57 protein-coding genes (2 of these 57 cut by a window edge) are annotated in these 57,671 nt (G+C 30.0%); 49 read left to right on the forward strand and 8 right to left on the reverse strand.

The genetic code is table 11. The features are described from left to right. The 23 genes from iorA to U8307_RS13685 form a co-directional block, all read left to right on the forward strand. Window positions 1-318, forward strand: partial view of an indolepyruvate ferredoxin oxidoreductase subunit alpha gene (gene iorA, locus U8307_RS13575; RefSeq protein WP_326908672.1) — the end only. It extends 1,467 nt beyond the left edge of the window; only the last 318 of its 1,785 coding nucleotides appear in the window; its start codon lies off the left edge, out of view; its stop codon occupies window positions 316-318. Next, window positions 318-887 carry an indolepyruvate oxidoreductase subunit beta gene (locus U8307_RS13580; RefSeq protein ID WP_326908674.1) on the forward strand — a complete coding sequence of 190 codons (570 nt, stop codon included), beginning with the start codon at window positions 318-320 and terminating at the stop codon, window positions 885-887. The genes iorA and U8307_RS13580 overlap by 1 nt, the downstream gene beginning before the upstream one ends. Window positions 888-1,043: 156 nt before the next feature. After that, window positions 1,044-1,382, forward strand: coding sequence for a P-II family nitrogen regulator (locus U8307_RS13585; RefSeq protein WP_326908676.1), 339 nt, complete (start codon window positions 1,044-1,046; stop codon window positions 1,380-1,382). An 11-nt stretch (window positions 1,383-1,393) separates the two neighbouring features. Then, the gene (locus U8307_RS13590; protein ID WP_326908678.1) at window positions 1,394-2,563 is read left to right on the forward strand and encodes a cation:proton antiporter; all 1,170 of its coding nucleotides are present in this window, start codon (window positions 1,394-1,396) and stop codon (window positions 2,561-2,563) included. Between the two features lie 416 nt (window positions 2,564-2,979). Next, window positions 2,980-4,923: a ribosomal protection-like ABC-F family protein gene (abc-f, locus tag U8307_RS13595; protein ID WP_326908680.1), complete on the forward strand. Its 1,944-nt coding sequence runs from the start codon at window positions 2,980-2,982 to the stop codon at window positions 4,921-4,923. A gap of 265 nt (window positions 4,924-5,188) precedes the next feature. Continuing rightward, a complete protein-coding gene (locus U8307_RS13600; RefSeq protein ID WP_326908681.1) occupies window positions 5,189-5,434 on the forward strand; it encodes a spore coat associated protein CotJA in 246 nt (81 codons plus the stop codon). Window positions 5,435-5,451: 17 nt separating this feature from the next. Beyond that, entirely contained in the window at window positions 5,452-5,721 is a 270-nt protein-coding gene (locus U8307_RS13605) for a spore coat protein CotJB (RefSeq protein WP_326908682.1), read from the forward strand. Between the two features lie 18 nt (window positions 5,722-5,739). Next, complete coding sequence (locus tag U8307_RS13610) at window positions 5,740-6,342, forward strand: manganese catalase family protein (protein WP_326908684.1); 603 nt, start codon at window positions 5,740-5,742, stop codon at window positions 6,340-6,342. Window positions 6,343-6,754: 412 nt separating this feature from the next. Beyond that, on the forward strand, window positions 6,755-6,901 hold the full coding sequence (locus U8307_RS13615) for a hypothetical protein (protein ID WP_326908686.1): 147 nt from the start codon (window positions 6,755-6,757) through the stop codon (window positions 6,899-6,901). Window positions 6,902-6,998: 97 nt separating this feature from the next. Continuing rightward, window positions 6,999-7,649 (forward strand): hypothetical protein, encoded by a 651-nt coding sequence (locus tag U8307_RS13620; protein WP_326908687.1) that lies wholly within the window; start codon window positions 6,999-7,001, stop codon window positions 7,647-7,649. 253 nt (window positions 7,650-7,902) lie between these two features. Next, window positions 7,903-8,091, forward strand: coding sequence for a DUF1540 domain-containing protein (locus U8307_RS13625; RefSeq protein ID WP_326908689.1), 189 nt, complete (start codon window positions 7,903-7,905; stop codon window positions 8,089-8,091). A 588-nt stretch (window positions 8,092-8,679) separates the two neighbouring features. After that, window positions 8,680-10,971 (forward strand): AAA family ATPase, encoded by a 2,292-nt coding sequence (locus U8307_RS13630; protein ID WP_326908691.1) that lies wholly within the window; start codon window positions 8,680-8,682, stop codon window positions 10,969-10,971. Window positions 10,972-10,975: 4 nt separating this feature from the next. After that, complete coding sequence (locus U8307_RS13635) at window positions 10,976-12,250, forward strand: McrC family protein (RefSeq protein WP_326908693.1); 1,275 nt, start codon at window positions 10,976-10,978, stop codon at window positions 12,248-12,250. A gap of 90 nt (window positions 12,251-12,340) precedes the next feature. After that, a complete protein-coding gene (locus tag U8307_RS13640; protein ID WP_326908695.1) occupies window positions 12,341-13,273 on the forward strand; it encodes an HNH endonuclease in 933 nt (310 codons plus the stop codon). Window positions 13,274-13,384: 111 nt separating this feature from the next. After that, a complete protein-coding gene (locus tag U8307_RS13645; protein WP_326908696.1) occupies window positions 13,385-13,678 on the forward strand; it encodes a CBS domain-containing protein in 294 nt (97 codons plus the stop codon). Continuing rightward, on the forward strand, window positions 13,672-13,821 hold the full coding sequence (locus tag U8307_RS13650; RefSeq protein WP_326908698.1) for a hypothetical protein: 150 nt from the start codon (window positions 13,672-13,674) through the stop codon (window positions 13,819-13,821). Before U8307_RS13645 ends, U8307_RS13650 begins: the two co-directional genes overlap by 7 nt. Before the next feature lie 171 nt (window positions 13,822-13,992). After that, complete coding sequence (locus U8307_RS13655; RefSeq protein ID WP_326908700.1) at window positions 13,993-15,273, forward strand: helicase-related protein; 1,281 nt, start codon at window positions 13,993-13,995, stop codon at window positions 15,271-15,273. A gap of 146 nt (window positions 15,274-15,419) precedes the next feature. Next, on the forward strand, window positions 15,420-16,967 hold the full coding sequence (locus U8307_RS13660) for a hypothetical protein (protein ID WP_326908702.1): 1,548 nt from the start codon (window positions 15,420-15,422) through the stop codon (window positions 16,965-16,967). Between the two features lie 105 nt (window positions 16,968-17,072). Continuing rightward, on the forward strand, window positions 17,073-17,279 hold the full coding sequence (locus tag U8307_RS13665) for a hypothetical protein (protein WP_326908703.1): 207 nt from the start codon (window positions 17,073-17,075) through the stop codon (window positions 17,277-17,279). Window positions 17,280-17,487: 208 nt separating this feature from the next. Next, window positions 17,488-18,258 carry a DUF6904 family protein gene (locus U8307_RS13670; protein ID WP_326908705.1) on the forward strand — a complete coding sequence of 257 codons (771 nt, stop codon included), beginning with the start codon at window positions 17,488-17,490 and terminating at the stop codon, window positions 18,256-18,258. Window positions 18,259-18,462: 204 nt separating this feature from the next. After that, window positions 18,463-19,095 carry an NAD(P)H-hydrate epimerase gene (locus tag U8307_RS13675; protein WP_326908707.1) on the forward strand — a complete coding sequence of 211 codons (633 nt, stop codon included), beginning with the start codon at window positions 18,463-18,465 and terminating at the stop codon, window positions 19,093-19,095. A gap of 52 nt (window positions 19,096-19,147) precedes the next feature. After that, complete coding sequence (locus tag U8307_RS13680) at window positions 19,148-19,672, forward strand: hypothetical protein (RefSeq protein WP_326908709.1); 525 nt, start codon at window positions 19,148-19,150, stop codon at window positions 19,670-19,672. Window positions 19,673-19,881: 209 nt separating this feature from the next. Beyond that, the gene (locus tag U8307_RS13685) at window positions 19,882-21,285 is read left to right on the forward strand and encodes a hypothetical protein (RefSeq protein ID WP_326908711.1); all 1,404 of its coding nucleotides are present in this window, start codon (window positions 19,882-19,884) and stop codon (window positions 21,283-21,285) included. Between the two features lie 63 nt (window positions 21,286-21,348). On the opposite strand, the gene U8307_RS13690 is transcribed toward U8307_RS13685, so the two are convergent. Next, complete coding sequence (locus U8307_RS13690; RefSeq protein WP_326908713.1) at window positions 21,349-21,945, reverse strand: TetR/AcrR family transcriptional regulator; 597 nt, start codon at window positions 21,943-21,945, stop codon at window positions 21,349-21,351. Between the two features lie 169 nt (window positions 21,946-22,114). Then, on the reverse strand, window positions 22,115-24,211 hold the full coding sequence (locus U8307_RS13695; RefSeq protein ID WP_326908715.1) for an FAD-binding protein: 2,097 nt from the start codon (window positions 24,209-24,211) through the stop codon (window positions 22,115-22,117). Window positions 24,212-24,502: 291 nt separating this feature from the next. Here U8307_RS13695 and U8307_RS13700 point away from each other — a divergent pair, with 291 nt between their 5' ends. Beyond that, complete coding sequence (locus tag U8307_RS13700) at window positions 24,503-25,774, forward strand: transposase (protein ID WP_326907343.1); 1,272 nt, start codon at window positions 24,503-24,505, stop codon at window positions 25,772-25,774. A gap of 190 nt (window positions 25,775-25,964) precedes the next feature. Here the strand turns inward: U8307_RS13700 and U8307_RS13705 are convergent, their stop codons facing one another. The 3 genes from U8307_RS13705 to U8307_RS13715 all read right to left on the reverse strand — a co-directional run bounded on the left by U8307_RS13705 (window position 25,965) and on the right by U8307_RS13715 (window position 29,406). Next, entirely contained in the window at window positions 25,965-26,723 is a 759-nt protein-coding gene (locus U8307_RS13705) for a zinc dependent phospholipase C family protein (protein ID WP_326908717.1), read from the reverse strand. A 103-nt stretch (window positions 26,724-26,826) separates the two neighbouring features. Then, entirely contained in the window at window positions 26,827-28,155 is a 1,329-nt protein-coding gene (locus tag U8307_RS13710) for an MATE family efflux transporter (protein ID WP_442985525.1), read from the reverse strand. 225 nt (window positions 28,156-28,380) lie between these two features. Beyond that, a complete protein-coding gene (locus U8307_RS13715) occupies window positions 28,381-29,406 on the reverse strand; it encodes a YeiH family protein (protein WP_326908721.1) in 1,026 nt (341 codons plus the stop codon). Between the two features lie 108 nt (window positions 29,407-29,514). Between U8307_RS13715 and U8307_RS13720 the strand changes: the two genes are divergently transcribed. Both U8307_RS13720 and U8307_RS13725 read left to right on the forward strand, forming a co-directional pair. Next, window positions 29,515-30,390 carry a LysR family transcriptional regulator gene (locus tag U8307_RS13720; RefSeq protein ID WP_326908723.1) on the forward strand — a complete coding sequence of 292 codons (876 nt, stop codon included), beginning with the start codon at window positions 29,515-29,517 and terminating at the stop codon, window positions 30,388-30,390. 101 nt (window positions 30,391-30,491) lie between these two features. Then, window positions 30,492-32,537, forward strand: a complete 2,046-nt coding sequence (locus tag U8307_RS13725) for a thioredoxin domain-containing protein (protein WP_326908725.1) — start codon at window positions 30,492-30,494, stop codon at window positions 32,535-32,537. A gap of 88 nt (window positions 32,538-32,625) precedes the next feature. Here U8307_RS13725 and ychF read toward each other — a convergent pair whose 3' ends face one another. From ychF to U8307_RS13740, 3 genes are all read right to left on the reverse strand, one after another. Beyond that, the gene (ychF, locus tag U8307_RS13730) at window positions 32,626-33,717 is read right to left on the reverse strand and encodes a redox-regulated ATPase YchF (protein ID WP_326908728.1); all 1,092 of its coding nucleotides are present in this window, start codon (window positions 33,715-33,717) and stop codon (window positions 32,626-32,628) included. 432 nt (window positions 33,718-34,149) lie between these two features. After that, complete coding sequence (locus U8307_RS13735; protein ID WP_326908731.1) at window positions 34,150-34,437, reverse strand: hypothetical protein; 288 nt, start codon at window positions 34,435-34,437, stop codon at window positions 34,150-34,152. 150 nt (window positions 34,438-34,587) lie between these two features. Then, window positions 34,588-35,508 carry an AraC family transcriptional regulator gene (locus U8307_RS13740; RefSeq protein ID WP_326908733.1) on the reverse strand — a complete coding sequence of 307 codons (921 nt, stop codon included), beginning with the start codon at window positions 35,506-35,508 and terminating at the stop codon, window positions 34,588-34,590. Window positions 35,509-36,352: 844 nt separating this feature from the next. Between U8307_RS13740 and U8307_RS13745 the strand changes: the two genes are divergently transcribed. The 23 genes from U8307_RS13745 to queG all read left to right on the forward strand — a co-directional run. After that, window positions 36,353-37,033, forward strand: a complete 681-nt coding sequence (locus U8307_RS13745; RefSeq protein ID WP_326908736.1) for a single-stranded DNA-binding protein — start codon at window positions 36,353-36,355, stop codon at window positions 37,031-37,033. Between the two features lie 143 nt (window positions 37,034-37,176). Next, the gene (locus tag U8307_RS13750; RefSeq protein ID WP_326908737.1) at window positions 37,177-39,351 is read left to right on the forward strand and encodes a DNA topoisomerase III; all 2,175 of its coding nucleotides are present in this window, start codon (window positions 37,177-37,179) and stop codon (window positions 39,349-39,351) included. Window positions 39,352-39,403: 52 nt separating this feature from the next. Then, entirely contained in the window at window positions 39,404-40,039 is a 636-nt protein-coding gene (locus tag U8307_RS13755) for a hypothetical protein (protein ID WP_326908739.1), read from the forward strand. Between the two features lie 29 nt (window positions 40,040-40,068). After that, complete coding sequence (locus U8307_RS13760; protein WP_326908741.1) at window positions 40,069-40,941, forward strand: DNA-3-methyladenine glycosylase family protein; 873 nt, start codon at window positions 40,069-40,071, stop codon at window positions 40,939-40,941. A 23-nt stretch (window positions 40,942-40,964) separates the two neighbouring features. Then, on the forward strand, window positions 40,965-41,480 hold the full coding sequence (locus U8307_RS13765) for a transcription repressor NadR (RefSeq protein ID WP_326908743.1): 516 nt from the start codon (window positions 40,965-40,967) through the stop codon (window positions 41,478-41,480). Window positions 41,481-41,582: 102 nt separating this feature from the next. Further along, a complete protein-coding gene (locus U8307_RS13770; RefSeq protein ID WP_326908746.1) occupies window positions 41,583-42,155 on the forward strand; it encodes a hypothetical protein in 573 nt (190 codons plus the stop codon). Continuing rightward, window positions 42,156-42,362 carry a hypothetical protein gene (locus tag U8307_RS13775; RefSeq protein WP_326908748.1) on the forward strand — a complete coding sequence of 69 codons (207 nt, stop codon included), beginning with the start codon at window positions 42,156-42,158 and terminating at the stop codon, window positions 42,360-42,362. It abuts the gene before it with no gap. 12 nt (window positions 42,363-42,374) lie between these two features. Then, a complete protein-coding gene (locus U8307_RS13780) occupies window positions 42,375-42,548 on the forward strand; it encodes a hypothetical protein (RefSeq protein WP_326908750.1) in 174 nt (57 codons plus the stop codon). Window positions 42,549-42,658: 110 nt separating this feature from the next. Further along, window positions 42,659-43,585: a restriction endonuclease gene (locus U8307_RS13785; RefSeq protein WP_326908752.1), complete on the forward strand. Its 927-nt coding sequence runs from the start codon at window positions 42,659-42,661 to the stop codon at window positions 43,583-43,585. A 78-nt stretch (window positions 43,586-43,663) separates the two neighbouring features. Beyond that, window positions 43,664-44,239: a phosphate propanoyltransferase gene (gene pduL, locus U8307_RS13790; protein ID WP_326908754.1), complete on the forward strand. Its 576-nt coding sequence runs from the start codon at window positions 43,664-43,666 to the stop codon at window positions 44,237-44,239. 296 nt (window positions 44,240-44,535) lie between these two features. Beyond that, complete coding sequence (locus U8307_RS13795; RefSeq protein WP_326908756.1) at window positions 44,536-46,329, forward strand: YgiQ family radical SAM protein; 1,794 nt, start codon at window positions 44,536-44,538, stop codon at window positions 46,327-46,329. 113 nt (window positions 46,330-46,442) lie between these two features. Further along, window positions 46,443-47,714 carry a CapA family protein gene (locus tag U8307_RS13800; protein ID WP_326908758.1) on the forward strand — a complete coding sequence of 424 codons (1,272 nt, stop codon included), beginning with the start codon at window positions 46,443-46,445 and terminating at the stop codon, window positions 47,712-47,714. A gap of 19 nt (window positions 47,715-47,733) precedes the next feature. Beyond that, window positions 47,734-48,561 (forward strand): diadenylate cyclase CdaA, encoded by an 828-nt coding sequence (cdaA, locus tag U8307_RS13805; RefSeq protein WP_326908760.1) that lies wholly within the window; start codon window positions 47,734-47,736, stop codon window positions 48,559-48,561. Next, window positions 48,542-49,786 carry a CdaR family protein gene (locus U8307_RS13810; RefSeq protein ID WP_326908762.1) on the forward strand — a complete coding sequence of 415 codons (1,245 nt, stop codon included), beginning with the start codon at window positions 48,542-48,544 and terminating at the stop codon, window positions 49,784-49,786. The genes cdaA and U8307_RS13810 overlap by 20 nt, the downstream gene beginning before the upstream one ends. Before the next feature lie 80 nt (window positions 49,787-49,866). Continuing rightward, window positions 49,867-51,264 (forward strand): sigma-54 interaction domain-containing protein, encoded by a 1,398-nt coding sequence (locus U8307_RS13815; RefSeq protein ID WP_326908764.1) that lies wholly within the window; start codon window positions 49,867-49,869, stop codon window positions 51,262-51,264. 257 nt (window positions 51,265-51,521) lie between these two features. Further along, window positions 51,522-52,421 (forward strand): phosphate butyryltransferase, encoded by a 900-nt coding sequence (locus U8307_RS13820; protein ID WP_326908767.1) that lies wholly within the window; start codon window positions 51,522-51,524, stop codon window positions 52,419-52,421. Window positions 52,422-52,435: 14 nt separating this feature from the next. Next, on the forward strand, window positions 52,436-53,503 hold the full coding sequence (gene buk, locus U8307_RS13825; protein ID WP_442985526.1) for a butyrate kinase: 1,068 nt from the start codon (window positions 52,436-52,438) through the stop codon (window positions 53,501-53,503). 36 nt (window positions 53,504-53,539) lie between these two features. After that, entirely contained in the window at window positions 53,540-54,214 is a 675-nt protein-coding gene (locus tag U8307_RS13830) for an ATP-binding protein (protein WP_326908769.1), read from the forward strand. Between the two features lie 17 nt (window positions 54,215-54,231). Further along, complete coding sequence (locus U8307_RS13835) at window positions 54,232-54,447, forward strand: 4Fe-4S dicluster domain-containing protein (protein WP_326908771.1); 216 nt, start codon at window positions 54,232-54,234, stop codon at window positions 54,445-54,447. A 15-nt stretch (window positions 54,448-54,462) separates the two neighbouring features. Next, the gene (locus U8307_RS13840) at window positions 54,463-55,524 is read left to right on the forward strand and encodes a 3-methyl-2-oxobutanoate dehydrogenase subunit VorB (protein WP_326908773.1); all 1,062 of its coding nucleotides are present in this window, start codon (window positions 54,463-54,465) and stop codon (window positions 55,522-55,524) included. After that, window positions 55,524-56,270 carry a thiamine pyrophosphate-dependent enzyme gene (locus U8307_RS13845; RefSeq protein ID WP_326908775.1) on the forward strand — a complete coding sequence of 249 codons (747 nt, stop codon included), beginning with the start codon at window positions 55,524-55,526 and terminating at the stop codon, window positions 56,268-56,270. The genes U8307_RS13840 and U8307_RS13845 overlap by 1 nt, the downstream gene beginning before the upstream one ends. Window position 56,271: 1 nt before the next feature. Further along, a complete protein-coding gene (locus U8307_RS13850; RefSeq protein ID WP_326908777.1) occupies window positions 56,272-56,814 on the forward strand; it encodes a 2-oxoacid:acceptor oxidoreductase family protein in 543 nt (180 codons plus the stop codon). A gap of 96 nt (window positions 56,815-56,910) precedes the next feature. Continuing rightward, window positions 56,911-57,671: the 5' portion of a tRNA epoxyqueuosine(34) reductase QueG gene (queG, locus tag U8307_RS13855; protein WP_326908779.1), read on the forward strand. 346 nt of this gene lie beyond the right edge of the window; the window shows 761 of its 1,107 coding nt (coding positions 1-761); the start codon lies at window positions 56,911-56,913; its stop codon lies beyond the right edge, outside the window.

A 57,671-nucleotide genomic window follows, 5' to 3' on the forward strand; every position in this document is an offset into this window, starting at 1 on the left:
GATCTTACTGCAGTTAAAAATGCTCTCGATTGGGCTCTTAGTCTTGATGAACCATCAGTTATTATCACTAGATGGCCATGTGTATTAAAGAAATTTTCTGATGAAGATAAAGAAGAATTTGATACAGCATTTAAGAGTAAATGTACTGTTGATGAAGAAAAATGTATTGGTTGTAAAGCTTGTACTAGAACAGGATGTCCTGCTATAGTATTTGATAAAGAGAATAAAAAATCAAGCATTGATTTAAACCAATGTGTTGGATGTGAAGTTTGTCTTCAAGTATGTCCAGTAAAAGCTATAAGAAAGGTGGAAGCATAATGACAAAGAGTATATTATTAGTTGGAGTTGGCGGACAAGGTACTATACTTGCTAGTAAATTGCTTACAACAGGACTTATGGAAGCAGGTTATGATGTTAAAATGAGTGAAATACATGGAATGTCTCAAAGAGGAGGATCGGTTTCATCACAGGTTAGATATGGGGACAAAGTAGAATCTCCTGTAATAGAAATAGGTGGAGCTGATATTTTAGTGTCTTTTGAAAAAATGGAAGCATTAAGATTTTTAAATTACTTAAAACCTGAAGGCAAGGTAGTTGTTAATGATTTCAGAATTAATTCTATGCCAATTCTTTCTGGAAAAGCGGAATATCCTGAAAATGCAATTGAAATATTGCAAAGCAAAGCAAATACAACTGTTATTGATGCTGCGAAAGAGGCGGAAACTCTTGGAAACTCAAAAGTTATGAATATAATAATGCTTGGTACCATTGTTAAGGCAATGGGACTAGAAGACATTGATTGGAATAAGATAATTGGTGATAATGTAAAACCACATTTTGTTGAGATAAATAAAAAGGCATTAAAAGTTGGCATGAATTTATTATAAAATTTTAAATCAGCTAAGAATTCGGAATTCTTAGCTGATTTTTTTATTATATATATTATAATTTATATTGAGAATTTGACATTTAATTTATAAAGGAGTATGATAACAATCGGTTAGCAATTATACATTATTAAATTAAGAATGGAAGGTGAAAATATGCAGATATTAATTCTAATTCTCAAAAAAGTTGAATTGGTGGATGATATTATGGAAAAACTGGCTGAAACAGGAGTCAGAGGTGGTACAATTGTCGAAAGTACAGGCATGGCAAAATCTTTAGTAAATATGGAAGATTTACCTATATTCGGAATGCTTAGACATATACTAACAGATGATGAAAAGTTAGCCAGCAAAGTATTGCTATTTGTATTAAAAAATGAACAGGTAATGACAACAAGAAGAACTATCAAAGAAGTTATAGGTGATTTAAGTGAGCCAAATACTGGTATAATGTTCTCTATTCCCATTACTGATGTGGAAGGGTTTGGTGAATAAGGTTGAACAATTTGAACATTTATACGTATTTAGCTATTGCCATTATTTTAGGGTTGCTATCTAGCAAAGCAATGGAAAAAATTAAATTCCCTAATGTAACTGGTTATATTATTATCGGTTTAATTGCTGGACCATATTGTTTAAATATCATTAATATGGAGGCGATAGAAAAGTTCTCTATGATTCCTGATATGGCTTTAGGATTTATTGCATTTTCTATTGGTGCAGAATTTAAGCTTTCTTACTTGAAACTAGTTGGAAAGTCCCCTGTAATAATAGCATTTGCAGAGGCTGTTAGTGCAGTATTAATAGTGGACTTAATTTTAATTTTGACAGGAAATGATGTGGCCTTCTCTTTGGTGTTAGGTGCTATTGCAGCAGCTACTGCTCCAGCGGCTACCTTAATGGTAGTACGTCAATACAATGCAAAAGGTCCAGTTACAAATACATTACTCCCTGTTGTAGCAATTGATGATGCAGTGGCATTAATGTGTTTTGGTATTTCAGTAGCCATTGCAAAGTCTATTAGTTCAGTAGGTGCAGGGTCTATTGTAACTACTTTGTTAGATCCGATTATAGAAATAGGTGGAGCATTAATATTTGGAGCAATACTCGGTATTATATTAAAATTTTTGGCAGCATGGTATACAGGACGTGGAAATAGGTTGACCATGGCAATTGCCATGGTTTTCCTATGTATAGGAGTATCAGAATTATTAGGTTTTTCAGCTTTACTAGCATGTATGGCAATGAGTGCAGTTTTTACTAATTTATCAGAGGTTAGTGAAGAAGTATTTAAAATGGTGGATAGAATGACTCCTCCGATATATTTGCTTTTTTTCTTTGTGTCAGGTGCCGAATTAGATATCACTATATTGCCGACAGTTGGAGTAATTGGTGCTTTATATGTTATATTTAGAGTAATAGGAAAAGTATCAGGTGCGGCTATTGGAGCAAAAATATCAAAGGCAGAACCGATAGTAGCAAAGTATTTGGGGTTCACATTACTGCCTCAGGCTGGAGTAGCAATTGGTTTAGCTGGTATGGCTACTACTATCGTCCCAGAATATGGATATAAAATTCAAACTATAGTTTTATGTGGAACAGTAATTTATGAGTTAATTGGTCCACTTGTTACTAAAATGGCTTTGACAAAAGCAGGAGAGATAAAACCAAATTAAAATAGTTGATAAACATTTTCGTATTAATCTGAACATTTCATTGTAGGGTATGCAGCATACCGAGGGACGCATATAATGCGTCCTCTACACATGATAATGACAAATATAATGACAAATATTTCTAAAAAGTATTGACAAAAAACATATTTTATAATATTATTTTAAAGTATTCTATTTTAGAAAGGTATTACAATGAATAAAACACTTAGATATGTTAAATTTGAATCTATAATGACAGCACAATTTTCAATTAAGGGGATACGTGCGTCTAAATTTAATAGGTTCAAAAAGATATATAAGTGTTTTGGATAAATCATATTAGAAATAATTTTTAATAAAAATATTAATTAGAAATGATAACCCAAGGCTTATAGCATTGGGTTTTTTTGTGTTATATAATAGAAAAGAGGATTAAAATGATTGAATTAAGTATAAATAATTTAACAAAGTACTACGCTGCAAATAAAATATTTCAAAATATAACCTTTGATATAAAAACTTGCGAAAGAGTAGGTTTAATTGGTCAAAATGGTTCAGGCAAGACTACAATAATGAAAATTCTCATGGGTTTAGAAAATTATCAAGAAGGAGAAATCAATCTTCGTAAAGATGCTAAATTAGGTTATTTAGATCAAATACCAGTATTTGATGATGAAATTAAAACAATAGATGTTTTAGAAATGGCATTTAAAAAAACAATTCATATAAGAAAACAAATGAAGGAATTAGAAGAAAAATTTAAAAATCTGAAAGATGATGCTTTAGAAAAAGCAATGACAGATTATGGCAAATTGTCTGATGAATTTGAGTTGTTAGGAGGTTATGATTCAGAAACAAAAATCAATAAAGTAACATCAGGATTGCAAATTGATGATACATTAAAAAATATGAATTATAATAAGCTTAGCGGTGGTGAAAAAACAAGAGTTATGCTTGCAAAAATATTGTTAGAAGAGCCAGATATTTTATTACTTGATGAACCAACTAATCATTTGGATTTAGAAACAATTGAATGGCTTGAAGACTTTCTAAAGAATTATAAGGGAACTGTTATTGTAATATCTCACGATAGATACTTTTTAGATAGTGTAGTAAATAAAATTATTGAATTAGAATTTGATAAGTCAAATATTTATTTAGGTAATTATAGCTATTATGTGGCTGAAAAGGAAAGAAGATTTCTTATAGACCTTCAGAGTTATAAAAATCAGCAAAAGAAAATTGATCAGATGGAACGTCAAATAGAGCGTTATCGTATTTGGGGTGAAATGAGAGATAGTAATAAAATGTTTAAACGGGCAAAAGAACTTGAAAAGCGTTTAGATAAGGTAGAAGTAAAAAATAAGCCTGTATTAAATAATAGAAAGATTCGTTTAAATCAAATTAATACTAACAGAAGTGGAAAAATAGTCGTTGAAACAAAAGATGTTTGTAAAGCTTTTGCTGGAAAGGTTTTAATTCAAAATGCAAATTTAAGTATTTTTTATCAAGATAGCTGTTGTATTATAGGAAGAAATGGTAGTGGAAAAACAACATTGCTTAAAATGATTTTAGGAGATTTAGAACCTGATAAAGGAAATATAAGAATTGGCTCTCAAATAAAAATTGGTTATTTACCACAAAATATTATTTTTGAAGATGAGGAACTAACTATATTAGAGTATTTCTCATATTTGCATAACATATCATATGGATTAGCTAGGGCACAATTAGCAAAAGTGTTATTTTTAAAAGAAGATGTTAATAAGAAAATTAAAGTTCTTTCAGGAGGAGAAAAAAGCAGATTAAAGTTATGCTCGTTAACTTTTGAAGGTGCAAATTTAATGGTATTAGACGAACCGACAAATCATTTAGACATTGATTCAAGAGAAGTTCTTGAAGAAACACTAATGGAATTTGAAGGTACATTGTTGTTTGTATCTCACGATCGGTATTTTATAAATAAATTAGCAAATAAAATTATTTCAATTAATAATAAGAGAGTCAAATTATATAATGGAGATTATACGTATTATTTAGATGAGTTTCGTAAACTCATGGACAAAAAAGAAGAGAACAACTTAAAAGATAATATGAAATCTAAAAAACAATATAAAAATAAAGAAAATAGTAAAAAAAATTTCAACAATTCAGAAAGTAGTTCTAATTTAAAACGAAAATTAGAACAATTAGAAAAGGAAATTAATGAATTGGAGGAAAAAATAAAAACTATTGAAGAAGCGATGAATTTGTATAGCCGTGATGCCAATAAGCTTTGTGAACTTTTAGAAGAAAAAGAGGAATTAAATAAAAAACTTGAATTAATATTTGAGAAATGGGAAAATCTATCGATGAAAATTCCTAGCAATTTTCATGATTGATTTATGTGTAGGGTATGCATTGTATGCATACCGCGAGTCTTACCATTAGGTAGGACTCTTTTTATTATATAGGAAAGTTTTCCTTTCCTATATAATAAAAAAATAGGAAGGACGGAACGTCCTTGACGTTAAGGGTGACATAGGTCACCCTAGCGGCGTTGCGAAGCAACTCTTTTAATATATATTTCTATATATATTAAGTAACTTAATTATTTTTGAGCCATATAATAAAATTAAGTAACATTTAAAAGGAGGAATAAAACAAATGGTTAATAATCAAAGGTTTAGGGATAATCTATATAACGAAAGCTCCATGCCTATGAATAAATGTATACCACAAGAAATGGTAATTGAAAATGTCAGATTAGCAGCTGCATATGTTCCTTATCAAAAACTATGCGAACTTTTTAATCCTTTAGAATCATTAAGAAAAGGAACTGCTTTTCCAGAACTATATAGTCCTTATGAAGCTAGAGATAAAAAATATAAATTAAAATCATCTGAGTATTAATAGAAGGAGGTAGGGTTATGAATTATAATAAAAGAATGGAATTAAAAAGAGAAATAACAGCAGTTCATATGATGCTGGAAGATTTACAATTATATCTTAATACTCATCCTTCTGATCGTAATGCTTTAGTAAAACGTAATACCTATGCTAAACAATTCAAGATTCTTAAAGATGAATATGAGAAAAACTTTGATATGATTAATCAAGATGATTCCCTTAGCCCATATCCATGGCAATGGATTAATGAACCTTGGCCATGGGAATATGATGCTAATTTTAAGCTATAATGAAAGGAGATTAAAAAAATGTGGACTTACGACAAGATGTTAGAATATCCAATAAAAATTAAAAACCCAAATCCTGCAATGGCAAAGTTAATTGTAACCCAATATGGTGGTCCAGATGGCGAATTAGCAGCTTCATTAAGATATTTAAGTCAAAGATTTACCATGATTACACCTGAAGCCATCGCTACATTAAATGATATAGGTACAGAGGAATTAGCACACTTAGAAATAATTGGTACTATGGTTCGTCAGTTAATGAAGGGCGCAACTCCAGAAGAAATTGAAAGAGCTGGGGCAGGAGGTTACTATGCAGACCACGATAAGGGCGTTTATCCTCAAAGTGCTGCAGGCGCACCATTTACAGCAGCATATATTCAAGTAAAAGGAGATCCAATTATTGATCTCACCGAAGATTTAGCTGCAGAACAAAAAGCTAGAGGAACGTATGAATGGTTAATAAATATGGCTGATGATCCTGATGTAATTGAGCCATTAAAATATTTAAGAGAAAGAGAAGTTGTTCACTATCAGAGATTTGGAGAAGCTTTAAGGATAGTACAAGATTACTTACAAGAACCTCGTCTATTTATAATGCCTAAGCCAGACTTTTTGAGAAATTAACTTTATCATTAAAAAGAAGATATCATATACTAATGGGTTTACTTTAGGGGTGCAAATAACAAATTTACAAATGTTTTTGAGTGCAAAATTACAATAAGTTTTGCACTCTTTAATTTTGCCTAAATTCCAATATTTATGTTGCCTTTAAAAATAAAATACATTGATTTTTGCATAGTTTTTTACATACAAAATAACAGTTGTAATAAATTTATTACATGTGCAAAATTGAGTGTAAAAATGACTGCAAAAATATGTGTTAATAGTTATGTAAAAATTCGACTTAAACTTTATTTCTGTTGAAAATATATATAAGCATATGGAAAAATTTACAATTCATGTTATAATATTAAAATAGTATCAGTTCGCATAAGTATTATTAGGCGAACTAAAACGATAATGAGGGGAAGTCGCTATGGAAAATAAAGAAATAAGGAAGTTCTGGTATGGCATTGGTGTAGCATTTTTGTGGTTAAATGCCCTTACAGGTATATCCTACATTTTTGCAGCATTAGCAACTTGTTGCATTATTGTTGGTAATATACGCAGTAGACAACTATGAAAAATCAATACATTTATTGTCGTATGATTAGAATATTATGTCGCATCAATATTAAAAAGCGAAACAGAGACTTTTCATATAACAGGAGGTTATTTTGATGAAAAAAGTATTTGTAATTATAATAGGGTTAATGCTAATGCTTATCGTTTCAACTGGCTGCTCGCAACCACAGACAGAGAGCAGGTCACTTTCAGAAAAAGAAATACAGACCGTAAATGAAGCGTTTGAGCCACTACTACCTGCCAATAAAGGTGATATGACCGAAATAACAAGTTCTGATGGTGAATTTACATTAAACCCTATCTCACATTTCTTCACATCATATTATGATAAACCAGAAAATTTAGATATCGGTAAGTTTGTTTATTACATACCAAGGGAAACTTTTGTAACACCAGAAGATGAAAAAGAACTCAAGAAATTAAAGGAATTGGAGGGATTTCCATTTGATAATATAGACAACTCTCCTGTTCCTTTTGGACGTATTCCATTTGCTATTGTTGAGAAATATTTAAAAAAATATATGAATGTCTCTCTTGACGATATGACTAATATGGGCGATGCCTTGTATTTAGAAGAATATGAAACATTTTATAGTTATGCAAGCGACTTTGGACCGGGAATCTTTCACTGCATAAGGGGCGAAATAAATGGAGACATAGTAACTTTATATAGTAAAAACGCTGTGCTTACACTAAAAAAGGATGATACAAACTATTACATTATTTCTCATGTTTCCATTGAGTAAACTATATATTATGAGTAAAATGCGAGATTGAGTTATGTCGCATAATTCAAATATGCGAAACGAAATTATGCAAAAAAGCATGTAATTTAAAATATTTACATAATAAAGAAATAAAACTATATATATCAATATAAAAAGAAAAATATTTAAGTAGTATTTATAATAGATTATTTATTAAAGGGAATGATAAATTTAATAAAAGTTTTAATACTTTTATTATAAATTTAATAAATAAGAAATTAAGGAGATGTATATGGAAAACAAAATACAAAAGATGGATCATCATAATCCGGGAATAAAATGCGTTGTTAAATCTTGTTACTATTATACTGAAGGAGATCATTGTACTGCACAAAAAATAGAAGTTCAGTCAATTAACGCTAACAGTGTTCATGAAACAGATTGTGCAACATATAGACCTCGTAATCAAAGTTTTAAATAATTCAAATTATTATGACTACTTATCTAGTGGTTATAATTGGTAGCGTGAAATAGTTTGTTTTGTTTAATATTCTAGGTTGAGGAATTTAGTAGAAAGATATTCTAAAGTAGTAGCAGTAAATGCGGACTTATGGGTAATTGCATAGCAATTATCCATAAGCCACATTTTTTTTATGTTTATTAAGTATTCTATTGAAAAAGTATCTAATATGATGGAGAAATTACATTTAATGTAATATTTCGATGTTATTTTGGTTAAATTTTAACAATTAGTTGGAAAATATATTTATTATAAGCGACTTGTATAGGATGTTATTTATTGTAAATTTTGTATTCTATATGTTGAAAAATGTTATAATTTTCTATATAATAAAATTATTATCAATTAGTAGGTTCGAAAAATTAAAATATAATAGATCAATTTGATTATCCATAACATAAATTTATTGATCATAAGGAAAAAATATTAGCTTATGAAAAACGCAAAAAGGATATTTGAGTAAAGGAATATTTGGGAGATTTTGACTTTGCATAGGAGAGTGCAAACAAATAATATATTAGCTAATAAAACAATGTCAGGAGGAAATTCATGAGACTATTTTTAGGAAAATTCAGTGGTAAATATCCGGAGCAAATAGAGAAACACTACTATTCTGCTCAAGAAAAGGGCAATCCATGGTATGGAGGAGTTGAACCCGGTGATTATGTTTTTGTGAATCATGTCGGTAAAATAGTTGCATTGTGGAGAGCAAAAGAATATACAAACATGAAGAACATAGTAAATCCAAAGCATGACGGGGTTCTGACTTTTGAGGTGATAAAAGAGTATGATGACGTAAGCTTGACAAATGATTTTACAAGATATAAACACTTTGTACATAATTTGGATTTAGTAAATAAGGTTTCAAAGAGTATTAAAAATTTGGGGTTCATTCCGATTAAGACAAGCGATAACTGTCCTTTGCCGGAAGATATAGATTTCAAAAATAATTTAATCAATATTTATATATCACTAAAAGATATTGATTTAAATCCAAAAGACGGAGATATAAGAGTATTAATAAATAATTTAGATGAAATGAAAATTGTTGAGGTTCAAAGGTATTTCAACAGTAAATTTTATATATACGAGGATTTTAATGAGCTATATCTTGAGAGAAGTCCGGAAAGGTATACTATTAAAAGACTTAATGCTTTTGCCTTGAAGGATAATGCAACCCAGAAAAGAAATTTTCTTATGACTCTAATCGATGAACTTGAAAAAAATGGTTTTATGAAAGTATCTAATGTAATTAGTTTATATGACAATTTATTGGTCGGCAGAAAGAGGAGTGCTCCTAAACCACCTCCTAAATCTGGCGATCAAGGTGTTAATCCTCCTGAACTAGATGAACCAGATAATGGAATTGATATAGAACAATACGCCGAATATGCCGGCTTATTAAACTTTAATCCTAACTTGATTCTTTATGGTCCTCCCGGTACGGGAAAAACTTATGCTACTCAAAAGATTATTGATAACTTTGAGAAGAAACATTTCAATAAGAGCAGCAGTTATAAATTAGTTGAAGCAGAAAACAGAGTAAGAACAATTACATTCCATCAATCGTATTCTTACGAAGAATTCATTGAGGGTATAAGACCAATTCTTAATGTAGGAGATAATGAAAATGTTGGTTATAAGTTGGAAAACGGAATATTTAAAGATTTGTGTATTAATGCAGAAAAAGAATTGATAAAAAGAGAAAATAACGCTAAATATATTGATATGATAAATTCAAACAGTTCTATTTGGAAAATATCTTTAGGGGAACGTAAGTCAGATGCTACATACAATGAATGTATAAGAATTGGTGATATTGCAATTGACTGGCTGAAAGATCAAAATTTAAGCAATTCATCTTACGAAGATATACTAACAATCCTTGAAGAAAGGGGTAAGGGAGTAAATCAAGCACAAAATGCAAGTTCAGTAAATTCTTTTGTTAATGAAATGGCACTTGGGGATGTCGTAATGGTTTACGACGATCCACGGAGTATTAGAATGATAGGCGTAATAAAATCAGATTATAAATATGATTCAAAATATGATTTTCCTCACAGAAAAAGTGTTGAATGGCTAAAAGAATTAAGCTATCCTATAGACATATTTGCTGAGAATGGAAATACCAATCTTACTTATAAAACGGTATACAGATTAGTGAGAATGAATATTTCTGACGTTTTAAAAATTATATCCAAAAATAGTACGCTGACTCAAAGTCTTGAAGATAAAAATGAAATTAAGCCCTATTATATTATAATTGATGAAATCAACAGAGGGAATATTGCAAAGATTTTCGGAGAATTGATTACTCTTATAGAACAGGATAAAAGAGGCAGCTTAAAAACACTTCTTCCTTATTCTAAAAAAGAATTTACTGTGCCAAGCAATATATACATTATCGGAACCATGAATACTGCAGACAGATCTATTGCGGCAATTGATACAGCCCTGCGAAGGAGATTTACATTTGTTGAAATCGGACCTGACTCTAATGTATTGTCGCAGGCAGGTAATTATATTGTTAATGATAAGATTGACCTTACGAAGCTCATGGATACTATGAATGACAGAATAATGGAAAGGCTTGATGGCGACCACAGAATAGGACATGCATATTTTATGGGAATTGAAACCTTAACTAATTTGTACCAAACCTGGTATTATAAAATCCTGCCTTTGCTTGGTGAATATTTTTATAATGACATTGAATCTTTGACAGCCATTGTTGGGGATAGCTTTTATAACAATTACGGAAACGTTCAGCATTTATCAACGGTTGTGAATGACAAAGGAATCTCTGAATTTGAACAAAAATTAATTGATATATATGGTTAATGCAATGGATGGATTAAGAGTTATTAAAGTATTTGAAGACAGACAAACAAAATTAGTACTATCCAAACAGGAAGAAAATGATATTTTATCAATGAAAGGGATTATAGGAGAAAACAATATAAACTTGCAGGCAGACGGGAATTTATTAATAAGTCATTATGTTGGTTTTGTACAGGTTAACAAAACACGGCTGCTTATTTATCCTAAAATTGCAATTAAGTCATTTATGGAAAAAGACTACAATAAGGCATTTGAAATATTAATCAGACTCTTATCTAATTCTGAATTTTTTAGTATTAAAAAGATACCGTCACCACTGACTATTGGTAAGTATAAGGGTGATTTGTTGGAACTGTTTATAGGAATTTTTATTGATGAACTTTTAGTTCTTCTTAATAGAGATGTAAACAGAAACTATAATCTATGTTTAGAGAACCAATCATTTATTAAAGGTAAAATTGATTTTGCAGAAACAGTAAAGTATAACAGCTACAGAAAGCATCTTCATTATGTAAGATATGATCAATTTACTGAAAATATTATTATTAATAGAATTTTTAAAACAGTAATATTAAATTTAATTAATAGGACGACTGTTAAAGAAAACAAAATGAAGCTTAAGAAATCACTTCTTTGGTTGGAGGATGTTGAAGCTGTCCGCTTAAATAATGATATATGGAAAGGTGTTAAATTTTCACATCTTAACAATCAATATAAACCAGTTTTTAACTTGGCAAAATTATTTTATTATAATTCAAGTCCAAACCTAAATAGAGGTGACGAAATGGTGTTTAGCTTCTTAGTCCCTATTAATCAGTTGTTTGAAATGTATATATTTGAAGCAATTAAATCTTACAATAGTTATTATAAGGTTAATTATCAAGGACCTGTACGATACTTAGCAAAACAAGATGGCAATAATAAGCTGCAGTTAATACCAGATATAACAATTACAGAAAATGAAGATGTTAAATATATAATCGATACAAAGTACAAAGAAATTGATATATTAAACAATAGAAATGTTTCACAGTCTGACATTTATCAAATGCTTGCTTATAGTATCAGATACGAATGTAAAAAAATTGCATTGGTTTATCCAAAGCTCTTAGGAGATATAAATTATAAAGATATTGAATCAGAGATTTTAATAGAAACCAATTATGGACAAGTGACAATTAAAATTATAAAAGTCGATTTGGAAATGGATAAGAAGGAATTGGGGGAAATGTTAAATAAAGTTTTTGAATACAAGATGTATGAGGAATGTTTTACATAGTTATCAAGCTAAATATGAAGACAATAGAATAGAACGGAATTAATTAATTGAATTATATATTCTATATCTGAATTTAAGAAGGTGAATAAAATGAAGATGTATGTTGGAATCACTGACTATGATTGGTATTCAATACTTAGTAATGAAAACTGCGATGAGGTTAATTTTTGGAAACCTAGCGGTAATATTAATTTTAGGGCACTAAAAACTAATGAACTATTTCTATTCAAATTACATAGCCCGAATAACTATATTGTGGGAGGAGGTTTTTTTGTCAAATACTCTATTCTGCCGACATATTTGGCATGGGATGCTTTTGGTATTAAAAATGGAGCTAAAACCCTTCAAGAATTAAATGAAAGAGTAATTAAATATAAGAGCAAAAAATCAATTATTGATAACAATCATAATATAGGTTGTATAATTTTAACTGAACCATTTTTCTTTGATGAAAAAGATTGGATACCCGTGCCGGCTGATTGGAAAAGAGGTATACAAACAGGGAAAACATATTCTCCAGATACTTTTGTTGGTCAAAGGTTACTTCAGCAGGTTAATGAAAAGTTGAAAAAACAAAGGCTGATTTCAGCTAATAAGTCCTATGAATATGAAAGTTCTGAGCGTTATGGAATGGAACAAATTGTAAAGCCGAGATTAGGACAAGGTGCTTTTAGAGTATTAGTAACTGATGCATATAATAGGAAATGCTCAGTTACAGGAGAAAAGACTTTGCCTGTTCTTGATGCAGCACATATAAAATCATTTTCAAACAATGGACCTAATTCAGCAAACAATGGTTTGTTATTACGAACTGATATCCATAAGCTATTTGATAAGGGATACATTACGGTTAATGATGAGTATAAAGTAGAAGTAAGTAAAAGGCTGAATGAGGATTATGGCAATGGAAAGATTTATTATGATTTCCACGGCAAAAAACTATTCAACATGCCGGAAAACAAATATGATATCCCTGCAAAAGAGTTTTTGTATTGGCACAATAATAATGTTTATTTGGGGTAGGTTTGTTTGTTATTAAAGAGTTAAGATTTTAATTCTGATCCAATAGCTGAACCTCATGGTAATATTGTAAAACTTTATCAAGGATTATTAGATAAAGTAACAAAACCGCCAGTGGCACTTAATACAGTAGTTATTCATGCAAACAATATATATAAAACTTCATTAAATAGTAATGCCCTTGAAGTAATACAAGAAATGAACAAAAATACATACACGCATGTTCTTGTGTTGGAAGATGGCAAAATAATTGGTGTTTTTAGTGAAAATACAGTTTTTTCATTTTTTGCACACAAAGAAGATGTGATATTAGAAAAAGAGGCATTGATAAGAGAGTTTTTGACTTTATTCCATTTGATAAACATGAGAGCGAATATTTTGAATTTGTATCTAAAGATACATTGTTAATTGATGTTGAAGATATATTTAGAGAAGGACTTAAAAATAATAAAAGGATTGCAACAGTATTTATTACTGAGACAGGATCTAAAAAGGAAAAATTATTAGGATTAATAACTTCTTGGGATTTGGTAGGATACGAAAATAAATAGTTGAGGTAGCAAAAATTTCAATGAAGACTATGACAAAAAATTATTATGACTATCACTGTAAAAAAACTATTTATATACCGGATAACAAAAGTGACATATCAGTAAAACAGTTTATACATTAAATCTTTAAAATATATTGAAAAAGATTTAGCCGGAAAAATTAACGCTTTATTGAGAAAGTTTGAGAGATATCAAGGTTTTGGAAACAGGGATGATGAAAGATGGTACTACCTTGCTCCATTGTTGTTTGACAGTCAAGGTTATATTACAACATGGTTTCATTACGGGGCTGAGCTAATTTCCGGAGATACAGATGAAGAAGAAAAGGACAGAGGACAAAAGGGATTTTTAGCGCATTTGAAGAAGTTGAGAGAATATAATGACAGACTTAAAAATATGCAATTGGGAAAGATGCCAAAGGATTTAACAGATGTATTGGTTAATATGGCAATTGCTTCACCGGCTGTTTGTGCATACAGAGCAAATGGGCAAGACAGTGTTAACGCAACACAAATATCAAAATTAATGATAAATATGTTTAATAAACAAGAGTCTATTGCTGTAATTGATTTATGCTATGGAAGAAAGAATAGTGATGCTTATTGGAAAAACATACTTAATTATTGCAAAGACGGCAACCTTCAGTCGGTACTTGATGAATATGTACATATGATTGCTGAATCAAACGGATACAGTGATTCTCAACATAAATCAAAACTTGTTCATTCAGAAATGATGTTTTCAATGAAGATGCATACATCAAGTTATAATGTTGATACTTACAATAAATTTAAGGACCGTGCCTTAAACAAGAAAAATAAAGGCATAAATATGAGATCCCATTATGCAGTTGGATTTTATAAAGATGAAGGAGACAGCAGTAAAAATGCTAATCGTAAGGAGAGCATTAGGAGTTCATTTAACTCACCCTTTAGACCCTTTGTTTTAGCAACAACATCTATAGGTAAGGAAGGACTTGATTTTCATTATTATTGCAGGAAGGTAATGCATTGGAATCTCCCATCCAATCCAATTGATTTAGAGCAGAGAGAAGGCAGAATAAACAGATTTAAATGTCTTGCAATCAGACATAATATTGCATTAAAATATAGAGACAATATTAATTTTAAAAAAGATGTATGGGAAGAATTATTTGAATGTGCTAAAGAAGAGTATAAAGATAGTTATTCTGAATTAATACCGTTTTGGTGTTTACCTGATAACCAAGAAATAAAGATAGATAGAATTATTGCTTCTTATCCTCTGAGCAAGGACATAGGTAATTATCAAAGACTTATTAAGATACTATCATTATATAGATTAACATTAGGACAAGCAAGACAAGAGGAATTGTTAGAACATATATTTACAAAATGTGATGACAGTGAAAAATTAAAAGAGCTGTTTATAAATTTGAGCCCCTATTATCGTGAAAAAAATCAAAATTGCTAGGTGATATAAATAATTTATTGATACTGTATGGTCGGTAGTATATGATATTAAGCGTAATGGAATATGGAGTGTTGAGGTAAATCCTTTAAGAAAACAATTCAGAGAGGATGCCGTAGTCGAGGTTTACCGGATTAAAAGGAGATAACATGAATATTAAATATATACAAAAGCTTTTATCAAGAATAAATGAAGTAAGAATAATTGGCAAGAATGTAGAGATAGATGGTGTTGTCTGTAATATTGCAGGGATAGTGCGATATGGACAGAAATTGCGTCTTATTATTTTAGAATATGATGATATGTATCGCCGGAAAATTGAAGAGATGGAAGTATCAGAGCCTTCCGAGATTAGACAACAAGAGACAAACAGGTCAATACTAAAGGGTAGGGGTAGAATAGAAGCTGCTCAATCGTTTAAAACTATAAAAAGTGTATCTATTGGTGAGATGGGATTTGATGTAGATTTTACAGAGAACCGTCTCTTAGACTTTAAAGATGGAGAGAGTGTTTTGTTTCTGTCTGAATTGTTGAGAAATGGCTGGATTCCTGAGGGTGTTGATTATCAAAATATTGATATGTTGTTTTTGACCAGCATTGAACTTGCCGGTGATTATACTGAAATACCGAAATTTGAACATAATGCTAAGCTGCATTTCACTATGAATAAAAACAGTGTTTCATATTTGGTTGAACAACCTCTTACACTTGCTGTAAATGGAGAATATACTGATAAATTATGGTTTAAAAACACGGAAGACAGCGAAGAGAATTGGGTTCAAATAAACAGGGTTTATCTCATGGATATTTGGTGTGATATGGAAAAAAACTTCTCAAGCCCTAAACTGCTGGAACATATGACTAAAGGGCAGATTGAAGAGGCAAAAAGGAATATTAAAAAAAGTTTAATAGAAGTTTGTCCAAAGGGGATGTACTATCCTGTTATTGAATATGAAAGCGAGGAAGATATTTCGCTTGAATTTCATACAAAAGAATTTCTTGATTCAAAGCCTGTTCATCATGGAAATGGAAGCATTGGATTTATAATAAGACCTGATAAAGCAACGGGAATTTTAGGAAAGAAATTAAAATCTGCAATTATTCAGGAGCCTGTTTCAGAAAACACAGAGAGTATTGAAGCGGAGTTGTTTCAGTATTACAAGACAATAATTCCAAAGGATGTAATTTTACCTACAGTTAATTCATTTAATGAAATTCGTAAAGATTACATGAAGGTAAATGTTAAAGAAGTAGCAGAAAGATTGGATATGCAATTTGATGATTATCGTTATTTTTTGGATATAAGAACAGCAGAAATATTTGAAATTGAAGAACGCTTTTTAGAAATTGCAGAAGAATCTGATGAAGATGATAATTTTGATGAGTATTTAGATTGGGAAAAGAATGATATTCATGATGGAATTAGTTTTTTTCAAGAACAAGAGTATTATATATCATTGCCGTCAAAATTTGATATTCATGAATGTCAAATAATGGAAGATTTTATCGATTCTCTAACGAATGAAAGTTACATTAATCGCTTAGAAAGGGCTATTACAGGCAGAGGTGCTTTTAGAAGATTTAAAGATACCATAAATTATTTAGGTATAGAGAAAAATTGGTATGACTTCAAAGAGAAGGCTTTAGAAAAAAAACTTATCGAGTGGTGTAAAGACAATGATTTAGAATATGAATAGTAAAGAATGGTAGGTGTTAAGTAGATTAGGTTAAAAACCTAATATTTTGAGCTTGGGTATAGAAATATTTAATTTAAACACAAATAAAGGATAACGGTTAGAGAAATGAATTATAAAGTAGTTATTCAAAAAACAGATGAAATAGTTAATAATATGGATATAGAAGAATTAAGAAATTGTATTCACGCCATTGCGAGAAAAGTCCCTGAAACTGAAAAAGTACACGATTATAGGGAAGTGATGGAAATTGGTAAGGAAGCCCTTGATTATTTAGAAATTGATTTAAGGATTAGGGTAAACTACATGGATTAAGTATAATTTCAATTTCTAATGATGCTGAGATCAAAGATTTCTACGGGAAGATGTTAAATAAAGACTATTAGATCTTTATAGGGAATCCGGTCAAACGAAAAAGCTTAATAAGTTATCTTGATGATTTCTGGTAGAGTTCATTTCATCAAGAGTTTAAACGGTCTTTGAAAAGATGGGTATAATATTAAAAAAAACAGAAAGGGAAAGTATGATTAAATTAGAAAATACTGAAAACTTTACAGGCATAAGTATAATAGGCGACTATTATGATTTAGATAATTTAGTTGAGGCGTTTTATACAATAACTGTAGATGAATTTTCGGAAGAGAATAGTGAATATGTAGAAATGTCAACCAGAATACTAGGTGTATGCTATGATATTAGGCATGCTTATCAAGGAGACAGAGAAGTTATTTTAATGGACAACAATATGGATGAGTACAAAATGAAATATCATTCAATTATAACAAACACTAATAATGTTTATTATAAATGCAATTGTCTATATCCTGAAATGCTTTATACGGTACTTGCATTAAATAACTTAATTGATTTAAGAATGCAAGAGCTTACCAAGAAGAAATATATGCCGGATATGTCACTTGATAAAAAAGTCGTATGGGATAAAACCATAGCTACAATTAGAAACTTCCAGTCTGAATTTGCATTATGTGCCAAAGAATTATTAACTGAAAGACAATTCAGTATATGGTTGAGATATATGAACGAACACAGCCATGTAATGTATAATATGTACCACCAATATCTTGATGTCATAAATGTTGAATATATACATATGACAAAGGAACAAAGGCAAAATAATTTCAACAAGATATCTAAAAGAATTGCATTGTTTTATGAGGAAGATGATTATTACGCTATGAAAGAGTCAATAGATGATGCAGCAAAAAGATTTAACTGCCATAAAAGTGAAATAATTCTTAAGGATTTTGAATATCCTGAGGATATTGAATGGTAACCGATACAGAATTTCTGATCAAAGCAATGTGAATAATTCTGGCACTTCAGAGTTTTAAAGGAATATGATAACTTGGATGATGCTCAAAAAGATTTAGTAAGTTTATTATCTCATAACAAGACTGAAAAACAGCTTATGAGGGAAAACATAAAAAAGATTTTAAAATATTAAATTTAGGAACACTCAAATGATAGGAGATTTAATATGGAAGTAATAAGTTGCCAGCAAATGAAGGAAGCAGACAGCTATGCTATAAACACAATTGGAATCCCAAGTATTGTACTCATGGAAAATGCTGCTTTAAAAGTTGTCAACAATATAGATTTAGGTTTAGATTGTTATGCAGTTGTATGTAGCAGGGGAAATAATGGCGGTGATGGACTTACTGTTGCACGTCATTTAATTTTGAAAAACAAAAAGGTAAAAATATATATTGCAGGAAAGACCGAAAATGGTACAGAAGATTTCAATATTAATTTAAGGATTATAGAAAATCTTCAGGCAGATATTAGTTTTATAAGAAATGAAAAGGATTTAACTTTATTTGGAGAAGATTTAAAGGTAAGCGACTTAACAATTGATGCTTTGTTTGGAATCGGATTAAATAGGAATGTAGAAGGTTTATATTATGATATAATTAAAATCATGAATGAAGAATCAAAAAAAATTATAGCAGTTGATGTTCCATCAGGGTTGAACGGTGATACAGGAAAGGCCATGGGCATAAGTGTTAAGGCTTATAAAACTGTTACCTTTCATAAAATGAAAAGTGGATTGCTAAACTCGGGTGTATATACAGGGGATGTTGTTGTTGAAGACATTGGTATACCTGGCTAGAACACGTCAGTGTGTTTAAGATCCGTCCTTAAAATTCCAAAGGGAGATAGTTATGAATAAGAAAAATTATGATTTAGCAGTAGGGTTGCGTCATGAACTACATGAACATCCTGAAGTTTCTAATAATGAAGTGTGGACGAAAAAACATTTAATTGAATTTTTAAAAAAATATACAAATTTAATAATTGTGGACAAAGGTTGTTGGTTTTATGCTATATACAAAGCTAAAGAAGGTAAGAAAAACATAGCATTTCGCGCAGATTTTGATGCAATTCCGATGGATGAATATTTAGATATCCCTCATGGTGGTTTTTTCCCTGAAACATATAATCACGCTGAAAGTGCCGACAAGGTCAGAAAAGCCTCAAAAAATAAAGGATACCGTATAGTAGAATTAAAAGAAGCCAAAAGAAGCTCGGAGGATTTTGGATATTATACTAAATTAACAAAAGGTGCTATCTTTAGAATCGGTAACGGGGAAGACTATCCGGATATTCACACCAATGAATTTGATTTTAGGGATGAACTAATAGAAATTGCAGTAGATTTATTTAAAGAAATCATTGAGACTGAATGATGAGTCTCTCGAATATCATTTAATATGGAGTGTTTATAGAGTTTATCAATAACTCTAACTTGTCTAAATTAAGCGTAAGAGAAGGCAGTAAGTACACCAGTGATTAAAAATTGTATTGGAACAATTTTCTAATAATTGAGTCTAATATAAGAGATGTGATTCAGGGACTATACCTTCTGATACATTGTCCCACTAAGCGAGGTGTTTTTGTGAAAAGAGTAATTAAGTTAATTATTGTGGGTTTGTTAGTTTTCTCGTTTGCTGTTGTTTTTGCTAATTCTGGGCCGGTATATATGACAGGGCTTCCTTCGTCTGGTGTATTAGCTGTTGATAAGAATACTCCCATTGAAGTAAAAAAAGAAAATTTGACATTTGATTTTTCTGGTGAGGAAGAACATTACGCTCCCATTGGCATAGTAACTGCAGAATATGAAATGGTTAATCCTACAACAGATGATTTATCAGTACAAATGGCATTTCCTTATATAGGGAATTTAGGATCTGCTTCAAATGATAATATTAAAATAATTGCCGACAATGAAGAATTGCCATATGAAATTTACTTGGGAGAAACAGTAAAAAGTAAAAATGGCTTTAAAAATTCTGAGGAAACTGAAGAAAATTATTTTGATTTTGAGGAAATAATAGACGCAATTACTAATGATATTTATATTGCAGAAAATTTTACTGAAAATGAAATAGGTAAACTATATTCTATTAAAGTAACACCGGAATCTGATGAAGGTGTTGAAATTTTTGTTGACTTAACATTTGACCATAATAAAACGAAGATTTTTACAACGGGATTTCGAGGTCTTAGCAGAGCAGGAGAAAAAACAATTATACATGGATGGTGCAGGGAACAAAGTACTTTAAATATTTTTGTTTTGGGAGACGATATTGATTTTACTATTGAGGGATATACCGATGGAACTCGAAATGAAAAAACAAGCTTATATAAATATGAAATTTCTGAAACAGAAGAGGATGTAAAAACCAATTTGCTTGATAATATAAGAAAGAATTCTTATGTAAGTTATGATGATATTTCAGATATTCAATTGTATAATGTATTTGCAAAGGTTTTGGATGAACAATTTTCAAACAATTTGGGGTATTGTTCTGATGATGAAGCTTTGTCTTATGGCGGTACAAATAGAATGATAATATTGTTTTACAATGTAGAATTTCCGCAAAATTCTGAGAAAACAGTAAGTGTAAGTTACCAAACAGATGGAACCATGGATAGGAGGAAAACTAAAGAGCCTGTATATACTTACGATTATATTTTAAATCCTGCAAAAAATTGGAATGATTTCAAAAATTTAAATATTAAGATTATTCCGCCTGAAGAATCTCCATTTGTTGTGGAAAGTAGCATAGAATTAAATAAAGAAGGAAATACTTACACAGCTTCAATAAAAAGTTTACCAGATGATGATTTCTCATTTACCATTTATCACAGAGATAAAGTAACAATGATGGATATGGTTGAAAAGGAAATAAGCAATGTCTTTGGATTTTTCTTTATGTTTTCACCATTTATTTTGATTTTTGTATTTATAATTGTGATTATTTTAATATTTACAAAAGGCGGAAAAAAGAAAATTTAACCTACTTTTCCAAGAATTATCCCGCCTCTAAACAACCTTATTATTTTGGTGAAATTCTTGGATTTACTTTCTCATCAGATTAATGAGAGGAAACAATACTTGTTGTCCCATGACGATTAATTCATCGCTTTCTTTCCTCATGCTCCACTGTGTCAAAACCCCCATGAGTGCTGCGCTGAAAAGTACAAAAAAGTCATCACAGCTCATGTTAAGTTGAAAGTCACCATCGCGTAATCCTTTGCGGAGCACTTTATCTATAAAGTTTTGTTGTAACTCTAAAGAGGTATTTTCTTCTGTTGCCAATTCTTCATCAATCATCGCTTTTACATAGGATTTGGTAAATGTATGACCATCCTTGCTTACATAGTTAAGGTAGGATGTAACCGCATTTTGGTAAAGGGTCACAGCGTCAAGGTTTTCGTCGTAAATAAACAATTGACTCAATTCCTTGTTAAATCGTGAAGTTAGTTTAATAAGAATATCCTTTTTTGAAGTAAAATAGCTATAAAATGTGCCTTTGGCTACGCCACAGGCTTTACATATCTGACTAATGGTTACCCTGTCATATCCAAGTTCTCTCACCAACTTCATTGCCATGTCGGTTACTTTTTGTTCAGTTTCAAGTGCTTGTAAGTCGCGGTTGGTTGGTTTTTTGTTCATGTAAAATATCCTTTCGTCTTTTCATTAAATTTATTTTATCATACATATTGTGAAACAACAAGAGTGTCGAAAAGTTTTCAAATGAAGTTTTAATTGAAAAGAATGTTCTTATAAAAGTGCAACGTATGAGTTGAAACCCATACGTTGCAAAAGTAAAATGGAATAGATTTTATCTGTTGCTTACATAATCTGCCACAGACTCACCACAAACATATGCACTGGTGAGAACCCAACCGTTGTTTGCTCCACCATATGTTACATATGGTTTTTTCTCTGTGAAAAGAACGCCTGCACAATCACTACCTACGCAGAAAAGTCCTTCAATTGGCTCACCAGAAGTGTTAAGCACCTGTAAGCTGGTATTTACATCCAGCCCTGCACAGGTGTTGTATGAGTAGCTTGCCATCTTTACAGCATAGTAAGGACCTTCACCAATAGCTTCGAGAAATTGCGCATCTTTATTGAACTGTTCATCCTTGCCGTTTGCACAGTAATTGTTGTAGTTTTCAACTGTATTTTTCAGAGCAGATGAATCTATATCTATGGCTTCAGCTAATTCCTCAATGGTGTCCGCCTTGAAGATAAAGCCCATCTCAATTCCTGCATCTAATACATCATACGTTTCAGGTAAAGGTGTATTTACAGGTATTTCTCCTGTGTAACCAAGAAAACCTGATGACACACCACCTAGGAAATGCTTGAATCCATTGTCACGTACGTCGTTAATCTGGTCACTGCTCCAGATGCTATAGAAATTAGGACCGGCTAACCAAGGATCTAGCATGGCTACACCGGTTTCTGCTGTGAAGCGTTCTCCTTGCATATCGACAGCCAAGCTGTTGGGCGTAATTCCAAGGAACATTGGAAGGTCAGCAACTGACCAAACGCTTTGTTTCCCTGTATTAAAGCTTGTCTGACCTTCAACCTTGTTAATGGGAAAGCCGTAGCTGTGAGGTATGAACATATCTGAACCGGACATGTGAACCTCAGGAGCCATTCCTATGTTATAAGGTGCTGCCCCAATATCGAAGGCAGATTGTATCATCTTGCCGTCATTGCCATAAGAGCCGTAAATTTTCCAAGCGCCCTTGAGTGGAAAATATTCATCTGAAAGATATTTGTTTGTCATTTCTCTATTGCCTAAAAAACCTCCTGTTGCTATAACGACTGCGTCAGCTTTGATTGTGTATTCGATACCGGTCACGCGATTTTTCGCTTTGGCGCCGACAACTGTATCGGTCTCATCGGTTATGAGTTCATAAGCTTCTGTTTCGAGCATGTATTTTCCGCCTAAATTTGTATAATCTTCAACAAGTTTGTCGAAATACGAAGCTATTTCACGCTTGTTATAACCGTGGGTCGGTGCCTCGGGGTGTTCAGCAGGAATATTAGGGTACCATTGGAATTTAACTTTATACCAATCCGCAGGCGTAAAACCTGGTTTGGGGTCAAAATCGAACTTGGCACCATGATCGAGAGCTAACCAGTCGAATGCCGGGCCTGAGTTTTCGAAGTAGAGGTCCAACATTTCTTGCTTGGCGTCGCCTTCCGTATATTCTGTCCATGCTTGATACATGGCATCTGCGTCAGTAAAATCTTCACCATTATTGTAAATTTCTTTTACACGAGGAGGATTGATGGATTGTATTTCGGAGGTGAGAGCAGTAGTGCCGCCGTAGCGTCCCTGCTTTTCAATAACCAAAACATCTGCACCTTCTTCTGCCGCACGAAGGGCAGTATAAGTGCCGCCGCCACCCATACCTATTACTAACACCTGTGTTTCTAGTTCTTCGCTTCCACCAGTTTTTTCTTGTGCTTTTTTGAATGTGTCAATGGCGGATTCTTCATTGCCAGCCGCTACAATTGCCTGTTTGATACAGTCTTCAATTGCCATACGAGCTGCATTGCTGGTAACGGTTGCACCGCTGACCATGTCTACTTTGATAGATTGGCTTTCAAGTATTCGAGGAAACATAGCTGCTGCCACAGCGTCAACCATGGAAGACGTGCTTCCGGATTCTTCATCAAATGCGATGGACTCTATTGAATTTTCAGATACTGTTACCTTAAGTATATCAGGCCAGGACATGCTGAAACCATAGGCCTGTGCAGTATATGTTCCCGGTGCCATCATAGCTTTAGTAGTGTTGTTAGTGCTGTCAGTATTTTCGGTAGATGATGGCTGCGTTTCATTCTGTTGCGTACATCCTGCTACTGTAATTAATATCATGACTAAACAAAGAAACAAACTTAATTTTCTTTTCATTCTATTACTCCTCCTGATTAATATATTTCGTTGACCACCGGTCAATGAGATAAATATATAATAACACTTTGATAATTCATTGTCAATATATATTTAAGTTTAAGTTTCCCCATTTTTTCAAGACCATGATTAAAATAAAAGAATGAAAATAATATTAGTTATCCACAATTTAAGAAAAAAAATAAAATGTTAAACACAGATTTGTTGATTTTACAATAAAAAATGCAAAAATGCTCACCTATATGTTATAATTAATGTGCAACCAAAAACTAAACAAAGGAGCATTCTTGCATGATTAATTATAACAGATTAGCTTATGAATTAAAACGGGATATTTCAAATTTTTCAAATAAAATTTCTACTGGTTTAAAACGTCCTAAAATAAAGTTCTTAACACAGATGATTTACGGTTTACTCGAAGGAAATAAAACTCATTTAAGTGAAATTGCACGTTCTTTAAAAGAATCTATAACTCTTAAAAAAACTATTGAACGTTTGTCAAGAAATCTTCATGATTTTGATGATGGTGATCAGGTTATGGAAAATTATGTTGATATAGTTAAACAAAATATTAAAGATGATTATTCTGTAATTGTCGTTGATAATTCAGACATAGCAAAACCATGCAGTAAAAAGTTAGAAGCTTTAGCTGACGTACGTGACGGTAGTACCGGTAAAATAGTAAAGGGGTACCAAACAATCGAAGCTGCTGTATTAACTTCTAATAGAAAAATGCCTCTTCCCGTTTATGAAAAAGTATTTTCAGCAGAAGAAAAGGGATTTATCAGTGAAACTCATGAAAATATTAAATGTTTAAAGTCACTTAGCGAAAATTTTGGAAACAAATGCATAAGGACATTAGATAGAGGCTTTGATGCAAATGAATATTTTAGATATTTTATTAAGAATAAAGAACGTTTTGTAATACGTATAAAAATGAATCGTAATGTTATCTATAATGATAAAACTCAAAATGTTCTTGATGTAGTTAGTAAGTATAAAGGTAATTATTGTTTAAAATTCAAGGGGAAAAATAAAAAAAATATTGACTGTAAAATTAGTTATATCCCTGTTAGTTTATGCGAATTTCCAAAACAAGAATTAACCTTAATAGTAGTTTACGGTTTTGGACAGATTCCTATGATGTTACTTACAAATTTAAAATCATCTGAAAAGAAAAAGATATCGCTTATAGTAACTAAAGTGTATTTAACGAGATGGCGTATTGAAGAATATTTTAAGTTCAAAAAACAGCAGTTTGATTTTGAAGATATTAGAGTTTGGTCTTTAAAATCTATACGTAATTTTAATCTATTTGCAACTATTACTGTTGGGTACATTGGTATAATGACATCTGAAAAAGCTGATAGTATATTTTTTAAAGAACTTAAGGAATGTTCAAAGAGAATTTATGACATTCCTAAGTTTATTTACTATGCCATTGGCTATGCTATAGAAAGCATTTTAGTTAAAACTAAAGTTGGAATTCAAAGCTTTATACCTAAAAACATTAAATCACAACAATTTGATATCTTCAACTACTTTAAATTAGTGGCTTCATAAGTTTTTAAAAATTGAAAATGGGGAAACTTAAAATATTTAAGGTGTATAGAATCGTCCGTACCTGATATTTGAGTTGCTAATGGAAATATAATCCCCGGATTATATGAGGCAAGAGAACAGCCTTTTTCTATTAGAGAAGGAGTTATCTTAAGAATTGGTATATTATAAATCAAGTTGAAAAACAATGGTTTTATACAAACTGTTTCACAGTCTCCGTCATAATTTTTCTTTTTGCAATTCTTATAGCTTTATTTTTTTGTATATCATAAAAGAATTTATACATTAACCCTGCTGTAGTTTTTTGAGCTAGCAATAAAACTTTCGAAGTAATTTTATAAAAACGCATATGTTCATTTTTAATATTAGAATACATATTATATGTATTTATTGCTTGTTTACTATTATAAAGAATGTAATATTTCAATGAATTATTATATATTCCTCCATTGGAAATTTTAAATTCTTCATGGTGTTTATACATTTTGATTACCCAATTTTCATAACTTCTATGATCGTTTAACAATTCAATATTAGCATGTTGGGGAACTGTTAAATCTTGAATTAAATGACAAGCAGCACCTAGATAAAACATCGCTCCTTTTATATCATCATTAAAATATTCATTAAGGGCTTTTTTATAGTAAAAGATACATTCTCTCTTAGCATTACTATTTCCATATAATCCCCTATCTTTTTTTGGATTATAAAAATGATTGCTACTTTTTAAATCTTGGTCTGCCCAAACAGCGCCTGCATTGATTTCATTAATGTAATTATTTAAAATATTATATACATCTATATGGCCATCATTCTTTAATATTACTAATGACTGATTATTAATAAATTTATGAACAATACATTCAGTTTTGATTATTCTTTTCTTTAATGGATTAACAGCCTTTAAAATATTTTTATATACTAATGAATAAGATCTTTCTATTGATATCATATATTCACCTTTCAAATTAATATATTAAAAGTATTTTGCACATGTTTTATAGTATTATCCTAAGAAAACTTCAATTTTGTTGTATTTAAATTACAGTACATTTTTAAAGGCTTTGTTGAGCATTTTTTCCAAAATACATTCCTATAATTAATGTTATTATTTCTGATAACGGAAAACTAATCCATATCCCAGTCATACCAAAAAAGTATGATAGTAATATAGCTAATGGAACAATAATACATCCGCTACGTAAAATTGAAATAATGTATGCATGTTTTGGTTCGTTTATGGAACTTAATGAAGCTGAAATTATAATATTAATTCCAGCAAAGAAGAAACCAGTGAAATATAGATTCAATCCCCTTGATGCAATTTTAGAAAGGGTTTCTACATTGTCTCTATTGAATATTCCTACCAATGGTTTATTGAAGATAACAACGAGAATATACATTATAACGGAAATAAAGATTGATGTACTAATTGCATATTTAAATAGTTGTCGTATTTTTTCATTATTACCTTGTCCATAATTTTCACTTAATATCGGTTGTGTTCCTTGAGCAATACCTGTATAAATAGAAGTTGCAACTAATGCTAAATTAGCTACAATACCATATGCTGCTACACCGGTATTTCCAGCTTGATTTAAGATAAGTAAATTGAATACAATAAGAATAATACCTGAAGTAATCTCTGCTATAAAGGAAGATACTCCTAAACTACAATCATGAATTAACTGCTTTATTGATAATTTTGACTTTTGAATATGAAAATTATTTTTCTTTTTAAAGTAATGAATCATTAGAATACTCATACTGATAATAGGTGCTAGTCCAGTTGCAAATGCAGCTCCAAACATCCCCCATTTAAAAGTAAAGATAAAAATATAGTCTAGAAAAATATTAGAAAAACTTCCAATTAACATTCCTAACATGGATAATTTAGGATTTTCATCGTTCCTAACAAAAGAAATAAAAATGTTATTAAGAATAAAAAAAGGTGCAAAGGATAAAATTGTTTTAAGATAGATATTTGTCATAGCAAAGGTATTTTTATCTGCTCCTAATAAATTGCTAAGAATTGATGAACCAAATAAACCAATTATAAGAAAAAGTATCCCTGATAGTATACCTATTTTAATGGAGTTTGTAAAAGTAGCATTTGCTTTGTTTTGTTCATTTTTTGCTCGATAAATTGAAAATCTTGTAGCAGCTCCAATTCCAATCATAAGTCCTGTAGCATGAATAAAACTATAAATAGAAATTGATAAATTTAGAGATGTTAATCCATTTGCTCCTAATCCTTTAGAGATAAAAAAGGTATCAGCCAAAATATAGCATGAAATTCCAATCATACCTATAATATTAGTTGTCACATATCTTAAAAATGTCTTAATTAAATTCAATTTAAAATTTCCTCCTAAGATAAGCATAAAAAAAACCTAACAACTATTCCTACTAAGACCTAAAGGAATAAAGTTAAGTACCTTATATGAGTTACCCGGTGGCAACTCAATAGTATTTAATATTAATTTATTAAATATTATCATAAATGACGAATTTTGTAAACATAATTTAGATATAAATAAGAGTTAATTAGTTAAAATGAAACTAATTAACTCTTATTATATTATTAAGTTAAATCTAAGTATAAGGTACTAAAGTTGTCCTAATAATATCTGAACACCAAAAGATACCACGACTACTAATGTAGAAATAATAAATCCATGCATCATTGGTTTAAAGCCAGACTGGGATACTTCTTTAAAGTTTGTTTTTAATCCTATTGCTCCAAGAGCCATAATCATTAAAAATTTACTTATGTTAGAAGCACTATTACTTATACTGTTACTTATAATGCCTGTACTTTTTATTGCTACCATTAAGAGAAACAATAATATGAAATATGGAAAAATCTTTTTAAAATTAATCTTTGGTTTATTAATTGATTTATTGTCTATAATTTGTTTTTTTTGATTTAATTTTGCGTTTATTATAGAAAATATCATGACAGTTGGTATGATTGATAAAGTTCTTGTAAGTTTAACAATTACTGAATAAGCGCCGGCTGCATCAGAAAATGCATAGCCAGCAGCAACTACTGATGAAGTATCATTAACAGCAGTACCTGCCCATAAACCAAACCCCATATCGCTCATTCCAAAATATCGACCTGCTATTGGAAATAAAATAACCATAATTACATCAAAAATAAAAGTAGCTGAAATTGCATAGGCGATATCTTTGTCTTGAGAATCTATGACTGGAGCAATAGCAGCTATTGCTGAACCACCACATATTCCTGTACCTGCTGAAATAAGACTTGATAATTTCCAATTCATATTAAATAATTTGCCAACCAAGTAACCACCACCAAATGCGGTAAAAAGAGTAAAGCACATAACAATGAGTGAATATTTACCAACTTGCAACACCTGCGAAAAGCTTAATGTTAATCCCATTAAAACTATAGAAATTTTTAACACTCGTTTTGAAACAAATTGAATTCCTGTTGAAAATGTAGTGTATTTTGAAATTAATGGATTTAAAAGCATACCAATAATTAAAGAAAATACACTACCACTTATTAAGTGCATTGGAATAAATCTACTAATTAGTAGGGCGATTACTGCTAAAAGTATTGTTAATAAAATACCAGCTGAATATTTTTTTAATGTTTTCATTATTAACACCTCTCAAAAATAATTTTGTATTGATTATATCTTAGAATATCGATAAAATGAAATTATGATTATTTATAAACATATAAAATAAATTTATAGGTGGTAATAATGATAGACTTTAGACATAAAACATTTTTAGAGCTTTGCAAGGTTAGAAATTATACAAAAACAGCAGAAAATTTACATATGACACAGCCTGCAGTAACGCAACACATTAAATATTTAGAACAAATTTATGGTGGTAAGCTTTTTATTTATAGTGGTAAAAATCTTACTATTACAAGCAAAGGTAAAAAACTATATGAGTACACTCAAAGAATGATTGCAGATAGTAAGAAAATTGAAGAAATGGTTATATCTCATAATGAAAATATTACTATATCATTTGGAGCAACACTTACAATCGGAGAATTTGTTATGCCCAGTATTATCAGTAGGGTAATGAAAGAAAAGAAAAATTTGCATTTTAATATGTTCGTAGAGAATACCAAATCACTATTATTAAAACTTCAAAGTGGTGAAATATCTTTTGCTTTGTTAGAAGGCTTTTTTGATAAATCTAAATATGGTTATAAGCTTTTTAGAAAAGAACAATTTATTTCTGTTTGTTCATCAAAATCGCCACTTAAAAATGGGAAATATGCTTTAGAAGAACTTTTGAATGAACGTCTCATTTTAAGAGAAAAAGGGTCTGGTACTCGTGATATTCTAGAGCAAATTCTTCACGAGGTAAATTTAAGTAAAGATAATTTTAAAAGTATAATTGAAATTGGAAATATGAGTGCCATTAAAGAGCTTGTTGCACAGGATTTAGGGATAACATTTATGTATAAAGCAGCTGCTCAAAAAGATTTGGTAAATAGTGAGCTCTATAAAATAAATCTAGATAATTTTGAAGTGAATCGAGAATTTAATTTTGTATATTTGAAAGATAGTGTTCATGAAAATATCTATTTGAAATGGTTTGATTTACTGAGTAAATAAAACAAGTTACAATAGAATATTTTTTTTAAAGGTGGCATTTGTAGTATCTTTATTTTTTTGGGTATAATAAAACGAAATACATTATGAAGGAAGTTGATAAAATGACTAACAATAATGCAGTACCTAATAGAATGATATATGAAAAATCGCCTTATCTATTACAACATGCTTACAATCCAGTTGATTGGTTCCCATGGGGAGAGGAAGCTTTTTCAAAGGCTGAAAAGGAAGACAAACCAATCTTCCTCAGCATCGGATATAGTACTTGTCATTGGTGTCATGTTATGGCACATGAATCGTTTGAAGATGATGAAATTGCTGAGGAATTAAATAATAACTTTATTTCAATAAAGGTTGATAGGGAAGAGCGTCCGGATGTTGATGCAGTTTATATGAATGTAGCCCAAAGAATGACTGGTGCTGGAGGATGGCCTTTAACCATAATTATGACTCCAAAGCAAAAACCTTTTTTTGCAGCTACATATATACCTAAAATAGCACGATATAACATGAAGGGTTTGTTAGAAATATTAGATATTGTAGCAACAAAATGGAAGAATAATAGCGATGAACTAATTAATTCAGGTAATCAAATTACTGAATTAATAAAAAGTCAGGAAGAAAAGGAATATAGGGAATTAATGCCGACTAAGGAATTGATATTTGATGCAAAAAGTATTTTTGTACAAAATTTTGACGAAGAATATGGAAGCTTTGGAAGTAGTCCTAAATTTCCTCAACCAAGTAATTTAATGTTTTTGTTGAGATATTACAAAATGGAAAATGATGATGAAGCTCTTTATATGGTAGAAAAAACATTAGAAAGCATGTATAGAGGAGGAATATTTGATCATATAGGATATGGATTTTCTCGTTATTCTACTGATGATAAATGGTTAGTACCACATTTTGAAAAAATGTTATATGATAATGCTCAATTAGTTATTGTATTAACTGAAGCTTTTCAAATTACTAAGAATGATTTATATAAAGATATAGTTGTTAAAACATTAGATTATATATTAAGAGAAATGACAGATGATAACGGTGGTTTTTATTCAGCTCAAGATGCAGATAGTGAAGGAGAAGAAGGAAAGTATTATGTTTTTACTTTAACTGAAATAATTGATGTTTTAGGCGAAGTAGATGGAAAATATTTTATTAATTATTACAATATTACTAAAGAAGGAAACTTTGAAGGAAAAAATATTTTAAATTTACTTAATAACGAAGATTATTATAAAAAAGATGATAGAATTGAAAGCTTAAATATAAAATTATATGATTATAGGTTGAAACGAATAAAACTTCATAAGGATGATAAAATATTAACTTCATGGAATGGTATGATGATAGCTGCCTTTGCATTAGCTTATAAAACTTTTGGAGATTTAAAATATTTAAAGGCGGCTGAAAAGGCGGTTAATTTTATTGATGAAAATTTAATTGATGAAAACAATAAAATAAGTGTAAGATTTCGAGAGGGTTCTGTTATTGGAAATGGAACACTTGATGATTATGCTTTTTATGTATGGTCATTAATAGAAATGTATAATGCTACTTATAATTTTAAATTTTTAAGTAGGGCTATAAAGTTAAATAATAAAATGATAGATTTGTTTTGGGATAGTAAAAATGGTGGATTTTATATGACAAGTAATGAAGGCGAAAGTTTAATATATAATCCTAAAGAAGTTTATGATGGTGCATTACCATCGGGTAATTCTGTAGCTTCTAATAATTTAATAAGACTTGCTAAAATTACTGGAAATATAGGTCTTGAAGAAGTATCTAATAAGCAGATTACCTTTTTAACTGATATGATTTCTGAATATCCTGCTGGATATACATTTGCTTTGATTTCATTAATGTATGAATTATATCCTACTAAAGAGATAGTTTGTATATTGAATAATAACGAAGGATTAGAAGATATAAATAATATTTTAAAAACAAATTTCATAATTAATACTACAGTATTAGTAGTTAATTATGATGATTTGAAAGAAGTTGGAAATACAATTGAATTCATTAAGGATTATAAATTGAAAAATAATAAAACAACTTTCTATATTTGTGAGAACAAAGAATGTTCATTACCAATTACAGATATCAATGAGGTAGTAAAGATTTTGGATAGTGACTGATTTAATCTGTAGGGGACGCATTGAATGCGTCCCTCGGTATGCATACAATGCATACCCTACAGTGTTAAGGATGACGAGAATTTTGATTTTAAACATTGAACCTAAATAATACAATGTCTCCGTCTTTCATTATATAATCTTTACCTTCAAGGCGCATTAAACCTTTTTCTTTTACTGCGTTCATTGTTTTATATTCAACAACATCATCATAGGATGATACTTCTGCTCTTATGAATCCTCTTTCAATATCACTGTGGATTTTACCTGCTGCTTGTGGAGCTTTAGTTCCTTTTTTAATAGTCCAAGCTTTTGACTCTATAGGACCTGTAGTAAAGAAGCTTATTAATCCTAACAGTTGATAGCTAGCTCTAATTAGTTTATCAAGGCCTGATTCTTTAAGTCCAAGTTCTTGTAAAAATTCCTTTTTTTCTTCTTCTTCAAGAACTGAAATTTCTTCTTCAATTTTACCGCAAACTACAATAACTTCTGAATTATCTTTAGAAGCATGTTCTTTAACTATTTTTACGAATTCATTAGATGAGGGATCTGCTAAAAATTCCTCATCAACATTTGCAGCATATAGTACTGGCTTAGCTGTAATTAAATTAAATGTTTTTAGAAGTTTCAATTCCTCGTCAGTGTATTCTAAGTAACGAGCTGATTTTTCCATTTCCAAAGCATCAACTAATTTTTGTACTAATTCTAATTCAGGTTTCAAAGATTTATCATTTTTGACTAATTTGTTTAATCTTTCTAGTCTTTTGCTCATTACTTCTAAATCAGCTAAAATAAGTTCTAATTCTATTATTTCTATATCACGTTTGGGATCTACTGTGCTTTCAACATGTATTACATTTTCATCTTCAAAACATCTAACTACGTGAACAACAGCTTCAACTTCTCTTATATGAGATAAAAATTTGTTTCCAAGTCCTTCACCTTTACTTGCTCCTTTAACTAATCCGGCTATATCAAAAAATTCAATAACTGCAGGTACTGTTTTACCCGAATTGCTCATTTTAGTTAAAAAGTCTAATCTATTATCAGGAACGCTAACCATGCCTACATTTGGTTCTATTGTACAAAATGGATAATTTGCTGATTCTGCTCCTGCTGATGTTATTGCGTTAAATAATGTGCTTTTACCTACATTAGGAAGTCCTACTATACCTAATTTCATTTTATCTTATACCTATTCAGAAAGCCTTGATTTACAAGGGTTTCTGCCTTTCGTTAAATTTCTTGTACGCCCTTTTTACGCCCTTTTTTTGAAACTGGCGGCATATTCTGTTGAAATTGGCGTATTGCGTTCACCAGTGATTCATCTGTAACATGAACATATCTGTCCATTGTTGTCTTAATGCTTGCGTGACCTAATAGCTGCTGTAAAACTTTAGGCTGTACGCGCGCTCGATAGCGCGTGTAGCGTAAGTATGCCATAAAGCGTGCATACAAAAGCGTTTGATACCGGCTTAATCACACAACTTGTATAGGTGTGTGTCATAGGAGCTGTTTTTTTCGGGTTCTCCTGTTCGCCAGTAGACAGGACAGCTTTACAGTGCATGGGCTTCACGTCCACAATGCACATAGCTCCAATTACAGGTTGAATATTCTATTTGTAACGCTCTTGATAATTGCGTATTGTATTTGGTGCAAGGTCACAAACGATATTCTCAATCCAGTAAGTAAACCATTTGTCTACGGTCATATCGGGAGAAGTGACAATAAAATTATGCCGTTCTTCATATCTTGCATCAGCAAGCCAGTTTTTCGCTTGCGGCAATGTTTCAAAATACTTTTCTTTGTGTTTGAGGTCTTTCGTGTAATATCTTGCAGAGAATAAACCGTCCTTTCTTATCTCAAAAAAGAGTCCAATGCAATAATATATTTTATCATACAACCTCCTTTTTTTCAATAAAATTCAATCCAAACTTCTCGACTTTGCTATATTGTAATATTACGGGCTATGAACTTTTCAAATTCTTGCCGCTTAAAACTCTACCGCCGCAACAACGGTTTTTTTTATTTACCGTTGTGCAGTATAAACAGACTATCTATTTTCTTGTATTGGCTTTACCCATATTTCCATGCAATACCCGTTATCACAATTTGTATAATACTTTTCTGCTGAAAACGGTTCAGTAGTAAGTTGGTGTTTTGGTAGCCATGTACCAAACAGATATTTACCCGCTTTGTCTAACGCTTCTTTTACAAGCAATTCAAAACTTTCTGCTTCTATTTTACAAATGATATATTCACCTTTGGGTAGTTCTTGAATTATAAAATTGCTTGTATCGTGTAACTCATTTTGTAAGTATGCTCCTGCAAAATACTGAAATATCCCTTTCTCGGGTTCAGCCATATAGGACATTCCTAATTCAATATCAAAGTCTATGAAATTAGAAAGTGCCATTTTTTCTTTATGAAATTTTACCCAAAGTTGCCCCGGAACATCAATACCCGTACTTTCACCGACAGGGGTCTGTTCCGCGATATTTACATCAGCAGTAAATCCAATATATTTTTCAGAAGTTGTTACATTCTTTCTTTGAATTTCTAACACAATATCCCCGACAATAAGCGGAACTCCTTCATCAATCAAAATGTAATTCATAGAGATTTCCGGTTTTGTAACAGTATTCATCATTGGACGGCTTTTTTTATATTCCTCTGGTGTAATTCCATAAGTTTCCTTAAAAGCGCGTGTAAAGTTTGCATGACTGGAAAATCCATAGTCTAATGCAACGTCTATAATCCGGTTCTCATTTGTATTGAATGTTTCGATTGCTTTTGATAAACGACGCAATTTAATGTATTCCTGCACCGACTTATTGACCAGTCTCTTAAATAATCTTTGAAAATAAAATGGTGATAGAGAAACTATTTCAGCTAACGTTTCAGTGCTGATTTCTTCCTGCAAATTTTCTTCAATAAAATCTACAGCTTTTTGAATTGCTTCCCATGCGTGCATAATCTATACCTCCTTTATTGTTCTGAGTAGATTATATCAAGTAAAAACAATGTGGACTTTTCACACAATGCTCTTTTTGTTAAAAAACAACTAAACTTTTTTATTTTTCTTTATAAACTATCCATTCATGTACCTAGGGTTAATTACGAGTATATAAACGATTGCTATAACGATGATAAGCATTTCTCCCACTAACAATAGCTTGCTGTAAACTATCGGTTGCAATTCTATGTATTTTTTATTATATAGGAAAGTTCTCCTTTCCTATATAATAAAAAACGAGGATTGCAAAGGACGGAACGTCCTTGCCGTTAAGGGGGGTGCTCAGTAAAAATGCTTTAATAAAGCATTTTTACGCCGAAGGGGGACATAGGTCCCCCTAGCGGCGTTGCGAAGCAACTCTTTTTATGAGTCTATTGAATCGACTAAAACAATTTCACAATAGTAGAGATACCGAAGTAAATCAAATACTTAAACTCTGAAATAATACCCAGTTATTATATATCGAACTTATAAGGTTGGCAATAAAAATCGAACAAATAATATACTCTATTACTGTCAATTATATGATGTGTGTAATCATATCTCAAAGAAGGGGTGAACGGTAAAATGTAGTAGGGTGAAAAAATATGAAGCAGAATAAAGAAAAATCTGATTTTAAAACATGCTAAGGAAATATTAAAATATCAGATGTAATTTTAAGTAATGCAAAGCAATATATTTTATAGAAAATACTTTTCATAATGAATACAATTGTATATTTTTTAGATTTTAAAAGCATATATTATATAAATTTGAATATTATGAAATATATAAGACAAATTATAGGGGGAAGAAAAAGGTTATGATTGATAAACAGATGCAGTCAAATTATATTAGAGTTGTTGGAATAATAAACAGTAATTTAGAATTCAGCCACGAAGTATTTGGAGAAAAATTTTATGAATTCTATTTAGAAGTACCAAGATTAAGTGAGACAAAGGATTTGCTGCCTGTTATAATATCGGAGAGGATTATTAATGATATCGATATGGACATCGGAAATAATATTGTTATAGATGGTCAGTTCCGATCTTATAATAGATATGAGGACACAAGTAATAAATTGCTATTAAGGGTATTTGTGAGAGATATTAATGTTCCTAGTGAAGAAGAGTTGGAAGAATTACAGAGACATCCTAATGAAGCCTTTCTAAACGGATATTTGTGTAAAGAAACGAAGTATAGAACTACTCCTTTTGGAAGGGAAATAACTGATATGCTTATTGCAGTTAATAGGTCCTATAACAAATCGGATTATATACCATGTATAGCATGGGGTAGGAATGCAAGATATTGCGAAAAGCTAGAAGTAGGAGATCATGTTAAAATTTGGGGCAGAATACAAAGCAGAAAATATCAAAAAAGAAATAGAAATGATCAATATGAAACTAAAACAGCTTATGAAGTATCCATAACGAAATTAGAACACATAAAAACGGACAATAACAGAAAAAAAGACGATAATGAATTTCTTGAATTGTAATATACTTAGTTTGTAAAGTGAAACTTATAGAGTTTCACTTTTTTAATGTTCATTTTTTTAGATATTAATTAGATAACATTTGTTTATTATTTATTTTTTTTATGATACAATATAACTAAATAAATTTTTAAAGGAATGAAAAAATGATATTAGTTTTAGCAGAAAAACCATCAGTAGGTAAAGATATAGGAAGAGTATTAGGATGCAATAAAAAGCAAAATGGTTATGTAGAGGGAAATAAATACATTGTTACTTGGGCACTCGGTCATTTAGTTGAATTAGCAGAACCTGAAAAATATAATTCTAATTATACAAAATGGAATTTAGATGATTTGCCAATTATTCCAAACCAAATGAAGACGGAAATAATTAAGAAAACTGGAAAACAATTTAAAACAGTTAAAGGTTTATTGAATAGAAATGATGTTAATGAAATTGTAATAGCAACTGATGCAGGAAGAGAAGGAGAACTTGTAGCTAGATGGATAATAGAAAAGTCAAATGTAAAGAAGCCTATAAAAAGACTTTGGATATCTTCTGTAACAGATAAGGCTATTAAGGATGGATTTAATAAATTAAAGGACGGAAGACTTTATGAAAATTTATATCAAGCAGCTTTAGCTAGAGCAGAAGCTGACTGGATAGTTGGAATAAATGCTACAAGAGCTTTAACTTCTAAATACAATGCCCAACTGTCATGTGGAAGAGTTCAAACACCTACCATTGCAATGATTAAATCATTAGAAGATGAAATTCGAGATTTTAAACCATCTAAATATTTTGGTATTGAAGCATTAACAAAGGATTTTAAATTCATCTGGAAGGATAAAAATAATAATACAAGAACTTTTAACAAAGAAAAATGTAATAAGATAAGGAATACAATAAAAAATAATAATTTAATTATTACAAACATAATTAGAAAAAAAGATAAAACCTTTGCTCCCCTTTTATATGATTTAACTGAATTACAAAGGGATGCAAGTAATAAGTTTGGATATTCAGCAAAAGAAACTTTATCAACAATGCAAACTTTATATGAACGTCATAAAGTATTAACGTATCCTCGAACTGATTCAAGGTATATAAGTGATGATATTGTTGAAACTCTAAAAGATAGGGTGAAAGCTTGTAGTGTTGGTCCCTATACTAAATATGGTTATAAAATAAGTTCTCAATCAATTAAAGGAAGTAAACACTTTGTTAATAATAATAAAGTTTCAGATCATCATGCAATTATTCCTACAGAACAAACTGTATTTCTAGGGGATTTATCAGATAAAGAAAGGAAGATTTATGATTTAGTAGTAAAAAGATTTTTAGCAGTATTGTCAAAACCTTATGAATTTGAAAAAATATCAATAGTAGGTAAAATAGGTGATGAAATTTTTGAAACAAAAGGAAAAGTAACTTTATCTAAAGGGTGGAAAGAAATATATGGTTACTATGAAGATGAAGATGTTTTAGATGATTTTCCTTTAGATATTTTAAATACATTAGAAAATGGTAGTAAGTTAAAAGTAGCTTCTGTTAACTTAACTAGTGGTGAAACTAAGCCACCTACAAGATTTACTGAAGCAAGTCTTTTATCTGCGATGGAAAATCCAATTAAGTTTATGAAAAACTCAGATAGCAATTTGAAAAAGACTATTGGAGAAACTGGTGGGTTAGGAACAGTAGCAACTAGGGCAGATATTATAGAAAAATTATTTAATAGCTATGTTTTAGAAAAAAGGGATAAATTTATTTATACTACATCAAAGGGAAAACAGCTTTTAGATTTAGCTCCAGTTGATTTAAAGTCACCTGAATTAACAGCTGAATGGGAGCAAAAATTAAATAAAATTTCAAAGGGCAATCTTAATAAAAATAGCTTTATTAATGAAATGAAAGATTATACTAAAAAAATTATTAGAGAAATTATAAGTAGTGAAAAAAATTTTATTCATGATAATGAAACTAAGTCTAAATGCCCTGATTGTGGAAGCTATTTATTAGAGGTTAATGGAAAAAAAGGGATTATGTTAGTTTGTCAAAACAGAGAGTGTAATTATAAAAGAAGAATTTCACAAATATCAAATGCAAGATGCCCTAATTGTCATAAGAAACTTGAACTTAGAGGAGAGGGCGAAGGTAAAATATTTGTTTGTAAATGTGGATATAGAGAAAAACTATCAGCTTTTAATAAAAGAAAAGAAAATGAAAAAACTGCAATTTCCAAAAAAGAAGCATCTAAATTTTTAGCTAAACAAAATAACGATAAAAACGAAAGTATTAATACTGCATTGGCAGATGCTTTAGCAAAATTAAAACTTTAATAAAAGTATAGTGTTTTTATTATATTAGAGATATATAATTTAAGGAGAAAATATGTATTTTTTGATTATTGTTATAGTAGCATTTCTATTATATGCTGTATTTAAGAGAAGAACCTTAGTAAAACAAGTAGAATTATTTAATAAACTGTTATATATAGAAAAAAGCCCAGAAAAATATATTAATGAAATAAATAAAATTTTGTTAAAAGTACAATCAGATAATGAAAGAAATATTAATTTCATTCAAAAAACTACAGGATTATTTTATGCTGGAAGATTTGAAGAAGCAATAAATATTTTAAAAAACGAAGTAAAAAAAATACCTCCAAATTGGCAACATATATATTATCATAATTTAATTTTAAGTTTATATTTTAATGGAGATATAGAAGAAGGTAATAATGTTTTTTCCGAAGCAGATGAAATTTTAAAAATATATGCGAAAAAAGAGTATAATAAGGCAGCAATAGATTTAATTTATGCGATTTCAGATTTTTATAATGGTAAAGGTTTAATAAGAAAAGACTTTTTTATGAATTTGAAAGAAACAGGTCGAAATGATTATAGAATTGCTATTGCATATTATTTTTTAAGTAAAATTAATGAAGATGAAGATAATATAGAAGAAAGTGAACTGAATTTGGAAAAAGCGCAAATATATGGGCAAGGTAGCTTTATAGAAAGATGATACAATTTATAATTAGAAGGGACATGCTTATGAATATTACAGAAATTAATAATGGGCTAATTTTAGAAAATGTTAAAGATTTTAATGTAACTCATATATTTGATTGTGGACAATGTTTTAGATGGAATAAAGAAGATAATGGTAGTTATACTGGCGTTGTAAAAAACAAAGTAATAAATGTTTCTCAAAATGGTTCTAACATTATTTTTAAAAATATAAATATTGATGATTATGAAAATATTATTAAAAGTTACTTTGATATAGATACTGACTATTCTGATATAAAAAAAAGTATCAATAAAGATGATATTATGGGAAAAGCAATAAAATATGGAGAAGGTATCAGAATTTTAAATCAAGATGAATGGGAAACGATGATCTCTTTTATGATTTCTGCAAACAATAGAATTCCTATGATTAAAAAGGTTATAGAAAATTTGAGTAAAAACTTTGGAGAATATATTTGCACATATAAGAATAAAGAGTATTACCAATTTCCTACACCTAAAAGATTATCAGAATCGTCATTGGAAAAAATAAAGGATTGTAAGGCAGGATTTCGTTCAGAGCGTATAAAAGAAGCAGCAATAAGGTTTCTTAATGAAAAGGATATTATATATGATTTGAAAAATAGAAGCTACGATGAAGGTCTAGAATATTTAAAGACATATAAAGGGATTGGAGACAAGGTTGCAAATTGCATATTATTGTTTTCAATGAAACAATTTTATACATTTCCTGTAGATGTTTGGGTTCGAAGGGTAATGCAAACATTATATGTAGATAAGAATACAAGTGATAAAGAAATAAGACAGTTTGCAGAAAATAAATTTGGTAAACTGTCAGGATATGCACAACAATATCTTTTTTATTACGCTAGGGAACTAGCAATAGGCAAATAATATATTTATTAAGGAGGAATAATATGACAGCTCAAGAACGACGAAAAGAAATTGAAAAATTACTAAAAAAATCAACAGAATCAATATCAGCTACAACTCTAGCTAAAAAATTTTCTGTTAGTCGTCAAATAATAGTTGGGGATATTGCATTGTTGAGAGCAGCAGGTTTGAAAATTTCTGCAACTCCTAGAGGTTATATTATGAATTCTACTATAGAAAATACGGATTTGATATTTACCATTGCTTGTAATCATAGTAAGGAAGATACAGCAAAGGAGCTATATACGATAGTAGACAATGGTGGTACTATACTTGATGTTACAGTTGAACATCCTATATATGGAGAAATAATTGGTGAATTAAGAATTTCATCTAGATATGATGTGGATTTATTTTTGAAAAAAACTGATAATTATAAAGCACAGCCACTAAATAAATTAACAGGCGGTATTCACTTACACAGGATTAAATGTAATAATAAAGAAGTCATGGAAAGAATAGTACATGAACTTAAAAAGGAAAAGATATTATTAAATTAAAAATAATGTTTGACAAAAAAGAGTTACCTAATTATAATGTAGTAGACAGGTGTCAAGACACATAACAAGACACAAATATTTCTTTGGAAGAAGGTAATTCTAATGTTTAGAAATAATAAACTTTACTTTATGATAGTTTCAGCTTTACTTTGTGCAATTGGAATAGGTATACCAATAATATCACCTATTAAAATTACTCTAGAGCCTGCTTCTTTTACACTTGCTAGTCACGTACCTATATTTATTGCAATGTTTATTTCACCATCAACGGCAATTTTTGTTTCTGTTGGTTCAACTATAGGATTTTTACTGGGAGGCTTTCCTATTGTAGTGGTAATGAGAGCTTCAACTCATGTAGTTTTTGCTTCGTTAGGAGCACTTATTTTAAAGAAGTATCCAAAAGTTTTAGAAAAAACTAAATTATCTATATTATATTCATTTTGTATTAGTGTTCTTCATGGGATTTGTGAAGTTCTAATAGTGCTACCATTTTACTTTAACAACAGTATGTCTGCTGGATATTACACTAAGGGATTTATAATTTCCGTAATTCTGTTGGTAGGCGTTGGAACAATTATTCACAGTATGATAGATTTCGGAATTTCTAAAGTAATATGGAATTATTTAATTAAAGCAGTTAAAATTCCTAAGTACGCAGATGTTACTAAAAATTAAATGAAAAATTTGTTTTTAAAGATTGAAATTTCAGTAATTACTGTTAAATTTCAATCTTTTTTTGTTTTAAATATAAAAATAAAGGAAAAATTTATTAATCCAAGAAGTAGGGAAAGTAAAAATTTTCAAATAATAGATTTTGGCAAATGTGTAATAATAAATAAAGGAACATTAATAGTCAGTTCAGTAAGTGATAAATCAAAATAGAAGGGAAACAAGATGGAAAAAAAATTTGAAGATATAAAAAAGGAATTTATGAATGCTAGTTTAGATGAAAAAATAAGAATTTATACATCAACTCAGGGACTTACAGTAGAACAGTTTAAAGAATTGCTTGCCTATTTCCCATTAAAACATTTAGATAAATTGGAGGAAGCAGTAAATAGCATTTAAATTGAAATATAAAAATCGCCTTAGTAGCAATTATCAATGTTATAAGGTGATTTTTATATTCAATTGCATAAAATAACAATATATGGAAACAATATTATTGGGGTGATAGTATGACTAAAGATAAAAATACAAGAAAAATTTTTATTGAAGAAACATTAGGAACTAGAAAGTATTTAAGTTATAGAGCTGATTTAATAATGTATAAATTATTACTTTGTATATTTGTATTTTTTGTGATAGTTTTTATTTCATCAGATTTAATTTTATCACTTTTAATTGTTACACAAGTATTTATTATTTTTACTTTAATTAACAAGTTGAATATTAATCGCAAATTAAAAGAAGGAGAAGTTTTAGCAATAAAAAAAATAAAGAAAGAATATGTTACTAAGAAATTAAAAGAAATAGATATAGAAAGTTATGAAAATCTTATTAAATTCTTTTTCGAGAAAGAAGGGTATTCAAATATAAAGAGAATTGGTAAGTATGTATATTCAGTTGAACTTGATAATATAACTTATTGTATAAAAATGTTTAATATGTATGAAGGAGCACAAGTGGAAAAACTTGATATAAGAAGTTTTGCAGGGACTATGAGCAAAAATAAAATAAAAAATGGCTATATAGTAACTGCAAATGAACTTTCGGAAGAATCAATAGAAATAATTAATGATTTAAAAGATAATTTGAATATTGTTATAGTAGATTTAGATTTAATTATTGAAAAATTAGAAAAATATAAAATACTACCTGAAAAGAAATTTTTTTATAAAAAAATTTCTGAATTAAAGTATACTGAGAAAAGTAAAAAAATAATAAAAAATAATACATTTAATAGTAAAAAAATAATTATATACATTTTTGCTGCAACTTTTTTTTACATAAATTCGAGACTTTTACCATATAATTCAGTTTCATTGTTTATTTCATTTTATTTTTTATTATTAGCTATTATTAGTTTTGCTTTGTATCTAATTGATAAATACAAATTAGGTAGAAAATTGCCATCAACCTCTATAAGTTCAGGTGACAATTAAAAAAAATCCATTTTTATATTGATATTATGAGTAATTTATATTATAATTCCATTATAATTTAAAAATATGGAGGATATAATGAACTTTCAAGTAACTGTAGGATTATCAAACAAACATGTTCACTTAAGTAAAGAACATATAAATATTTTATTTGGCAATGGACACGAATTAACATCAATTAAGGAATTAAGTCAACCTGGACAATTTGCTTGTGATGAAAAAGTTGATGTTGTAGGACCTAAGAGAACTATTAAAGGTGTAAGAATACTTGGACCTGCAAGAAAAGAATCACAAGTTGAAATATCATATTCTGATGGATTTACATTAGGATTAAAAGATGTACCATTAAGAGATTCAGGTAAATTAGAAGGAACTCCAGGAGTGAAGTTAGTAGGGCCAAAAGGAGAAGTAGAATTAGAAAAGGGTGTAATTATTGCTTCAAGACATTTACATATGCATACTTCAGATGCAGAGAAATTTGGATTGAAAGATAAAGATATAGTTAAGGTAAAAGTGAGCGGTCCAAGGGGATTAACTTTCGATAATGTATTAGTAAGAGTTAATGAAGCTTATGCTTTAGATTTGCATGTTGATGTTGAGGAAGGAAATGCTGCAGGACTTACAAACGGTCAGGTAGTTGAAGTTATAGTATAGAAATAATATATGATAATAAAGATATTATTTATTAATTTAATAAATAAGAAAAATTGTAATTTGAATAAAAACAATAAAATTGTAAGGTAGCATTATAATGCATCTTACAATTTTATTGTTTTTATGTATATAGAAATGAGATAATATAAAAGAATAGAATATTAAATAAAATTATGACTTATCGAAGATTAAACTATTAAAGAAATTTGACGATAATAATTATAGTAATGTAGATATGTTAGAATTAAGAATTTGATATAATTATTCTATTATCTAAATTACTAATTAAAGGAGATATGATGGATTTTTTGCCAATTAATATTGAAGATATGAAAAAAAGAGGATGGGACCAATGTGATTTCGTTTTTGTTACTGGAGATGCTTATGTTGATCATTCATCTTTTGGGGCAGCTATAATATCTAGACTATTGGAGCGTTATGGTTACAAGGTTGGCATAATAGCCCAACCAGACTGGAAAGATGTAAAGTCCTTTAGAGCATTAGGGGAACCTAGACTTGGATTTCTTATAAATTCAGGAAATATAGATTCCATGGTTAATCATTATACAACATTTAAAAAGAAAAGAAGAACAGATGTATATTCTCCTGGAGGAAAACCTAATTTAAGACCAGATCGAGCAGTAACTGTCTACTCAAATAAAATTAGAGAAGCTTATAAACATGCACCTATAATAATAGGAGGTATTGAAGCTAGTTTAAGAAGGTTAAGTCATTATGACTATTGGAGTAATAGTGTTAAAAGATCTATTCTTATGGATTCGGGGGCTAATTTATTAGTTTATGGTATGGGTGAAAAGGCCATAATTCAAATTGCTGAAGCTTTAAATTCAGGATTGCCTATTGAAGAAATTACATTTATAAATGGGACTGTTTATAAAACAAAGGACAAAGAAAGGGCATTTGAACCTGTAATTTTACCTAAGTATGAAGAAGTTTCTATATCAAAGAAAACTTATGCTGACAGTTTTAAAATACAATTTGAAAATACAGATTCAAAATCGGGCAAAACACTTGTAGAACAGTATAATACTGTTTATGTTGTCCAAAACCCTCCAATGGAAATATTAACACAACAAGAGTTAGATGATATTTATGATTTGGATTATATGAATGATTATCATCCTATTTATAAAAACTCAGGAGGAATTCCAGCTTTAAGTGAAATTAAATTCAGTATTACAAGTGTAAGAGGATGCTTTGGTGGTTGTAGTTTTTGTGCACTTAATTTTCATCAAGGTAGGATAGTTCAATCGAGAAGTCATGAATCTATTCTTAAGGAAGCTGAAAAAATGTCAAATGACAAAGAGTTCAAAGGATATATACATGATGTTGGAGGACCTACAGCTAATTTTAGAATTAAAGCATGTAAAAAGCAGGAAAAATATGGAGCATGTAAGGATAAAAATTGTTTGAGTCCTGAAAGATGTAAAAATCTACAAGTAAGTCACTCAGATTATTTAGATTTACTTAGGAAAATTAGGAAAATAAATGGAATTAAAAAGGTGTTTATAAGATCAGGTATTCGATATGATTATGCAATATATGATAAAAATGATAATTTTATTAGGGAATTATGCCAAAATCATATAAGCGGACAACTTAGAACAGCACCAGAACATGTATCGAAATCTGTATTAGAGCTTATGGGCAAACCACCGATAAAAACTTATAATCAATTTGTTAATAAATTTAATGAAGAAAATAAGAAATTAAATATGAAACAATATATTGTTCCTTATTTCATCTCTTCGCATCCTGGCTCTAAAATTAAGGATGCAATAGAATTAGCTGAATATATTAGAGACATAGGGCATATGCCAGAACAAGTTCAGGATTTTTACCCTACACCGGGGACACTTTCAACTTGTATGTATTATACTGGAATTAATCCTTTGACAAGTGACAGTGTTTATATTCCAAAAGATATAGAAGAAAGAAAAATGCAAAGAGCATTACTTCAATACAACAAAAGAGAAAACTATGAATTAGTTTTGAAAGCTTTAAAAAAAGAAAAAAGATATGATTTAATTGGATATAATTCAAAAGCTTTAATTAAACCAAAAAATTAATATAAGAAGTATGAATGCTAAAGTTAAGTATTTTTTAATAATTAATTTATTGCAAAATCATTCATAGTAAGTTAATATTATTATAGATAGTACAATAAATTAAGAGGTATAAAATGAGTAGAAAATTCAGACGCAGAAAAAGGAATAGACGCATAATATTTTTAATTTTAATATTAGTAATTGGAATAGTCGGTGTTTCATTAATTATTAATGGATTAGGAAATGATAATCTAATAGCAGAAGGTGATACTTCTGATAACAATGAAAAAAATGAACAAAACACAAATCAGGAACTAGAGGAAGAACCAGAACCGGAAGAAGAGCCAGATATCTCGATAAACATTGCAGCTACAGGCGATATAATGTTTCATCCATCACAGTTAGATGGTGCTTATAATCCTTTAAGTGGAACGTATGATTTTACTAATAGTTTTAAAGCTGTTAAAGATATACTTCAAGAAGCAGATATAGCTATAGCTAATTTCGAAGGTACAACAGCAGGAAATGAGGTCTATTCTTATCAAGGTTATCCTTTGTTTAATGCGCCAGATGAAGCATTAGATGCTATTAAAGACGCTGGCTTTGATATATTATCAACAGTTAATAATCATTGTTTAGATACAAGAAAAGCTGGAATAATTAGAACTATTGAAGAAATTCAAGCTAGAGGTATGGATAGTATAGGTACTTATAAGGAAAAACCAGAAACTAGAGTGTTAATAAAAGAAGTAGAAGGCATTAAGCTTGCCTTTATAGCATATACTGAAATGGTAAATGGGCTTGAAAGTGTACTTTCACCAGAAGATTTAGACTCAATGGTAAATATAATAGATGAAGCCAAGCTTAAAGAAGACATTGCCTATGCAAAAGAACAAAATGCTGAAGTTATAATTGCATCTCTTCACTGGGGAAATGAATATGCAAGAAAACAAGCAGAAAGACAGGAAGTTTTAGCTGATATGTTGTTTAATGAAGGAGTAGACATTATATTAGGTAGTCATCCACATGTAATACAACAAGCTAAACAGTTAGATTATAATGGTAAATCTAAGTTTGTAGCTTATTCAATGGGGAATTTTATATCAAATCAAAGGATTGAAACTTTAGGCCCCTACGGGATGTCTGAAGAAGAAACTAAATATACTGAAGATGGAATTATAATCAATATAGAAATAAAGAAAAATGGAAAGACAGGGGAAATTTCTATTAACAATATAAAATATATTCCTTTATGGGTATATAAAGGAACAACATCAGATGGTGGTGTAGAGCATGTAGTATATCCGATTATGGATTATATTGAAAGTGATGAATTAAATGATAATTCAAAATCACGTATGAATAGATCATATAATGATACAATGGCACAAGTTAATGTAGAATAAAAAATTGGGAAGTGGTCTGATGGAGCAAATTAAATTAGTCTTTAGTAATATTGGTTTAAATAGTGTAATTGATATAACTATAGTATATTATGTTTTCTACAAGAGTTATATGTTGATAAGGGATATGAGAGCTAAATCCTTATTGAAGGGAATAGTACTTTTAATACTTTTAATACCTATATCAGATATTTTTGAACTATTTATGATAAGTTACATTTTAGAAAATACTTTTGAAGTAGGTATAATTGCATTAGTTATAGTATTTCAACCTGAAATACGTAGAGCTCTTGAATATCTGGGGAGAAGTTCCTTTTCATTATCAAACTTGGACAAAAGTACTCAATCATCAGAAACAGTAATTAAAGAAATTGTAACTGCAACATCGTCTTTGGCTAGACAAAAAATAGGAGCATTAATTATATTTGAGCAAAATGTTGGACTAAATGATATCATTGATAGTGGAACAAAACTTAATGCTAATATTTCAAGTGGACTTTTAATAAATATTTTTATACCAAATACTCCGTTGCATGATGGAGCAGTAATAATAAAAGATTTTTCAATATTAGCAGCTGGATGTTTTTTACCATTAACAGATAACAATTTATTAAGTAAAGATATTGGAACGAGGCATAGGGCAGCCATAGGCATGACTGAAAGATCTGATTCTATAGCAATAGTTGTTTCAGAAGAGACAGGATACATATCCTATGCAGTGGATGGAAGGTTGTATAGAAATATTCAAATATCAGAACTTGAAAACTTATTATCTGGAATTTATACAGAAACTGACAAAATTAATATTTTTGAAAAGTGGAGAAATAAAAATGAAGATAAAAAACGATAAATTATTCATTCAAATAATATGCTTAATTTGCTCCATTGCATTATGGGTAATGGTAATGATTCAAACAAATCCTCCACAAGAAAGAAACATTACAAATGTTCCGGTAAAAATTAAAAATTTAACTGCATTAGAAAACTCTAATATGGTTTTAATGAATAGTGACAAAGATAATTTAACAGTAAATATTAAAGTTAAGGGTAATAGTGATGAACTTATAAAACTAAAAAATAGTGATTTCACTGCTACAATAGATGTTTTAGGTTTTGTTGAAGGAACTACTAATGCTAAAGTGGAAGTGTCAGGTCCCAGTGGTTTAGATATAAACAGTATTTATCCTACTCAAATAGCTTGTAAGGTTGAAAGTATTGTATCTAAAGTTATGGATGTTACTGTTCAGTATGAAGGTGAACATGCAAATAATTATTATAGAGTAAACGGTACACCGAACCCTACTTCTGTAAAAGTAACTGGACCTAGAAGTGTTGTAGATTCTGCTAATCTTGCTATTGCAACTGTTAATGTTGAGGGTGCAAAAGAGGATGTTGTAAAAACTGTACCTGTTAGAATTTATGACGGAAAGGATACAGAGATATTTATGTCTGTTCCAACAGGAAATGTTGAAGTTACAGTACCTATTTATCCTACAAAATATGTTAATCTTAAGACTAGTATTATAGGCGAACCATTAGAAGGATATGAGCTTGTTGATGTTTCTGTAAATCCAAGTAGAGTTAGAATAGCTGGTAGACAAGATATTATTGATACTATTAATGAATTGGAACTTGCTGAACTTGATATATCAGGAGCATACAATAACATATTATCTTCTAAGGAAATTTTAAATGGTGAAAACTTAATATTTTTAGATTTACCTAAAACTCCAGTTGTAAATGCAATGATTGAAGAAGTTATTGAGAAAGAATTTGAATATAATTTAGATGAAATTCAATTTTCTAATTTAAATGAGGGTTACGATATTAATTTACCTGAAACAGATAATGAAATTAAAGTTACAGTTGTTGGTACAAAGAGCAATGTTAATTCATTGAAAAAGGATGATATTAGTTTGAACATAGACTTATCAGATGCTTCCTTAGGATCCAATACTTATATAATAGAAAGTATAACAGACAATGAAGCTTTAGATATAACATTAAATTTAAATACTATCGATGTTGAAATTATTGAGGTGAATTCAGATTCTGAAGACAATAATGAAGATTAAATCAAAGTGAGTTGTAATGAAAAAGAATTCTTATCTTTAGAAGGTAAGAATTCTTTTCATAAAATATGAGAGGTTTTATTATGAAAAAGAAATTAGATATTCAAGTGAATCATCTTGATTATCAAGGTATGTTAGAAGCTATTTTTCTAGCAACACAGGATGCAATAAGTGTTGTCAATGAAAAAGGAGAACATATCATGGTAAATCCGGCTTATACAAAAATAACAGGTATTAAGTACAATGATATTATTGGGAAGGATGCCCTATATGATATTGAACAAGGTTCTAGTCTGCATTTAAAAGTACTATCTACAAAAAAACCAGTTGAAAATACGAAATTAAAAATAAAGCCTAGTGGAAAGACTGTTGTGGCACAAGCTGCTCCCATTATAGTTGATAATGTCATTAAAGGAAGCGTTGCTATACTACATGATATATCAGGAATAAAAAATTTGACTGACAAATTAGAAGAAGCAGAAAAAAAAATAAGAGAGTTAACTTACAAATATAAACCTGAAGATATAATTGGTGAATCAGAAAATATTCAAGAAGTTAAAAGATTAGTAATGAAAGCTGCACAAGTACGTGCAACAGTTTTATTGAGAGGTGAAAGTGGTACTGGAAAGGAACTTTTTGCTAATTCAATTCATGCACAAAGTGACAGAAAAAATAATAGTTTTATAAGGGTGAATTGCGCAGCTATTACTGAAACTCTATTAGAAAGTGAGTTGTTTGGCTATGAAGAAGGTGCTTTTACCGGAGCCAAAAAAGGTGGTAAAAAGGGTTTGTTTGAAGAAGCTGATAAAGGTACAATATTTTTAGATGAAATATCTGAAATAAGTATGAACACTCAAGTAAAATTGTTAAGAGTATTGCAAGAAAAAGAAATAATGAAAGTTGGTGGCACTAAGCCAATATCAATAGATGTAAGAATAATTGCAGCTACAAACTCAGATTTAAGACAAGCGGTTAAAGATGGTAAATTTAGAGAGGATTTGTTTTATAGATTAAATATACTTCCTATATATATACCACCATTAAGAGAACGCAAAAAAGATATTTCTTTATTAATAAAAAGATTTATAGTTAAAATAAATGATGAATATGGAAGAAATATTGTAAATATTGATGATGAAGCAACTAATATATTATTACATTATAATTGGCCAGGGAACGTAAGAGAACTGGAAAATGTAATAGGAAGGTCTATAATTAATATGAACTTTAATGAACAGATAATTATGGCAGAACATTTACCACATCTATATCCATCTAATAAGAAAATTAAGCAAGGTTTAGTCATAAATAATATAGATTATATACAAAAATTGAGTAGTATAATGGAAGAAACAGAATCGGAATATATTAGAAGTGTATATTTAAAACTTGAGAAAAATAAAACTCATACTGCGAAAAAACTAGGAATATCTGTTAGAACCCTTTATTATAAAATGGAGAAGTATGGCATAGTAGATTAGATATGCAAACTTTTGCACAAATATATATTTTGCAATAATTTGCATGCAAATTATTGCAAGCATGCATTTGTTACTTCTATACGGGACGCATTGTATGCGCCCGTAGTTCATATACAATTCAAACATACAACGTTAGGATGACAAGAAATTGTTTATCAATAGTCTGAAATATTGATATAGCAATACTTGTTTTTTTATTATTATTTTTTAGAATTTATTGGCATAAAAATTGCTTAAATCTATTGTGAGGTGAGAATGTGAAAAATTTTAATGATATTTTAGAACTTGCTAGAGTAAAAGGTCCAAAAAAAGTATCTGTAGCTGTAGCTCATGATGAAGGTGTACTTAATGCAATTAAAAAAGCTGTAAATGAAAATATTTGTATTCCTTATCTTATTGGTGACGAAGAAAGAATCAGAGAAATATCTAAAAAAATAAATTTTAATTTAAACAATATTGACGTAATTGATGAAAAGGATGTTGTGAATGCATGCAGGAAAGCGGTATCAATGGTTAATGATGGTATATCTGATATAGTAATGAAAGGGTTAGTGGATACCTCGATTATTTTAAAAGCAGTACTTGATAAAAAAATCGGTTTAAGAACAGGAAATATACTAAGTCATGCTGCTGTTTTCTCAATAGAAAAATATCACAAAGTATTAATAATAACTGATGCTGCTATGAGTATTGCTCCTAGTGTAAATGAAAAAAAACAAATTTTAGAAAATGCAATTGGGTTAGCTCAATCTCTTGATATTACAACTCCAAAGGCTGCTGTTATATGTGCAAAAGAAAAAGTTAGTTTAAATATGCAGGCGACATTGGATGCTCAGGAATTGGTTGAAATGCATAAAGCTGGGATTATTAAACAGTGTTTTCTTGAGGGACCTTATGCACTTGATAATGCAATTTCTAAAGCTGCAGCAGAGCATAAAGGTGTTAAGGGAGATGTTGCTGGCGATGCAGATATATTATTAATGCCTAATATAGAAGCAGGAAATGTTTTGTATAAATCATTAACTTATTTTTCTGACTCAGACAACGCTGGAGTAATTTTAGGAGCGAAAGCACCAATAGTACTTACTTCAAGAGCTGATACAGATGTTGCAAAATTAAATTCAATTGCTTTAGCAGTTTTACGAGCATCAAATTAAAAAGGAGAAAAATTATGTATCAATTAGTAATAAACCCAGGTTCAACTTCAACTAAAATAGCTGTATTTGATGATGAAAAATCGATTTATGAAAAAACTTTGAGACATTCAAATGAGGAACTTATTGAATTTTCTAATGTATCAGAACAATTCGAATTTAGAAAAAAATTGATTTTAGAAAATTTGCAGGAAAGTAATTTTGATATTAATTCATTAAGTGCAGTTGTAGGTAGAGGGGGGCTCTTGCTTCCTATTGAAGGTGGAACATACTTAGTCAATGACAAACTAATAAAAGATTTGAAATCAAACATAAAAGGTGAACATGCATCAAATCTTGGAGGTTTGATAGCACGTTCAATATCAGATGAAACAGGAATACCAGCTTATATAGTTGATCCAGTAGTTGTAGATGAGATGGAAGAAGTAGCAAGAATAAGTGGTTATCCTGAATTTGAGAGAATTAGTATATGGCATGCATTAAATCAAAAGGCTGTAGCTAGAAGAGCTGCAAAAGAAAAATTTAACAAAAAATATGAAGATATGAATTTTGTTGTAGCGCATTTAGGAGGAGGAATATCAGTTGGAGCACATAAAAAAGGAAGAGTTATTGATGTAAATAATGCATTGAATGGCGAGGGTCCTTTTTCTCCAGAAAGATCAGGATCTCTTCCTATGGAACAAGTTGTAAAAGTTTGCTTTAGCGGAAAATATACGGAAGAAGAAATTAAAAAAATCATCGCTGGAAAAGGTGGATTAAGTGCTTATTTAGGTACTAATAATGCAAAAGAAGTAAGTGAAAGGGCGAAAAGTGGTGATGATAAGGCGGAACTAATTTATAAAGCAATGGCTTATCAGGTAGCAAAAGCAATAGGAGAATATTCAGTTGTTTTGGATGGAAATGTTGATGCTATTTTAGTAACAGGTGGAATTGCCTATGACAAAACATTTGTTGAGATGATAGAAGAAAAAGTTAAATTTATTGCAGATGTAATAACCTATCCTGGGGAAGATGAGTTGTTAGCATTAGCTCAAGGTGGTCTTAGAGTACTTAACAATATAGAACAAGCTAAAGAATATGCATAAGAAACTGTAGTAACTTTTATGAAAGGGGGTTAATCAGTGATTGATAAAAGGTTAGTAATTGTCACGGGACATTATGGTAGTGGAAAAACAGAGTTTTCAGTTAATTATGCTATAAAAATGAAAGAGAAATGTGAAAAAGTAAGTATTGCAGACTTAGATATTGTGAATCCATATTTTCGAACTAGAGAAAAAAGGAAATTTTTAGAGGAATTAGGAATCGATGTTTCGGATAGTAGTATTAGAAATACCACTCTCGATTTACCTGCTCTTCCTGCTGAAATTATGGGTATTATTCAAAACCAAAATGTTAAGGCTGTATTAGACGTAGGTGGTGATCCAGTAGGAGCAAGAGTACTTGCTAGATTTTCTACTTTAATTCTTAATACTGAGTTCGACTTGTTTTATGTAATAAATGCGTATAGGCCTGAAACTAATTCTAAAGAAAAAGTTATAAAGTATTTAAGAGATATAGAAAAAACATCAGGATTAAAAGTAACAGGACTCATAAATAATACACATCTATTAAAAGAAACTAAAGTACATGATGTAGAATTTGGACATGAACTTACAAAAGAAGTGTCATGGGAGACAGATATACCAATTAGATATGAAGTTGCAATACAAAATGTGGTACAAGATATTGTTAACCCAGAAATTAAAGATAAATTGTTCCCCATAAATCTTTATATGAGGGAAGAATGGATGAGTTAAAAAATGGAGGTATAAATATGGCAAAAGGTAAAGTAACGTTTAATGATGATGCATGCAAGGGATGTGAACTATGCGTTTCTGTATGTCCTAAAAAAATTATTAGCTTAAGTAAAGACAAAATTAATAAAAAGGGCTACAGTCCAGCATATGTAACCAATCAAGAAGAATGCATAGCATGTGGTAATTGTGCAATTATGTGTCCTGATTCAGCAATAACAGTAGAGAGATTATAAAATTGGAGGTAAGTTATGTCAAAAGTATTGATGAAAGGTAACGAAGCAGTTGGAGCAGCAGCTATAAAAGCAGGATGTAAATATTTTTTCGGTTATCCTATTACTCCACAAAGTGAATTGCCAGAATATATGTCAAAAGCATTACCAGAGGCGGGGGGAGTTTTTTTACAGGCAGAAAGTGAAGTTGCAGCAATTAATATGGTATATGGCGCTGCAGGTGCTGGGGCAAGGGTTATGACAGGTTCATCTAGTCCTGGAATATCATTAAAACAAGAAGGTATAACATATTGTGCAGGAGCAGAACTTCCTTGTGTTATTGTTAATATGATGAGAGGTGGTCCAGGTCTTGGTAGTATCCAACCTGGTCAAGCAGATTATTTCCAAAGTACTAGAGGTGGTGGAAACGGAGATTATAGAACATTAGTATATGCACCAGCAAGTATTCAGGAAACAGTTGACTATGTAATGTTAGCATTTGACAAAGCAGATCAATATAGAAATCCAGTTTTGATACTTGCGGATGGAATGATTGGTCAAATGATGGAAGCAGTAGAATTTAAAGAAGCAAAAAAGATTGATTTACCAAAGAAAGATTGGGCAAGTACCGGTACAAAAGGAAAAAGATCACGTAACATTATAAATTCATTATATTTAGAAGCTGAAGATTTAGAAGCACATAATGTTAGATTAGAAAAAAAATATAAGACTATTGAGGAAAATGAAGTTTTATACGAAGCTTTCGGATTAGAAGATGCAGAGGTAGTATGCGTTGCCTATGGAACAACATCAAGAATAGTTAAAACAGCTATAAAACAGGCAGAAGCAAAAGGAATAAAAGTTGGAATGATTCGTCCAATAACATTATGGCCATTTCCTTATGAAGCATTTAAAAATATAAATTTAAATGCAAAGGGAATGCTTGCAGTTGAAATGAGTTCAGGTCAGTTAACGGACGATGTTAAAATAGGGATAGAAGGTAGATTACCAGTATATTTTAATGGTAGAACTGGCGGAATGATTCCAACACCAGAAAGTATAGTTGCAGATATAGAGAAAATTGCAGGAGGTACTAAATAATGACTATAGTATATGAAAAATCAAAAGGTTTAACTGATATACCTTTTCATTATTGCCCGGGGTGTACTCATGGAGTAATTCATAAATTAGTTGCTGAAGTATTAGTAGAATTAGGAGTATTGGATGATGCTATAGGTGTTGCACCTGTAGGATGTTCAGTGTTGGCATATAATTATTTTAATTGTGATATGCAAGAAGCATCACATGGTAGGGCGCCAGCTGTAGCAACTGGAATAAAAAGAGTTTTACCAGATAATGTTGTATTTTCATATCAAGGTGATGGAGACCTTGCTTCTATCGGAACAGCAGAAATAGTTCATGCTGCACATAGAGGCGAAAAGATAACTACTATTTTTGTTAATAATGCAATTTATGGTATGACTGGAGGACAAATGGCTCCAACTACATTGGTAGGTCAAAAAGCAACAACTGCTCCTTTTGGAAGAGATGAAGCGCATTGTGGAAAACCTATAAAAATATCTGAAATGCTTGCTACTATTGATGGAGCTAAATTCGTAGAGAGAGTTGCAGTTAATACTCCTGCTAATATAAGAAAGGCTAAAAAAGCAATAAAGAGAGCATTTGAATGTCAGATTCAAGGAAAGGGATTTGCAATAGTTGAAGTATTGTCAACTTGCCCAACAAACTGGGGATTAACACCGGTTAAAGCTTTAGATTGGCTACAAGACAATATGATACCATATTATCCTTTACAAAATTTCAGAAATTTTGAGGAGGTAAAATAACATGGAAGAAAAAGTAATAATGGCTGGTTTTGGTGGTCAAGGTGTTATGGCTATAGGAAAGCTTCTTGCTTATGCAGGAATGCTGGAAAATAAACAAGTTACATGGTTACCATCTTATGGTCCAGAAATGAGAGGTGGTACAGCAAACTGTGCTGTAGTAGTATCTGATGAAATGATTGGTTCACCAGTTATATCAAAAGATGGATCTGCTGCAATTATAATGAATTTACCATCTTTAACAAAATTTGAAGGTGAAATATTATCTGGTGGTAAACTAATAATAAATAAATCACTTATTGAAGATAAACCATCAAGAAATGATATAGATGCTTATTATGTTCCTGCAAATGAAATAGCTGCAGAATTGGGTAATGGAAAAGTAGCTAATATGATAATGTTAGGGGCATATCTAGAACTCACTAAAGTAGTAGAAGTAGAATCAGTATTAAATGCATTTGTTAAAGTATTTGGAGAAAATAAATCTCATCTGGTTCCTTTGAATAAAGAAGCACTATTAAAGGGAGCAGAAGCAGTAAGAAAATAAAAAAACGCCTTCAGGGCGTTTTTTTATTTTTAAGACTTTAATCTATTATTTAATTATGATATATTATGTTTAAAGTATATATTAAGGAAAAAGATTATGAAACAAATTATATTGGATATAGCGAAAGAATTGGATATTGAACTAATCGGAATTACAACAACATTGGATTACGGATATTTAAAGGATTTCCTTTATAAAAGATCTAATAGAGGATATGATAATGAACTTGAAGAACAGAATATAGAAAAAAGGCTTGATGTGAGGAATGTTTTTCCTAATTGTAAAAGTATAATAGCAATAGGAATTCCATATGCAAAGGGATATAAAAAAGGGAATCCGATTGACAAAGGTTTAATAAGTGTTGTTTCCTTTGGTGAAGATTATCATATAAAAATAAATCGAATTTTAAATGATTTAGCTCAAAAAATAAAAGAGTATATTGAATTTAATTATAAGATTTGTGTAGATACTTCACCACTATTGGATAGAGAAATATGTAGAAATGCTGGTATTGGAAATTATGGTAAAAATAGTTTGCTTATTAATAAAGAATTGGGTTCTTTTATTCATCTAGGATATTTGTTAACAGATTTGAATTTAGAAGATGATAAAATAATAAATGAACAAGATGTATGTGAGAATTGTAACTTATGTATTAAAAGCTGCCCAAACAATGCGATACTAAGCACTGGGGGTATAAATTCAAGTAAATGTGTCTCTTATTTAACTCAAACGAAAAAATATATTCCCATTGAATATAGAAAAAACATGAAAAACCAAATTTATGGTTGTGATGTTTGTCAAATTGTATGTCCTAAAAATAAAAAAATACTCCAATTAGAATCAGTAAACAATTA

This window comes from Sedimentibacter sp. MB31-C6 (assembly GCF_035934735.1).
In the GTDB taxonomy this organism is placed as follows: Bacteria; Bacillota; Clostridia; order Tissierellales; family Sedimentibacteraceae; genus Sedimentibacter.

Coding starts and splice junctions, on each gene's coding strand:
- U8307_RS13810 (WP_326908762.1), top strand. CDS start 48,542: ATGAAGATAAAAAACGATAAATTATTCATTCAAATAATATGCTTAATT.
- U8307_RS13740 (WP_326908733.1), bottom strand. CDS start 35,508: ATGCACGCATGGGAAGCAATTCAAAAAGCTGTAGATTTTATTGAAGAA.
- ychF (WP_326908728.1), bottom strand. CDS start 33,717: ATGAAATTAGGTATAGTAGGACTTCCTAATGTAGGTAAAAGCACATTA.
- buk (WP_442985526.1), top strand. CDS start 52,436: ATGTATCAATTAGTAATAAACCCAGGTTCAACTTCAACTAAAATAGCT.
- U8307_RS13580 (WP_326908674.1), top strand. CDS start 318: ATGACAAAGAGTATATTATTAGTTGGAGTTGGCGGACAAGGTACTATA.
- U8307_RS13640 (WP_326908695.1), top strand. CDS start 12,341: ATGAAGATGTATGTTGGAATCACTGACTATGATTGGTATTCAATACTT.
- U8307_RS13700 (WP_326907343.1), top strand. CDS start 24,503: ATGATTAATTATAACAGATTAGCTTATGAATTAAAACGGGATATTTCA.
- U8307_RS13630 (WP_326908691.1), top strand. CDS start 8,680: ATGAGACTATTTTTAGGAAAATTCAGTGGTAAATATCCGGAGCAAATA.
- U8307_RS13775 (WP_326908748.1), top strand. CDS start 42,156: ATGAAAAATTTGTTTTTAAAGATTGAAATTTCAGTAATTACTGTTAAA.
- U8307_RS13840 (WP_326908773.1), top strand. CDS start 54,463: ATGTCAAAAGTATTGATGAAAGGTAACGAAGCAGTTGGAGCAGCAGCT.
- U8307_RS13615 (WP_326908686.1), top strand. CDS start 6,755: ATGGAAAATAAAGAAATAAGGAAGTTCTGGTATGGCATTGGTGTAGCA.
- U8307_RS13765 (WP_326908743.1), top strand. CDS start 40,965: ATGACAGCTCAAGAACGACGAAAAGAAATTGAAAAATTACTAAAAAAA.
- U8307_RS13850 (WP_326908777.1), top strand. CDS start 56,272: ATGGAAGAAAAAGTAATAATGGCTGGTTTTGGTGGTCAAGGTGTTATG.
- U8307_RS13610 (WP_326908684.1), top strand. CDS start 5,740: ATGTGGACTTACGACAAGATGTTAGAATATCCAATAAAAATTAAAAAC.
- U8307_RS13725 (WP_326908725.1), top strand. CDS start 30,492: ATGACTAACAATAATGCAGTACCTAATAGAATGATATATGAAAAATCG.
- U8307_RS13800 (WP_326908758.1), top strand. CDS start 46,443: ATGAGTAGAAAATTCAGACGCAGAAAAAGGAATAGACGCATAATATTT.
- U8307_RS13635 (WP_326908693.1), top strand. CDS start 10,976: ATGGATGGATTAAGAGTTATTAAAGTATTTGAAGACAGACAAACAAAA.
- pduL (WP_326908754.1), top strand. CDS start 43,664: ATGAACTTTCAAGTAACTGTAGGATTATCAAACAAACATGTTCACTTA.
- U8307_RS13675 (WP_326908707.1), top strand. CDS start 18,463: ATGGAAGTAATAAGTTGCCAGCAAATGAAGGAAGCAGACAGCTATGCT.
- U8307_RS13785 (WP_326908752.1), top strand. CDS start 42,659: ATGACTAAAGATAAAAATACAAGAAAAATTTTTATTGAAGAAACATTA.
- U8307_RS13665 (WP_326908703.1), top strand. CDS start 17,073: ATGAATTATAAAGTAGTTATTCAAAAAACAGATGAAATAGTTAATAAT.
- U8307_RS13585 (WP_326908676.1), top strand. CDS start 1,044: ATGCAGATATTAATTCTAATTCTCAAAAAAGTTGAATTGGTGGATGAT.
- U8307_RS13795 (WP_326908756.1), top strand. CDS start 44,536: ATGATGGATTTTTTGCCAATTAATATTGAAGATATGAAAAAAAGAGGA.
- U8307_RS13835 (WP_326908771.1), top strand. CDS start 54,232: ATGGCAAAAGGTAAAGTAACGTTTAATGATGATGCATGCAAGGGATGT.
- U8307_RS13715 (WP_326908721.1), bottom strand. CDS start 29,406: ATGAAAACATTAAAAAAATATTCAGCTGGTATTTTATTAACAATACTT.
- U8307_RS13755 (WP_326908739.1), top strand. CDS start 39,404: ATGTATTTTTTGATTATTGTTATAGTAGCATTTCTATTATATGCTGTA.
- U8307_RS13660 (WP_326908702.1), top strand. CDS start 15,420: ATGAATATTAAATATATACAAAAGCTTTTATCAAGAATAAATGAAGTA.
- U8307_RS13600 (WP_326908681.1), top strand. CDS start 5,189: ATGGTTAATAATCAAAGGTTTAGGGATAATCTATATAACGAAAGCTCC.
- U8307_RS13680 (WP_326908709.1), top strand. CDS start 19,148: ATGAATAAGAAAAATTATGATTTAGCAGTAGGGTTGCGTCATGAACTA.
- U8307_RS13695 (WP_326908715.1), bottom strand. CDS start 24,211: ATGAAAAGAAAATTAAGTTTGTTTCTTTGTTTAGTCATGATATTAATT.
- cdaA (WP_326908760.1), top strand. CDS start 47,734: ATGGAGCAAATTAAATTAGTCTTTAGTAATATTGGTTTAAATAGTGTA.
- U8307_RS13770 (WP_326908746.1), top strand. CDS start 41,583: ATGTTTAGAAATAATAAACTTTACTTTATGATAGTTTCAGCTTTACTT.
- abc-f (WP_326908680.1), top strand. CDS start 2,980: ATGATTGAATTAAGTATAAATAATTTAACAAAGTACTACGCTGCAAAT.
- U8307_RS13780 (WP_326908750.1), top strand. CDS start 42,375: ATGGAAAAAAAATTTGAAGATATAAAAAAGGAATTTATGAATGCTAGT.
- U8307_RS13705 (WP_326908717.1), bottom strand. CDS start 26,723: ATGATATCAATAGAAAGATCTTATTCATTAGTATATAAAAATATTTTA.
- U8307_RS13605 (WP_326908682.1), top strand. CDS start 5,452: ATGAATTATAATAAAAGAATGGAATTAAAAAGAGAAATAACAGCAGTT.
- U8307_RS13670 (WP_326908705.1), top strand. CDS start 17,488: ATGATTAAATTAGAAAATACTGAAAACTTTACAGGCATAAGTATAATA.
- U8307_RS13760 (WP_326908741.1), top strand. CDS start 40,069: ATGAATATTACAGAAATTAATAATGGGCTAATTTTAGAAAATGTTAAA.
- U8307_RS13815 (WP_326908764.1), top strand. CDS start 49,867: ATGAAAAAGAAATTAGATATTCAAGTGAATCATCTTGATTATCAAGGT.
- U8307_RS13710 (WP_442985525.1), bottom strand. CDS start 28,155: ATGCTTATCTTAGGAGGAAATTTTAAATTGAATTTAATTAAGACATTT.
- U8307_RS13750 (WP_326908737.1), top strand. CDS start 37,177: ATGATATTAGTTTTAGCAGAAAAACCATCAGTAGGTAAAGATATAGGA.
- U8307_RS13625 (WP_326908689.1), top strand. CDS start 7,903: ATGGAAAACAAAATACAAAAGATGGATCATCATAATCCGGGAATAAAA.
- U8307_RS13745 (WP_326908736.1), top strand. CDS start 36,353: ATGATTGATAAACAGATGCAGTCAAATTATATTAGAGTTGTTGGAATA.
- U8307_RS13845 (WP_326908775.1), top strand. CDS start 55,524: ATGACTATAGTATATGAAAAATCAAAAGGTTTAACTGATATACCTTTT.
- U8307_RS13690 (WP_326908713.1), bottom strand. CDS start 21,945: ATGAACAAAAAACCAACCAACCGCGACTTACAAGCACTTGAAACTGAA.
- U8307_RS13620 (WP_326908687.1), top strand. CDS start 6,999: ATGAAAAAAGTATTTGTAATTATAATAGGGTTAATGCTAATGCTTATC.
- U8307_RS13720 (WP_326908723.1), top strand. CDS start 29,515: ATGATAGACTTTAGACATAAAACATTTTTAGAGCTTTGCAAGGTTAGA.